Raw genomic sequence first — 55,404 nt, forward strand, 5'->3', positions numbered from 1 at the left:
CGATCGGCTCGTCGAGGTCGACGGCCTCCTCGGGCCAACTCCCGAACGCGAGGCCGTGATCGGCCGGCTCGGTCCGCCGCCGCAGGCTCGAGCCGACGGGGACCCGGTTTCGGAAGACGATCTCGAGGGGAATCAGGTAGTTCTCGGCGGCGGCCTCGTGATAGCTGTCGTAATCGTATTCGCGGCCCTCGTGTGGGAGGTCGGGCACCTGCGTGAGGTCGATGGCCATCTCCCGGGGCGGGTGGGAGGCGTCCGCGAGGGCGACGACGTCGCCGTTTTCCACGTCGTCGTCGGACGAAGTCCGACGGTCTGTCGAGCTACGCTCGACAACACCGCGGTAGTGGGTCGGGACGCCCTCGCTCTCGAGCAGTTCGAAATTGAACGCGCCCATCGTACAGAGGCTCGCCCCCTTCAGGGGGATCTGATCGGGCATCTTCCCCCAGTCGAACACCGAGTAGTCGTCGGTGAAGACGAACGCGCCGCGGCCCAGTTCCTCGGCGGTCGCTTCCGACTCGATGCGGAACTGCTTGACGCTGGTCATCGCACCCACCTCGTGTGGGGTCCGTGACGTTCGAACGGCTTCGCTGTGCGTAGCGTCACGCGAGACACCTCAGGACGTGTTCGCCCCCGTCGCTCATACCCCAGTTGCCGTGGCCGGAGCGTAAGAAGGTTTCAATATCCGGTCGGCGGCCGGCAGCCGTGACCGTCCCCGCGGGCCGAAGCGAGGCGACGATCGACATCGTCGGACCGGATCAGTTCGGGTCGAGCCGATTGTTGCTGGCGACGCCGCCCTGGATCGCGTCATCGGTAGCGGCAAGTCTCGACGCGGCCGATTCGGACGGGGTTGGGTCCGGATCCATCACCCTTTTCTCGCTGTACGGGCATCGTTACGTCGATGGAGCGACCGGTGACCGAGGCCGACCTCACGTTTGATCACGTTCCCGAGACCGACCAGTCCTTCGAGAACGCACTGGCGAAGGCGCGCGACGGCGATCGACTCACCGTCGACGACGCCATCGAGTTATTCACGACGGGGACGGACGGTGAGGGCATCGACCGGAAACGCAAGGACCGCGTGCTCGAGGCGGCCGATCACCGCCGCGCCGAGCAGGTCGGCGAGGAGGTCACCTTCGTCGCGAACCTGAACAACAACGTCACGACGGCGTGTAACGTGGGCTGTCTCTTCTGTAACTTCAAGGACGCCGCCCACACCTTCGAGAGCGACACGGAGATCGAAACGGCCGGGTTCACGAAGACGCCCGCCGAATCCCGCGAGATCGTCGCCGACGCGGTCGAGCGGGGCATCTACGAGGTGACCTCGGTCTCGGGTCTCCACCCCGCGTTCGCGCTCGACGACGAGCATCGGGAGATCCTCGACGACCATCCCAACCCCAAGGCGGTCAACTACAAGCCGCCCGAGGTCTACGACACCAGCCCCGGCACCTACACGGAGCAGGTGTCGGCGATGAGCGTCGACGGGGTCCACGTCCACTCGATGACGCCCGAAGAGGCCTACCACGCCCGGCGAGGGACCGACTGGTCCTACGAGGAGATCTACCGGCGGCTGCAAGACGCGGGACTCGACACCGTTCCCGGCACCGCGGCCGAAATCCTCGTCGAGGAGGTCCGCGAGGTGATCTGTCCCGGCAAAATCAGCACGGACGGCTGGCTCGAGGCCATGGAGGCCGCCGCGAACGTCGGTCTCGGGATGACGGCGACGATCATGTACGGTCACGTCGAGAACGAGGCTCACCGTGCGATGCATCTGCAGCGCATTCGGGACTTGCAGGACCGGACCGGCAACATTACCGAGTTCGTGCCGCTTTCCTTTATCCACCAGAACACCCCGTTGTTCGAACACGACGTCGTCTCGGGTGGAGCGAGCAGGCACGAGGACGAACTGATGATCGCCGTCTCGAGGCTGTTCCTCGACAATATCGACCACATTCAGGCCTCGTGGGTCAAGTACGGCGACGAGCAGGGGCTGAAGATGCTCTCGTGTGGGGCCGACGATTACATGGGGACGATCCTCTCCGAGGAGATCACCAAGCGCGCCGGCGGCGGCTACGGCGAGTTCCGCTCGTTCGCGGACTACGTCGAGATGATTTCGTCGATCGGCCGCGTGCCCGTCGAGCGCTCGACCGACTACGAGACGCACCGGGTCATCGATCCCGACGAGCCACCGTTCGGTCCCCGGCTCGGGCCGAAGGCCGACGGGACGCCGCTTTTGACCCTCGAGGAGCGTGACGCGCGCGTCACCCCGGCTGACGATTGACCGGTCGACCCTCGAACGTCAGTCGGTATCTCGTTCTGTGGAACGCGGTCCAACGACCGCCCGGAAGCAGTCACCCCGCTCTGGGTGTCTCGATCGCACAGCGGTCGCGCGATCGGGCGTCCGGTGACGGTCAACGGCTACTATCGACGGCCGATGCCCCGTTATCGGTGTCGTCGTGGAGTGGCCCCACCTCAGCGAAGCGATCGATATCGGCGAGTACGTCCACGAACGACACGGCCCCTCGCTCCTGAATCCCCATCGGATCGAGTGCTGGGGCGTCGAGGACCTCCTGTGGTGTTAGCCAGGGCCAGTCACAGTCCTCGTTGGCATCGCTGATCGCGTTGAGTTCGTGCTCGAGGAACGCCGGGCTGAACGGGGGGAGGAGGGGCGGGTCGTCGCTGCCCTCGAACGTCTCCTCGTAGTCCGGCACGCTCTCGGCCGCGAGATCGCCGACGACGAGGCGCATACTCATCCCGAACACGTGGTGTGAGCCACAGTAAACGTCGTAGACGCCCGGGTTGGCAAACTCGTAGAGCCAGGCCCCGCCGACGTTGAGTACCGGCGACGAAAACGGCGGCACCCCGTCGGGAACACGACGCTGGAATCCTTGAGCGGGGTGATAGGCCGTAATCGTGTGGTCGGGTGCCGTGGCCGTGAACTGGACGACATCGCCAGGGGCGACGTGAATGCCACTCGGCTCGAAGTGGAAGAACGGCGGACGGTCGGGGTTCGCCGGGTCTGCGGGCATATCGGAGTGGAGATCGACGATATGATCGGGGGCGAGTTCCTCGGGAACGGTGTCGGCGTCCGGCGTCGCAAAGCCGTACTGCGGATCGAGCGCTGCCGCGTCCGACCCGGTATCGCCGGCCCCGCTCGAGTCGGCTGCAGCATCGCTCCGAGCGGCTGCGACGCCACTGCCAACGGAGACCGTCACTCCCGCCCCCAGCGCTTTCAGCAGCGGTCGCCGCCCGGCGTCGAGCAGGCGGTCCATCGATTCGTCGAGCGATTCCTCCGGTCTCTCCTCGTCGGGTGGCGTCATCCTAGTACACCTCGAGTGTTTCGACTGCATCGACCCCCTCACTCGAGGACGGCATATAGCGCCGCGATCGTTTCGTTCCACTACGAGGGCAGATCCGGCACGTCGTGGCGTGAACGGCGTCGAATTGAGGGCTGTCGTTCAGCGTACGGTAATGACAGCCTATTTCGGCGGGGCCGTGAGACCCCGCGCCGGAGCGACGGCACTACTCCGATTCGTCGATCGCGACGGCCCGGACCGGTGCGCCGTCGTTTCCGAGGGCCAGCGGATAGGCCCGGAGTTCGAACCGGTCCCCCGCCGCGGCGAGGCCTGTCAAGTTCTCGAGGATCAATCGCTCGTTGCCGAGCAGCGTGTGGTGCGCCTGGAACCCCGCGGGCTCGTCCTCCGCGGCGCTGTCCGTCGGCGTCGGATCGGGGTTGAGCGTGTCGACGGCCACGTCGAACCCGCGGTCGACGCAGGCCGCGGCCGCCGCCGGCAAGAGGTAGGGGTGTTCGAGGTACCGCTCGGTCCCCCAGTGGGCGTCCCAGCCGGTCCAGAACACCGCGAGATCGGCGTCGACGGCCGGCACTCGAGCAGCGGGAATCGGCTCGCGGGCCGCGAAATCGCGGCAATCGATCCGGACGGCGTCGAAGACGAACCGCTCGAGCGGGTACGCGTCGAGGGGCGTCCCGTCCGGGTCGACGTGGACGGGTGCGTCGACGTGGGTGCCGGTGTGACTGCCGCACTCGAGGGCGTCGACGCGGACGCCGTGGTCGTCGTGGGTCGCGTGTCGTCGGACGGTGACCGCGGGATCGTCGGGATACGTCTGCATCCCGGTCTCGATCGGATGGCTGAGGTCGACGTGCATACGCGGTATCCGTCGCTCGAGGCGGATAACGCTGTGCGCTCTCGAGGCGCTCCCGCGCTCGACTGGTGGCCGTTGCGGCCGACGGCTGACTGCGGCCACGAACCGGTTGCGGACTCCCACCGCCGTGGCAACGAGCGAGCGATTCCCCGCAACAGGTGTAAGAGCCGTCTCGCCGATTACTAGTTCACTATACGATTAGTGCGCAATTTTATTAGTTTATGCATTGGATTATCGTTCGCATGGCAGACGACCAACCATCCATGTCCCGTCGCAAAGCCCTGAAAGCAACCGCCGGTGCTGCTGCCGCGACCGTCGCGATGACCGGGACTGCGGCGGCCGATCGGGCCTCGCCCGCGGACGTGTCGGTCGGTGACTGTCTGCGACTGCCGAGCCGAGTCGTCGTTTATGAGTCCTGTACCAGTAACTCGGGGTTCATCGTTCCCGCGAGTACGGCCGGGACGATCGAGGCGCTCTGTCTCGACGAGGGTCGCGTCCTGGTCGACTGGAGGGACCCCTCTCTCGAGGACGGCTACGTCGACGTTCGGGAGGTTATTTCGGGCATCGAACCCTGCTGAGGAACCGGAACACGCGGCGCGGAGACACCACCTGGCACACCTGCTGATTTATTTTCGCCGACGTGTCGATACGGGGAGACGGCCGCTCCGTTCGCCGGAGCGGACGGAACGGAGTCGCGCTCGAGCGAGGGGAAGCGTTTCGGTGCCGGCGACGGAAGCGGTCGGTATGGCGACCGACGACGCTTACGTTCGACGCGCGATCGACCTCGCCGAATCGGCGGTCGACGGCGGCAACACGCCCTTCGGTTCCCTGCTCGTCGTCGACGACGAGATCGTCCGGACGGCCGAGAACACCACGCTCACCGACGACGACATCTCGGCGCATCCGGAGTTCAAACTGGCCCGGTGGGCCGCCAGCGAACTCGAGTCGAGCGAGCGCGCGGCGTGTACGATGTACACCAGCACCGAGCCGTGTCCCATGTGTGCGAGCGCGATCGTCTACGCGGGGATCGGTCGGGTCGTCTACAGCGTGTCCGTCGATTCGCTCGCGGCCCACCGGGACGACGGCGTGATCGAAATCCCCTGCGAGGAGATCGTCGACCGGGCCGGCGGCGAGACGACGGTCGAGGGACCCGTACTTGAGGATGCGGGACTAGCGGTCCACGAGGCGTACTGGTCGCCGTAGCCGCGAGGCAGAGCGTCGAACGGCCCGCTCGGACGCGAGTGGGGTGAATAACCGACTCGGGTTCCGCTGTCGACACCCGCGGTCGTGTCGCAGGCGCCAATATCAACAGCCAATCTCTCCGAGGACGAGTTCAACCTGCCCGTGGAGTAATTGTTTGCTATCCGATCGCTTTTATACCTCTGCGCTGAGGATTAGTTAATGGCAGACGATGGAGTGATCCGCCGCCTCAACGCTATCATCGGACTCCTGATTTGCATCCTCGGACTACTGATACTATCCCTTTTACCGCCGGCGCTCGTTCCGCTCGGCATCATTACGTTGCTCATTCTCTCGCCGCTGCTCATTCCGATCCTTCTCCTCTTCTACTGAGTTGCACAGCGGTCGCGGGTTCGATCGGCGATCCTCGCGGGCCGTCGGCTCTCGAGACCAGTCCGATCGGTACCCGACCGGACGCGGACTGCTCAGTGTGTGACCGTCGCCGTCCCGTCCCGAAGCACTGCCCGATAGCGCTCGCCCGCCGAGTCGTCGGCCGCGAGCGCGTTCCGGATGGTCGATGAAATCCAGTCGCGACTCCCGTCCGACCCGCCGCTCCCCGCACCGTCGGCGACCCGCCCGTCGAAGCCGCCCGTGCGCAACACGGGCGGCAGGAACCGCTCGTAGACCGGGAGCCGCTCCTCGAGCGGGAGCGCCGCTGACGCGGCGATCTCCTCGAGTTCCCTGAGCGCGGGCCACGTGTAGTCGGGGTTGATGTGGTCGTCGGTGACCGGTGAGACGCCGCCCAGGTCGTCGACGCCGCAGTCGATCAGCTCCGTCGCGGGGGTGAGGTTCGGCGGCACCTGTACCGAGACTTCCTCCGGCAGGGCGGCGCGGGCCATCGCCGTCACCTGTCGCATCGTCGCGAGATCGGGCGAGCCGTCGGCCCAGCGTTCGTTCTCCACGACGGGCTGGACGATCACCTCCTGGATGTGATCGTAACGCTCGTGGAGTTCGCGGATCGCCAGCAGGCTCTCCGCGCGGTCGCGCCAGTTCTCGCCGATGCCAACCAGAATCCCGGTCGTGAAGGCCACGTCCAACTCGCCCGCGTTTTGCAGCGTCCGTAGCCGCTGGCCGGGGATCTTCCGCCGCGGCCCGGCGTGGGCCCCGACCTCGGCGGTCGTCTCGAGCATCACGCCCATGCTGGCGTTGACGTCCGCGACGGCGGCCATCTGCTCGCGGGTCTGGTCGCCCGGATTCGCGTGGGGGAGCAATCCCTCCTCGAGCGCGACCTCGCAGGCTTCGCGCAGGTAGGTGTGAATCGAGTCGTGGCCCCACTCGGCGAGCTGGGCGTGAATCTCGGTGTAGCGCTCGTCGGGGTCGTCACCGAAGGTAAACAGCGCCTCCGTACAGCCCGCATCGGCCCCGCGCCGACAGATCTCGCGGACCTCCTCGAGCGAGAGTAGGGTGGCCTGTCCCGGCGGATCGAAGTAGGTACAGTAGGTACAGGTGTAGCGACAGGCCGTGGTGAGCGGGATGAATACGTTGCGCGAAAACGTCAACGCCGACGGTGCGTCGACGTCGTTCGGGCTGACCTCCAGGAGGTCCTCGACGGCCGCGTCGTCGACTGCGATATCGACGCCGTACTCGCTCGCCCCGGGAAACATTACCTCCCAGTGTCGTCGCTCGGCACATAAGGCCTTCACTTCGCGGTGGCCGTCGCCCCGAGCGGCCGTCACTCCGACGCGCGATTGCCCTCACGAGCGACGCCGACCCGTCCGTCCCGATCGTCGAGGACGAATCCGAACTCGCGGAGGCAGGCGAGCGCGCGGTCGCTCGCGCGCCCGTGAACGAGCACTTCGACCAGATCCGCCGGCTCGTCGATGTCGGTTCCCAGCCGGAACGAGTCGACCGTCTCGAGGTCGGCTCCGACCGACTGGGCGATCTCGCGGTGGTCGAGGTAGGAGGTGCCGTGGTAGTCCGCGCGGAACGCGGGGTGGCGAACGACGAGCGCGTTCGTCCCGCCACCACGCCCCGGTGCGATCGCGACGTCGGCCGCCGTCGCCAGGAGTCCCTCGAGTGCGCCGGGGGTCGCCAGCGCGAGGTCGGCCATCACGACGGCGACGGGGTCGCAGTCGGAGTCGCCGTCCGTGCCGGTCCCGTCGGCCGCTCCGTCGCCGCCCGGCAGCCGCGCGTTGACCGCTTCGGTCAGCGGCCGCTCGTCGACCGTGACCGACGTGACCGCGGCGACCGCCTCCGGCAACTCGAGGTCGGCGACCGCAAGCGGCGCGGTCGAGACGACCGTCGGCTCGTGGCCGGTGTCGGCGATCACGCGGAGCACGTCGACGAGCATCGCGCGGGCAAACCGCGAGCGCTCGTCCGGGGAGAAGACGGACTCGAGGCGAGTCTTCGGCGTCTCGGCGGCGAACGGGACGACGACGCGCATCTGAATCTGGTTGCGGTAATTCGGGCGCGCTCAAAAGCACGTCGGAGTGGACCGGGCGTCCGCGAGCGATCCGCTCGCCGAACCGCGGCCGATGTCGTGCCCCCCCTGACACGAGTGCGTCGCTCGCGCCGTCGAATATCGAAAGAACGGCGGCCTAGAACAGCGGCTCGAGTTCGTCCTCGTCGTCCTCGACGAGTTCCTCGAGGTTCTCCTCGCTCTCCTGTTGGATGTCGTCGATGTTGTCCTGTGCCTCGATGGCGACCTGCTGCAGTCGCTTGATCCGGGGGACGTTCGTCACGCCCGAGAGCAGGATCGCCGCGGCCACTTCGGGCTCCTCTCGGGGGAAGTCGCCACCGCGGACTTCCATACTGCCCGTTTCCTCCTCGAGCCACTTGCGGCCGCGTTCGATGCCTTTCCGGTTCAGGTATTCCGGCGGTCCGGAGAGCACGAGCAGAGCGCGCTCGGTGCCTTCGATCTCACAGGGGAGGGTGAGCCGGCCGAGCGCGGCCTTGCGGACGAGACTGGTGATGCGGTTGGTCGTGTTCGCGGCGTCTAAGTCGTCGTCCGACCCGCCGTCGTCGCCGGTGAACCGCGAGAGCAACCCGCCGCCCGAACTCAGTTCGACTTCCTCGGAGGCGTAGCCGACAGTGGAGACGCCGCCGCCCGAGAGCGTGTTGATGATCTCCGAGGAGTCGACGACGCTCTCGGCGACCTCTTGGCCGTCGCCGACCTCGCCGGCACCGAAGAGGATACCGAAGCGGCGGACGATTTCCTCGTTGATCTGTTCGTAACCGCCCTCGACGGACTCGCCGGTCTGTCGCCAGGAGTCGTTGTCGAAGACGAGCAGGTTGTCGACTTCGCGAACGAACGTCTGGAAGGAACGCGCCGCGTTGAGCGTGTAGATCCCGCCTTCGTCGGTCCCCGGCAGGACGCCGAGCCCGTAGACGGGGATCGTGTAGATCCGCTTGAGGTGTTTCGCGAGGACCGGCGCACCGCCCGATCCGGTACCGCCGCCCATTCCGGACACGATCAGGAAGGCGTCGACCTCGTGGGTCGGGATCTGATCGATCGCGTTCTGGACCTCGTCGATGTCCTCCTCGGCGACTTCCGCGCCGAGTTCGTTGTCAGCACCCACGCCGTGGCCCTTGACCCGGGCCTGGCCGATGAGTACGCGATTCTCCTGTGGAATATTGTCCAGACCCATGAGGTCCGCTTTCGCGGAGTTGACAGCGATCGCTGCCCGGACGATTCCGCTACCCGTCCGATCGTCGTAATCGAGGAACCGATCGACGATTTTGCCACCGGCCTGTCCGAATCCGATCATCGCCAGCTTCATTGTTTGTCAGGGGGCTCCGTTGGATTGGAAACAGTGCAATGGAGGATATAAATCTTGTGCAAATCTGACTGTCTCTATTACGTCACTATTGGGGCGAACTGGCCGAATTGAAGCCGTTACGCGCCGGTTTTATCCTCCAGTAAACAAATCTTACTCGGTCGGTACCGATTAGCCACAATTATATTCCGTCCGAACATTCGTCTCGGCCGACCGTAAGAGCGAGCAGCGAACTCACGCCGTCTCCGACCGTGTCCGGCGGTGATCGGTTCCGTCGAGGCCGAGATACGAACCGAGCGTTCGCAGATCCGCCGGATCGCGGCCGAACGCGGTCACGTCGTTGTCCGCAACCGTGTTGTCGAACTCGAGCGAGCGGGCCTGATCGGGGCCGAACGGGACGAACGGCAGCGAGTCGACCGCCGAGAGGCCGACCTTCGCAAGCCCCATCGGGATCGGGACGATCGTGACGGCTTTCCCCTCGGCCGCGTAGACCAGTTTCGTGACGTCCGCGAGCGTGGTGATCTGTGGCCCGGCGAGCTCGTAGGTTTCGCCGACGTGAGCGTCGTCCTCGAGCACGTCGGCCAGCATGGGGACGAGATCGCCGACCCAGATCGGCTGGAAGCGCGTCTTCCCGCCGCCGGGTAACCCCGTCACGTACGGCGTCGTCAGTGTTTTCGTGAACTCGACGAACTCGCCGCCGTCGCCGAAGACGACCGACGGGCGGACGATCGTCCACTCGAGTCCGGACCCCCTGACCACCGCCTCGGCCCGTCCCTTGGCGCGGATGTACGCCGTGTCACCGTTCGGGTCGGCACCGAGCGCGCTCATCTGGAGGAACCGAGAGACGCCGCCGGCGTCGGCGGCACGAACGAGGTTCTCGGTGCCCCCGAGGTGGACCGCCTCGTGGCTCGGCCCGCCGCGAGGTTCGTAGAGCGGCGAGAGCGAGACGAGGTTGACGACGGCGTCGTGGTCCGCCACCGTGTCGGCGATCGACTCGTAGGCGCTGATGTCGCCGACCGCCGACGCGACGCCGTCGGGGAGTCCCGCGTCGTCCGGGGAGCGAGAGAGCGCCGTCACCGCGTGGCCGCGCTCGACCAGTTCCGCACACAGGGTCGTCCCGATGAAGCCGCTGCCGCCGGCAACGAGAACGTTCATACGAGGGATATGACCCTGTAGCGATAAATAGGTGGGCGGCTACGTGGTAAGGCAGTGCGGGGCCGGGCCGATTGTGCTACATCTAAATAGCGCTCTCCACGAGGTGGGACCATGCTGGTCACGCTCGAGGGACTGGACGGCAGCGGCAAGACGACGGTCTGGGAGTCCCTGCAGGACCGGTTCTCCGACGCCGTGTTCACGCGCGAGCCCACGGACGATTCCTGGTACGGCGACGCCGTCTACCGCTCGATCGAGGACGACGACGCCGACCCGCTGGCGGAACTGTTCCTCTACACCGCCGATCACGCCGCACACCTCTCGCGGGTGATCGAACCCGCCCTCGAGCGCGGTGATCTCGTGATCTCCGATCGCTACTCGGACTCCCGGTTCGCCTATCAGGGCGCGACGCTCGCGGCGGCCGACGGCCACGCCCTCGACGATCCGCTCGAGTACGTCGTCGACATCCACCGGCCGTTCTCGATCGACCCGGGGCTGACGATCTACCTCGATCTCGATTCCGAGACCGCCGCCGAGCGAGCGGGGACGACGAACAAGTTCGAGCGAGCGGCGTATCTCGAGTCGGTCCGCGAGAACTACGAGCGACTGATCGAGCGCGACCCCGACCGCTTCGTTCGGGTCGACGCGACGCAGTCGCCGGACGCGGTGCTCGAGGACGTGACGGACGCGCTCACAGCGGCAGTAGAATCGTTCGAATAATCGCCTCGTTCGGCCGCTCACCGTCTTGACCACCCGCGTTTTCGATTCGACTGTCGTTGCTCGAGTTGGGCAAAGGCTTTAGTCGTGATAGGGTGTACCACACCGCCGATGGTCCACGCGTTCATCATGGTGAAGACGGCCGCCGGAAAGTCCGAGGGGCTGCTCGCGGAGATCGCCGACCTCGAGTCGGTCGCCGACGCCCACATCGTCGCGGGCAACTACGACATCATCGCGGAGGCCGACGCGCCGGAGGTCTACGACGTGTTGCAGACCGTTTCCTCGAGCATTCAGGGTCTCGGCGGCGTCACTGACACGAAAACGTACATCGCGATGGGGTAGGGGTCAGCGACCGACCCTGCGGAACGGATCTCGCGGCCGTCGGCACGGCGACCGAATCCGACTCGCCGTCACACGCCCCCGCTCGAGTCGCTCGGCTCGGCCGAACACGCCCTATGGTAGCTGGGGACAAACTTATTCACCGGGGCCGGCGTACCCCTGTGCATGCGGTTCGTGATTATCGGGGCTGGACGGGTCGGTCTGCGCACAGCACGCGTCTTGCGTGACGAGGGCCACGAGGTGACGATGGTCGAACGCGACGAGCCGACGCGCAGGCGCGCCCGCGATCAGGGGTTTGCCGTCGTCGACGGTGACGGCTCCCGGGAAGCCGTCCTCGAGGAGGCTGACATCACGGCGGCCGACGCTCTCGGGGCGCTGACCGGCGACCTCAACGTCAACTTCACCGCCTGCATGATCGGGAACCACTACGAGTGTCGGACCGTCATGCGGATCGACGAGGCCTACCGCGAGGGGATCTATCGCAAGTACGCCGACCAGGTCGACGAGATCATCTATCCCGAACGGCTCGGGGCGATCGGCGCGAAAAACGCCCTGCTCGGCGGGACGATCCGCGCGATCGCCGATATCGCACCGCATCTGCAGGTCGTCGAACTCACGATCACCGACGCGGCTCCCGTCAACGGGTACACGATCAGCGAGTTGCACCTGCCCGCCGACGCCACCGTCCTCGCCTTCGGCAAGGGCGAGGCTCCCCTCGAGATCCCCACCGAGGACCTCTCGCTCGAGGACGGCGACCGGCTCGTCGTCCTCGCGGACTTCGACGTCCTGAGCGACGTCCGCCAGCTGTTGGTCGGCGAGACGGCGGCGCTCGCGGCCGCGAACGCGGGCACGGGTTCGAGTTCGGCGGCCACGGAACTGCTCGAGACGGAGCCGGAGCGCGATTCGGAGAGCGACTCCGACACCGGAGGTGTCAACTGATGGTCACAGCGTTCGTCATGATCAAGGCGAACACGGGCGAGGCGGATCGGCTCAGAGACAGTATCGAATCGATCGACGGCGTTCGGTCGGCTCACATCGTGGCCGGCGATGTCGACCTCATCGCGAAAGCGATCGTCGAGACACCTGCCGAAGTCAAGGAGATCGCGGCCACCCACGTCCAGTCGATCGAGGGCGTCGAGGACACGCAGACGTACATCGCGATGGACTAGAGACGAAGTTTTGCGCTGCGGGCGCGCCGAAGGCGCGCCCTCGGCAAAAATTCGATTAAAAGCACTCCTCCTTCCGTTCCGTGACGCGTCGCGTCACTCGGCTCACGGCTCCGCCGTTCGCCTATTCGCGGCGCGTAGCGCCGCGCACTCCACATCAGTCGTCGGCCCGCTCGCTCCCTTCGGTTGCTCGCGGTGAGTGTCGGGTAAGCGCCTGCCCTCCCCCGAGTCGTGTGGCTCTCGCTGTCGCTCGAGCCACACTCCCGGCCACAGCAGACGATCCTGATCCACAAGCAGTGGCCTACATCGGCATCCCGCCGCTAGTTCCGTCGCCGTCCGCGGCCTGCTGGCCCCTGTTCTGGGCGTTCTCGAGCAGCGTCGCCGCTTCGCCCTGATACTCGTAGCCGGGGATGATCCCTTGTGCGAAGGTGCCCTCGACGAACTCGATGAGGGCCTTGGCGTCCTCGACGCCGTCGGTAGCGTCCCAGGCGGTGTACTCGAGATGAACGCGCACCTCGGTGGTGTCGCGTTCGACGACCGGCTCGTCGTGAGTACTCGTGTGGGCGACGGTGAAGACGTCCGCGAGCCGTCGCTCGAGCGTTTCGAACCAGCCGTCCTCGACCGGGTCTGCGACGACCTCGTCCGCCACGGCGGCGTCGAGGGTGGGGAGGACGACGGTGATCGCAAACCGGCCATCGCGTTCTCCCTCCGCGTCGTCGGCCGTGATCGTCGTCTCGAAGACGGTCGTCGCGAGGTCGTAGCCGTCGTCGGTGCGGTCGAACGCGTCGTGGGACTCGAGTTCGCTGGCGATGGGGGTCTGACGGTCGGTCATTGGAGACATCCACGGGCGTGGCGAAAAAGGGTGTTACGCTGTGCCGACGCCGCGTCGCTCGACGCGTATGGCGCCGTTACCCGGTCGAGTTCGCGGGACCACGTCGGGATCGTTTCGCGAGGGAAGTGTCGCGTTTCGACCGGACACGGCCCGCATTACTACAAGGGGACCGCTCCTCTATCGGTGGCATGAGACTCGACAGACACGCCGCGGAACGTCGTCGCTTCGCTCGCCTCCTCGGAACGGACGGCGCCCACGGGTCCGGATTGCCGATCGGTGAGGCGGCTGCCGACGAGGAGGGCGAGCGAAACGCGGCCGACGGTGACGGCTCGAGCGACGACCCCGTTACGACAGTTCCCGATCGCTGAGGAACGCGTCGAGCGCCGTCGCGACTTCTTCGAAGTCCTTGACGGTCAACCCGTCGGTGGTGACGAACACGCCCTCGCTGTCGTTGGTCACGCGGATCAGGAACCCGTTCTCGAAGACCCGGATCGTGTAGTCGTACGCGCCGAGTTCCGACCCCTCGTAGGCGGTCTGCGTGGTTTTGAAGCCGCGCCACTCGTGTCCGATGAACGTCGAGAGGTCGGCGTCCCGTTCCAAGTCCTCGCGGAGGTAGACCTGTTCGTAGTCGTCGCGCGTAAAGTACGTGACCGACCGGAGGCTGTCGCCGATAGCGGTCCGACAGGTGGTGACGATCCGGTCCGCCGTCTCGTCCGTGAGTATCCCGGTTGCCATATCGGATCGGTCGAACGCCGATCCCTTAACCGCGGGGGCTAGTCACGGCGTGGTGAAAACGCCGACCGCGGGCGGCGATCGCTCAGGCCTGTTCGATCGCGCGATCGAGGTCCGCGATCACATCGTCGATGTCCTCGATCCCCACCGAGAGGCGCACGAGGTCGTCGGTGACGCCGCTGGCCAGTTTCTCCTCCTCGGTGAGTTGCTGGTGGGTCGTGCTCGCGGGGTGGATGATCAGCGTCTTCGCGTCGCCGACGTTCGCCAGCAGGCTCGCGAGGGAGACCTCGTTACAGACCGTCTCCGCGGCGTCGTAGCCGCCCTCGAGTCCGAAGGTGATCATGCCGCCATAGCCGCCGTCGAGGTACTCCCGTGCGTTCTCGTGGGTCTCGTGGCTCTCGAGGCCGGGGTAGTTGACCCACGCCACCTTCGGGTGGTCGTCGAGGTACTCGGCCACGGCCATGGCGTTCTCGCAGTGTTTGTCCATTCGCAGCGGCAGCGACTCGAGTTTCTGGAGGGTGACCCAGGCGTCGAAGGGTGCCTGCTGGTTGCCCAGATCCCGCAGGCCGCGGGTGCGCGCGACGACGGCGAACGCCATGTCGCCGAACGTCTCGCGGAAGTTGATGCCGTGATAGGCCGGGTTCGGTTCGGTGATCTCGGGGTAGTCGCCGTCCTCCCAGGGGAAGGAACCGCCGTCGACTAAGATCCCGCCGACGGTCGAGCCCGCGCCGTGGAGCCACTTCGTCGTGGAGTTCCAGACCAGATCCGCGCCGTGGTCGAGGGGCCGGCAGAGATACGGCGTCGCGAAGGTGTTGTCGACGAACAGCGGCACGTCGCGGTCGTGGGCGATGTCGGCGATTCGCTCGATATCCGGCGTCACGAGCGCGGGGTTGCCGATCGTCTCGAGGTGGACGAAGGCGGTGTCGTCGTCGATGGCCTCGGCGTAGGCCTCGTAGTCGAGCGTGTCGACGAACGTGGTCTCGATGCCGCGCTTCTCGACGGTGTGTGTGAGGTAGGTGTAGGTGCCGCCGTACAGCGACGACGAGGAGACGATGTTGTCGCCGGCCTCCGCGAGGATGAACGTCGCGAGGTCGAACGCGGCCATCCCTGACGAGGTGGCGAGCGCTCCGACGCCCCCCTCGAGCGTCGCGATGCGCTCCTCTAACATCGCGTTCGTCGGGTTCATGATCCGCGAGTAGATGTTCCCCGTCTCCTCGAGGCCGAACAGGGCGGCTGCGTGGTCGGTGTCCTCGAACTCGTAGGAGGTGGTTTGATACAGGGGCGGCGCGCGAGCCCCCGTTGCCGAATCGGGGTCCTGCCCGGCGTGGATGCTGTTCGTGGCGAACTGATTCCCGTGCGAATCCGGATCGTCGCTCATACAGGGGGTATGAAACGGTGTACCGTAAAACTACTAGACGAACATATACGACGCAGTCGTTAGTTCAACCTGAGACGACTTGCGTCGGAAGTGGCTGGAAGCGCGTCCCAACCCCTAGAGGACGCTGACGAGGCCGAGGCTCTCGAGCAACAGCCAGCAGACGAACGCCGCGTACAGTCCCAGCAACACCCACGCTTCGCGTCGGGAAAGCGCCATTCCGGTTCGGGAAATCGCGAAGAACGAGACGGTCGCCAGGACGAGAAAGCCCATCATCGGGACGATGTGGGCGAAGTTGATCGGCAGCGAGCCGGCCACGAGGACGCCGACCGGGACGGCGACGAGCAGGTCGAAAGTGTTGCTTCCGAGGACGTTCGCCAGCGTCACCGTCGGCCGATCGGCCCGCGCGGCCGTCAGACTGACGAACGTATCGGGCAGGCTCGAGCCGGCGGCGACGACGGTCATTCCCCAGAGGAACGACGGCGTTCCGAAGGCGTCGCCGAGGCCGATCGCCGATCGGACGAGCGCCTCGACGCCGACGACGATGAGCACCAGCCCGGCGATGAACCGACCCCACGTCCGGGCGAGCGCGATCGACGTATCGGCCGTCTCGTCGGCGTCGGCGGCGTCGAGGTACTGCGTGAACAGGTAGAGGCCGTACAGCGCGATGGGGAATAGGGCGAGCGGCCGCGAGACCTCCCCCCCGATGCGGACGCCGACCGGATCGGCAGGATTGTAGATCACCGCGAGCGAGAACGTCAACAGCAACGATGCGACCGCGAGCATGTAAAACAGCGACTCCTTGTAGACCAGTTCGCGCGTCGTATCGATCCCGCCGCCGACGAGTACCGCGAGCCCGGGAATCACGAGGAGGTTGAACGTCGCCGAGCCGACGATCGAACCCACGCCGAGTTCGAACTCCTGGTGTAGCAGCGTCGCGAGCAACACGCTCGCCAGTTCCGGAGCACTCGAGCCCACGGCGGCGATCACGGCACCCTGTACGACCGCCGGCAGCCCGTACGCGACCGCGAGTCCGTTCGCCGACTCCTCGAGCCAGGAACTCCCGTTCCAGACGATTCCCGTTCCGATGGCTGCCATGAGAAGCAGCGTGAGGACCTCGAGCACGACCGCCCGTTCTCACGGGGATCGAATAAAACGCCCGACAGAAGTCCGGGTCGCGTCCCGGGCGACGGTCCGCGTTCCCGTGAGGCCGTTACGCCGCGATCGTCGTTCGGTCCATGGCGGTAGCTCCGGTTTCGTCGGTCACCGTGAGGGCCACGTCGTACTCGGTGCCGGCACCGTGTTTCACCGTCTCGGTGAGCGACCCGTCGGCGGACTCTCCGGCGACGGACGCCGTCTCGCTGGCGACGACTCGCCCGTTCCCGTCACGGATCGTGACGGCGACCGACGAGAGATCCCCGTCCGCGTCGCTGACCTGCCAGTCGACGGCGAGGTCAGCGTGTGGGTTCGGCGAACTATTATCGCTCCCCGAGAGCGCGTCGACGGTCGGCTCGTGGGTCGCGGCGTCGGTGGTCAGCGTCGCCGTCGCTCCCGTCTCGGTGACGCCGTCGGCGCGGACGACGGCGCGGTACTCGTAGTCGGTCCCGGACGCGAGGCCAGTGAGCGAGGCGTCGAACGTCCCGGAAGCGGGCAGCGTCTCGCCGTCGGTCTCGTGCCACGTACTCGCGCCTGCGTTGCGATACTGGATGGCGACTGTCGCCGCGTCGGCACCGCCGAGAGCGACCAGCTCGCCGGCGACCGTCGCCGATTCCTCGCCAACGCTGACGACGCTGCCGGTCTCGACGACGGGATCGGCGACCGTCTCGACCGTTTCGATCGCACCGACGGCCGAATCGCCGTCGGCCGCCTCGCCGACGATGCGGAACTCGTAGTTCGTTCCTGGCTCGAGGCCGTCGACGGTCGTCCTGACTCGGCCCGCGGAACCGCTGTCGACCGCCTCGGTCGTCATCCAGTCGGTGGTACCGAGTCGTCGGTACTCGAACCGGGCGGTCGCCGTGGCCGCGTCGCCGACGGCGACGATCTCACCGGTCAGGGTCGCGTTCGTTTCCGTCACGTCCGTCGCCGTCCCGGTCTCGACGGCGAATCGAGACGCCGTCGTGAACCGCTCGTACCCGGTCGACAGCCCGTGTTCCCGGTCAGTCCGTACGTGCGACGTGAACTCGTACTCGGTTCCGGGCTCGAGACCGGTCACCTGCCGGGTTGCTGGGCCGGTCGCGTTGACCGTCCGCGTCGGCGTCTCGGTCCACTCCGAGAGCGGTTCGGAGTCGGCGGTCGGACTGTACGAGAACCACACCTCGGCTGACGGCTCGCCGCCGAGATCGGTCACGTTCGTGCCGAGCGTCGCCTCGGTTTCCCCGACGGCCGTCGCACCCGTCGTCGTCGCTTCCGGTCGATCGGCCGGGGTTTCGATCGTTCGGGCTTCACCGCGGTCGACGCCCACCGCCGTCTCCGCGACGGCGCGGTACGCGTACACCGTGCCGGGCTCGAGACCGGTCAGATCCGCCCTGAACGCGCCCGTCGAGCCCGTCGATTCGGCCGCTGTGGTCGACCACGCGTCGCTCGAGTCGTTTTGGCGGTATTCGAATCGGACGGTCGCGTTCGTCGCGTCGCCGAGAGCGGTGAGGTTCCCAGCGACGATGACGGCGGAATCGTTGAGCACGTCGGCCCAGGTGGTATCGACCGACGGCGCTCCTTCAGTCGCCGAGTCGGTCGCCGCCGCAGCCGTCGCAGTTCCCATGGCGGGGACGACTGCAGCGGTCAGTACGAGGACGGCGACGAGACACGTCCACGATCCCGTTCGAACGTCGGCTGAATCAATAGCAGTTCGCATGCGGAATTTCGTTCAAACTCACGTAGTAATAACGTTGCCATGGACTGAGACTGAATCGAACGAGTACGTCGAAAACCGCGGCGTCCCGACCGCGCCGGACGGTTAGCGGGCCCGTGCGAGCAGGGCCACAACGGCGGCGAGCGCGACGAGTGCGGTCCCGCCCGCGAAACCGGGAACCGAGTCCGAACTCGAGTCGTCATCCGAGTCACCGGCGCCGGTGCCGCCACCCCCCGCGGTCGCTGATGGGGAGTCCGCCGTCCCGTCGTCGACGGTGAGCGTCCCCGCCTCGAGCGCCGGTTCGATGCGGGACCCGCCGTCGGCGTCGATCTGCAGGTCCGTTATCTCGAGGGTCGTCGAACCGGTATCCGGCCCGGTCACTGCGACCGTCGCGAGCGTGACGTCGGTGGCACCGGGCGTCACCGCATCGGTGAGATCGGCGGCCTCGACGGTCACCGACTGCCCGTCGTCGCTCACGATCGGGTCCGACGTCTTCCCGTACGTGTCGGGGTAGCTGGCGTTCGAGATCGTCGCGCCGTCGGTCGATAGCTCGAGGGTGATCTCGAAGCCGGCGAGCCCGTTCGGGGCGTCGGTGAGCGCGAGGCGATGGGTCGCGGTCCCCCCGGGTTCGACGGTCGCGTCAGCGACGACGAGGCTGCTGTCGGCCGCCGAGGTGGTCGTGGCCCCAGTCACGAGGGTCGATCCGCCGCCCGCAGTTGCCACCGCGATCCCCGGGCTGGCCGCCGCACCGACCGCGAGGGCGACGACGACCGCGACGATCGTCCGCCGCCACGGTCGCCCCCGGCGATCCACCTCGTTCGTCCGCGTTCGCGCCACGGGTTCCGAATCGGCGTCGTAGCGGTCCATCGGTCACTGCTCGTCGTACAGTTCGTCGATGTCGTCGTAGTCGATGCGACCGTTGTCGTTGAAGTCGTAGGCGTCGGCGTTGAGCGTGACCGAGTCGTCCTCGATGTGTTCGAAGAGGAGGGTCACGTCGTCGTAGTCCAGCCGCCCGTTCCCGTTGAGGTCCTCGAAGCGCCCGTCGCCGTCGGGGTCGGTCGGTGCCCCGCCGCCGGTGCCGCCACCGCCGATCGGCGGCGGGCCAGTGACGACCACGCCGGGCCGCGGGTGGGCTTCGATCGCGGTGCCCTCGTCGTCGTCCAAGGCTTGTACGTCGGTCACGATGTCGGTCGTCCCGCTACCGACGCCCTCGATCTCGACGGTCGCCAGCGTGACATCCATCGCGCCGGGTTCGATCTCGTCTTCGATGTCGGCGAACTGGAACTCGACCGTCGATCCGTCGTCGCTGATCGTCGGATCCGTGGTGAGTTCGAGCGCGTCGTGATAGCTCGCGCCCGTGATCTCGGCGACGTCGGTGTGCTCGAGGGTGACGGAGGTGTGCCCGCCGGCGAGGCCGTCCGGAACCGACGAGAGCGTCAGTTCGGCTTCGCCGGTCGCCTCCTGACTGACCGCGACGGAGTCCACGTGCAGCGACGTCGGCGGTTCGTAGACCCACAGCGCGTCGTTGGTGTACGACCGGCCGAAGTTGCCCTTATCCTCACAGAGGAGGACCCGACCGTCCTTGAGGACCAACACGTTGTCCACGTTGATCGGTGCGGCGTCGACGATCGATTCGCGGTCGGTCGCGTCGGGGCCGACGACCACCGGCTCGAGCGTCGAGATGTCGTAGTCGGACTCGAGTTCGGCGCGGTAGACGACGCCGCCGTCGACCCGCTCCATTCGGACAGCACCCTCGTCGTCGGCCATCCCGTCGTTGAGTTCCGAAATGCCGACGTAGAGGAAATCGCCCGGCTTGGCGTCGTCGAGCGAGTCGATCCCCTCCGCCTTGCGGAACTCGATGCTGGCACCGATCTCCTTCGCCGCGGCGCGCGTCTCGAGGAACGGGACCCGGCGCAGCTCCTCGTCGACGCCGTCGGGACCGCGCTCCTCGTACTGCGTCGCCCACTCGAGGATCTCCGCGTCGGTGATGTAGTCCCGATTGCCGTTGATCGCGACTTCCTCGTCGGCCTCCGCCAGTGCGGTCTCGAGGTCCGCCTGCCAGTCGGTTTCGGCGTGGGTCTCGAGGTAATCGATCTGCGTCACGTCGTCGTAGTCGGCGATCCAGGACGCGACCTCGGCGTTGCTCGCGGTGCCGAGTGCCAGCCACTCGATCTCGAGGTCGACCTCGGCCGGCGGCTCGTTCGCTGCGGCGTCGTCGTTCGTGACGCGGGCGGCGTACAGGGTCCCGCGGACGTCCATCCGGTCGTCGTAGCTCGGGATCGGCTCCTCGGCGACGAACTTGTAGAGCCCCTTGCTCGAGCCGTCGGAGGCGAGGTAGACGGTCCGCTCGTCGGGCATGAACTCGGGACACTCGAAGGCGGCCCGGCCCATGACGTAGTGTTTGACCGGGATCGGCTCCTCGCTGGTCGGCTCGGTGATCTCGACGATATGGCCGTACCGATAGCGGTTGGGATACCCATCGCCGACCGGCTCCGTCGTGTTTGTGGTGCCGTCCTGATCGACCGGCTCCGCGCCGAGGTAGTAGGCCTGCATCTCGACGCCGCCCAGGGCCCACGTCCCCTGCGGGTACCAACTCTCCTCGAACAGGTCGTCGAGTGCGCCCTCGATCGCGGTCGGGTTCGGCCGGTTCCAGAACGCCGCCCCACCGCGGAGCCCGACGCCGCTTTCCGCGTCGACCATGTCGCTGACCGTCGCCGACCCCGACACGCGCGGGTGGCTGTAATCCTCCTCCGAGGACATCGGCGTCTCCCAAGGGCTCAGATCGCCGTAACAGTTGATCCGCGTGCCGCCGAGTTCGCGGAACGCCGGTTGGTTCTCGAGGTTCATCGCGGCCTCGTGGTCGGCGGTCCAGCCGTCCGCACCGCGGCTGAGCGGCGTGCGCGTGATGCTTCCGGGGCTCGTCTCGTTATTGGTGAACAGGTACCCCTCGAGTCCCTCGTCGTCGGTCGGGACGAAGAAGTTCATGTCCGGGTTGGTGCCGACGTCGCCGTATCGGCTCCCGGCGAACTCGGCGATATCGGTCCCGTCGGGCGTCTCGGGGTGGCCCCACTTCGCGTCGCCGCCGTCGATCGGATCGCCCTCCTGGACGAGAATGTCGTACTCGCCGCCGGCCACCTGAACGCGTCCCTGTGCCGCCTTCGACCGCGGGGCCTCGAGTTCGTCGAACTCGTCGTTTTGGCCGTTGAAGTCGAACCGATGACCGTCGAGAACGCCGACCGCGGCCGTGTCGTAGGGCGACGGATTGTCCCGGCTCGGGTGCTGGAGGCTGAACAGCACTTCGCCGTTCTCGAACACGAACGGGCCGGTGACCTCGGCCCCGCGAGCCGTGGTCGCGAGCCGTTTGAGATCCCCACGTACCGTCGGTGCCCCTGGCGTGTCGGTGTCCGCCGCACTCGCCGTCCCGAGCGCTCCTATCCCGATCGCGGCCGCCGCCGACGATGCCATCAGCTTCCGCCTGGTGAATTCATCCATGCGATCGGTTCAAGCTACCGCCACGAAGTTATATTTTATAATACGTATATCGAGAAGAATATTGGGGTTAGAGGGGTATCGAGGGCTCCTAGAAAAACGAACGATATGTGCGATACATACACAGACGTTGCCCCTTCAAACGGACCGGGACGACGGCGACACGACGATCCCCCAGCCCGATTCGAAACGCGTCTCCGGCCGATCGGTCGTCGAGAAAAGTGCGGGCGGTTCGAGAGCGAGTCGACGCGTCGCGGCCTACTCGAGGTCGCGTTCTGCGACTTGCGACCGGACCTCCGTGGCGCGGTCGCGGACCCACGTACAGTATCGCTCGATGTCTTCCGGCGTCGTCCCGTAGAACGAGGCGACCCAGTTGACATCCGCCCACGGGCAGGTCACGAGGTATGCGGCGAGGGTGTCTTTGCCGGCCTGCACGACCTCCGGCGGGACGCCGCGGCTGCCCGTGTTCTCCTCGACGAAGCCGTTGACGTCGAAGTAGACGTCCGCGTAGAGACGGGCGTCCTCGAGATCGTCGAACGCGATTTCGGTGTGGTTCGGTGCCTCGAATCGGTAGCGGGACTCGTCGCCCGCGTCACTCTCGACGATCCGGACGCCGAGGACATATCCCTCGACGACCGAGTCGTCCGTCTCGGGGGTGGGAGTGGACTGGGACATGACGAAGGTGTCGTGTCCCATCTCTCGTGTTGTCTCCTTGAATGTTCGTATGTGGTGTATATAGCGCTCGAGACCGGTCCGTTCCGCTCCGATCGGTTCGCGACGCGACTCACTGCGACCGGTCCGCGTCCGCAGCCGTCGATCGGTCGGCTCGTGTCCCATCGGCCGGCTGCTCCGCCGACGAAGGCGTAGGCGTCGAGGGCGACGTGGGGCAAAAACAGGACCGCCGAGAGGTTGAGTTGGGGGGACCGGACCGAGTTCGAACAGCCAAACGAGCAAGGCGACGCCCGGCGACAGCGTACTGAGACCGACCGCGAGCGCCTCCGTCCGGTAGAGCGGGCCGTAGCTGACGACCGTATCGAACAGCAACAGGGTCCCCGAAACCGCGAAGATGGCCCCGACCATGAGCGCGAAGAAGGCCCACGCATTGAGTTCGTAGGCGACCGCCGCTGCGCCGAAGACCGGCTCGAGCCGGAACCCAGTCCAGACGAGTTCGTGGAGGGGATTCGTGACGATCAGGACCGTCGTCACCGCGGGGACGAGCGCAAGCAGTCCGAACCACGGTGTCTTGACGAGGGCCCCGCGGCCGGTGTACGAGAGGCCGAAGGCCAGAAACGGGACGCCGGTTCAGACGATGGCGACCCAGGTCAGAGCTTCGAATGCCCAGCGAAGCGTCGGGTCGAACACGAGCAAGCCGCCGCTGTAGGCGAAACACCACACGCCTGCGCGACGAGCGTCAGCAGCAACCAATTGGCGCTCGGGATCCCGCGATGCTCGCGGAGATACCAGAGCAAGAGGAGCGTGCTGATCCCCGAGAGGATCGACCCGGCCGCCGGCCACGGAATGCTCCCCATATTACTCGAGAGTGCAAGTACACCGACTGCGATGTTGTGGCCCGTTCGACTGACGATAGTATGGGACTCAGTGATAGTATTCCTTTTTCGAGGCGATGTACACCATCACGCCGAGCAACACGGTCACGACGAGGTTTCCCTGACCGTACCAATGCAGCCCGATCAGGCCGTACAGGGCGAGTGACCACGCCCATGCCCACGGTTTGAGAGCCCAGAGACCGAACGCGACGATTATCTGTCCGACCGAGAGGACGAGACTCAGCAAACCGGTGATGGTAGCTACCCCCGCCGGCCTGACGATAGCGGAACCGAGACCCGCTGTACTGATGGTACTCAGACCGACGATTACGCGAACCAGACCGAAAAATATCGTACTGGCCGCAAGGAGAACAGTAACGACGCAGAGGATTTTGATGCCGAGCGGTGCCGTCTCGTCCCGTGACGGTCTCGTCGTCTCTGCCGATACCGGGCCGGATGTCATAAGCGTACAGCAACTGTCTGTTACTGCACAATATATTTTCATACAGGTGGACGGAGTGGGTCTCGAGACCGATGACCCCTTCGTGGAACGCTCACCGCTGGGAGCTGGCGCCGCGTTCCACCTCACTCGAGCAGCGATTCCCCGGTCATCTCCGGCGGTTGCTCGAGGTCGATCACCTCGAGGATCGTCGGCGCGATGTCCGCGAGCGTCCCGCCCTCGCGGACCGTCCGGCCGCCGCTGGTTCCGGTCGGGTCCAGATAGACCAGCGGGACCTCGTTGTACGTGTGCGCCGTGTGGGGGTTCTCCTCGGTCCCCATGTCGTCGGCGTTGCCGTGGTCCGCCGTAATGAGGACGTGCGCGCCGGCGGCCTCGAGCGCCTCGACGAGTCGGCCGAGTTGCGCGTCGACGGCTTCGACGGCCTCGATCGCGGCCTCGTAGTCGCCGGTGTGACCGACCATGTCCGGGTTGGCGTAGTTGAGCACGAGCACGTCGGGGTCGTCCGACTCGATCGTCTCGATCGCCGTGTCGGTCACCGCGGGCGCGCTCATCTCGGGTTGCAGGTCGTAGGTCGGCACGTCGGGACTCTCGACGATCGTTCGGATCTCGCCGTCGAACTCGACCTCGCGGCCGCCGTTGAGGAAGTAGGTGACGTGGGCGTACTTCTCGGATTCGGCGATCCGAAGCTGCGTTCGGCCGGCGTCGGCGAGTACCTCGCCGAGCACCTGCTCGGGCTGGTTCGGCGGGTAGGCCACGGGGAGGTCGAACGTCTTGTCGTACTGGGTCATCATCACGACCTCGGCGTCCGGCGGGCTAGTCGCGAACTCGTCGGCCCAGTCTTCGGGCCGAATATCGGCGAGCAGCCGGGTCAGCTGGCGGGCCCGGTCGGAGCGGAAGTTGAACCAGACGACCGCGTCGCCGTCCTCGAGTGCGGGCTGGTCCCGCACCAGGGTCGGTTCGACGAACTCGTCGGTACTGTCGCGGTCGTATGACTGCTCGACCGCATCGACCGCGGTATCGGCGGTCCACTCGGCCGCGCGGTCCACGATGGCGTCGTAGGCCCGCTTCGTCCGGTCCCAGTTCTGGTCGCGATCCATCGCGTAGTACCGGCCCGAGACCGTCGCCACGTCGCCGGTGCCGTGGTCGGCGACGACGTCCTCGAGCGTCGAGAGATACTCCCGGCCGCCGGTCGGGGACGTATCGCGGCCGTCGGTGATCGCGTGGGTGACGGCCTCGACGCCGCGGTCGGCCGCCAGTTCGATCAGCGCGTGCAGGTGTTCCTGATCCGAGTGGACCCCGCCGTCGCTGACGAGGCCAACGAAGTGCACGCGCCCGTCGTTCTCGGTGGCCCGATCGAAGGCGGCGTTGATCGCGTCGTTGTCCCGGAAGGAGCCGTCCGCGATCGAGTCCGAGATGCGCGTATACTCCTGATAGACGACCCGTCCGGCACCGATGTTGAGGTGGCCGACCTCGCTGTTGCCCATCTGGCCGTCCGGCAGGCCGACGCGCCGGCCCGCGACCTCGAGCCGACCGTACGCTCCCGCGTCCGCGAGGCGGTCGAAGACCGGCGTATCGGCTGCCTGAACCGCATCTCTGCCGCCGTCACCGAGCCCCCAGCCGTCGAGGACGATCAGCGCAGCTTCCATACGTACTCGGTTTCCAGCGCGGCCTAACTAGCTGTCGTTGTTCGCAAGACTGGATCCCCAATTCCGGTCCACATCACCCCGGCTCGAGTACGGAGAAAGGCGGGGCTTTCGACTGTCGTTACTCGCGTTGGATGAACTCGCCCGAACAGTCGTACTCGTGCAGTTCGTACGTGGTAATATCCGATTCCTCGTACGGGGCAGCCGTATCGGTCTGGCCGTAGATAGTGAGTCGCTCGACGCCCGTCTCGTGGGTGGCGTTCCAGCGACCACACAGGTAATTCGCGAAGTACGAGCGATGGTTCTCGTTGTCGGCGAAGCGCATGTTTTTGATATACTTTCGCCACCGGGCGCTTTCGTAGGTTTGATCGACCGAGGGTGGTCTCTTCCAGTGGACATCCGTGTCACGGTAGACATCAGTTTTCGTACCGTCCTCGAGTTTGCCCGGCACAACGAGCCACTTGGCCCGCCAGATCGGATCCGGAGCGAACATCTTCCAGCTCTGTTCGGCCTGTACGGTCTCGAGGACCTCTTCGCCGCGATCGGGCATATCGTCGTATCCGACTGATCCGGCGCTCGAGAGAACGACGAGGAAGAGAAAGAGTCCGGGCAAGATCGTCGAGAACAGGACTCGACCGGAGTTCGTGACCGCGGTCAGTCGGGACAGCGCTGGCCGAATCGACGGGGACTGTGGGACCGGAAGCGTCGGAATATCTCGCTGCAGTCGCGTTACCCCGCCCCGGAGTTGCGATGCAATCCCGGCTCGAGTTGCGAGCGCGTCCAGCCAGTTCCAGAAGACGGGCGGATAGAACGGAAGAAGTGCGGTAACGGCGACCAGTGGGAAGATGCCGACCCGAATCGTGACGAGCATTCCGAGGTGCATGCCGACGAAAAGCGAGGCGAACATCGCCCGTCGGCGCCCCATCAGGATAACGAGCAAGGGCGAGAGCAGAATGAGACCCACCCAAAGGTAGGTGAACACGCGCAACAGGAGTATCTGATCCGCGATGACGTTGCCGAGCAGGATCGTAAACTGATCGGCGCGAAAGGTCTTGGCGATCGCATCGCCAGCCATCCATGAATCGCCTCTATATTTGTGGATGGCGTTGCTTGCGTACATGAGTAGCGGCTGCAGAAGGACGGCCATCGTTCCGACCGACGCCACCGTCGTACGGTCTCGGTTAGTCCGACGGGCATCGATCGCCCAGCGTTCCCCGAGAGGGAGGAAGATCGCCCAGAAGAGCAGCATCCGAAAGAGGGCGTCGCCCCCGTTGAGGACCATCGGATTCCGGGTATGCAACGAGAGCAACAGCAGCCACGAAACCAGCGTCGCCAGCCGGGTCCGGTAGCCGACGACCATCGCGAAGGCGAAACAGCCGGCGACGACAAACAGGACCGCCTGTACCCACGCCTCGCCGGAAATCGCGTGGAGGGAGTAGACCGACGAGTAGTCCGAGAACAGCGCCTCGAGCGGGAGGACCCCGTCGTCAGTGTAGAACGCCGTGAGGTGCCGCGACCGGAGCAGAAGATCGACGATCACCAGCGTTCCGAGCGCGATACGGAACGCGGCGAGCGCTCGCAGGTCGATCTCGAATCGGCGGACGAACGACTCCGAGGCGGTATCGAGTGCGGTCAGTAACCGATTCCGTCCGTTCGTGAGGAGGGCTCGAGTCATCGTACACTCTATATTGATTCGCTTCTCCCGCTTTCGTATCAAACGCCATAAGCTTGTTGTAAGCTGAAGTGTTTATTTTACCGACTTCCTCCATCCCGACCGAAGCCGAAAAACGAGCGATCGTCGACCGAAGCGGTAGTCACAGTGTGTACGGACGAAGCGCACTCCAAAACCCGTGGTTTATCCGTCTCCTACCGCTCTCTCGATGGCTCAGTGCGACGGCTGGGTCGCGTCCCCGTCGTATTCGAAGGTCGCGCCGCAGTCGCCGCAGACTGTTTCCTTCCCGGGTTTGACTCGCTGTGCAAACACCGCACCGCAGTCCTCACAGATCATAAAGAGACGATGTTCCGGCGCGATGCCGGCCTCGAACTCCGCGTGGATCCAGGCGTCGGCAGTGCCCTCCTCGTAGAGGGTCACTCCGGAACTGGTCCGTCGCCAATTGATCGCACGGTCGTCGCGGGCGGTTACGGCCGATTCTCGCTCGGACATCGGGATACTCCGACTCTCGGCGCGACCATACATACGTTTTCTGATAGAATTTTACCCGCCCTCGAGTTAATCGCGTCGTTCCGGCGACCACTGGCTTTTTGCGGGTCGGGTCGGTGACCCCAGGTATGACCCTCGATCCGGTCCACTTCGACGGGATTGCGCGGCTCGCGAGGCGGATCGACCACGGGACCGACGAGCGCGACCGGCGCGCGTTCGCCGAAACCGTCTGGGAGTCGTTTCTCGATCCCCTGCGCCACGACGGGCGACCGGTTCTCGAGCCGCTCGAGGAGCAGGCGCGACGGCTCGTCGACTGCGAGGGAGTCGCCCTGCGCGATCGCGAGTTCCCGAGCGAACACGGCCTGGACGCGGGGACGATCAACCCGACGACGTTCAAAAACGGGCTGGTCGTCGACATCGCACAGGCAGCCATGAGCGCGACCCCGACAGACCTGGATCTCCACCGGTCGCGGACGACCGTGATGACGGTCCACTCGAACGACGAGACGATGATGGTCGACGAGACCTGGGGCACGTTCGACGCGGGCTACAGCCGGAGCCGCGCGGTCAAGATCCCGCCGCTGCCCCGGTTCGCCGAGGGGGTCGTCCACGCGCTGGCGCTGTACCTCGCCGAGAGCAAACACGCCCGCGATCACGCCGACGCGGTCTCGGACCTGCTCGTCCTCGACGGTCCGCTCTATCCGCGGGGGCTGTTGCGCTGGGCCGACCAACATCCCGACCTCGCCGATTTCCTGCTCGAGGACCCCCGGCCGACGACGGTGCTGGAGAACTACGTGCGGTTAGTCGAGGACTTCGTCGAACGCGACGTTCCGCTCGTCGGCTTCGTCAAAAACCCCGCGACGCGCGTACTCACGCGGACGTTGAAGTCGAAGCGAGACGTCGACATCAGCGTGCCCTGGAGCGACGACTCGGCGCTGTTCACCCGCTTGCTCGAGCGCGGCGAGTACGTCGACGACGTCGACGGCGAGCGCTGGGAGCGGGATACGTCGTCGCTCTCGTATACGAACTGGTTCCGCTCGCGGGGCGGCGTCGATCGACCGCTGTCGGCCGAGGGCGACGCGCTCGGCGTCGAGCGTCGCCTCGACCGCGAGGCCTACGAGGTCACGTTCTTCGTGATCTACGACCCCCGTGACGATCTGCTGTACCGGATCGAGGCCCCGTACGCGTTCACGAGGGACCCCGAACTCCGCGAGCAACTTACGATGCAACTGTTACAGGACGTCGCTATCGCCCACGGTCCGCCGACCATCGTCGCGAAAGCCGACGAACTCGCCCGGATCAGCAACTCGGAGAAGGCGTCGCTCCGCGAGACGCTCGAGGAGCGGTTCGACGCGGCCCAGGACCGGACCTACGACGACCATCGATGGGACGATCAGCCCTATTAGCGACGGTCTGTCCCGAGGTCGATTTTCGCGGGACGGTCGGTGTCGGCGCGAGCAACCCACGTGTCCCCGTCGGGAGCACGCGGCGGCCCCGCTCGACGTGATCCGAAGACGGCAACCGTTCCCGCTGGCTGCCCCTAGCCGTCGCTTTTTTCCACCTCGAGCGAAACGTCGTCGGGATCGATGCCGATCCGCGCGAACTGCGTTCGGACGTGCTCTTTGGCCCCCTCAAGAGCCTGTTCGCGGGTGTCGAAACCGCGCGGCATGGGCGACTCGAACGCGAGGTTGACCTCGCGACCGTCGACGAGTTGCGTCGTCCCGCCGCTGTCGACTTCGTAAAACTCGTCGCAGACCCAGACGTACGCGGCGTCTTCGTCGGGTGCACCGCTGAACGTGGGGGCTCGCTCACCCCGTTCGTACAGCGTCCCAGTGAGTTCCGTCCCGCCCGCACGACCGCGTACCATAAGCATACGCTATCGTACGTCTCGCGGACGCAAAAATGCCGTGGCATCGGCCAGCGAACGGCAATAGCGCACTCGATCAGTGCCGACGGGTGTGTCCGCCGCCTACCCGATCTCTCTCGGCCGCGGGGCTATCGCTCGATCACGCGAACTAGTTGAAAGGTTGAACTATATCGCCATCGAACGGGACATTCAACCGACCAGAACCGCGGAAGACGACGGCACACACGATCTCGCTGGTTCCGTTCGATCATTCTCAACCGGCATCGGAACTCGATTACTTCTCGCCATTTCCAAAACAAATCAGCCGCTTCCGTCGATTACGAGTGCCTCAGCGCGTTACGGAGGGATTATCGAAGTAACACTCTCATTTCCGGCCCAAATCGTTTTGGAAACGATCTTATCCCCGTTGCAGGGGTTGGTCAGTGTAATGAGTTCGGACGCTCACCTCGGCGGCAACATGCCCGATCCACTCGAAACCGTTCCGACGGAGTGTTACGAGATTCTTCGCCATCCTCGCCGACTTCGCGTTCTCGAGGTGCTCGGTTGTCGACAGACGCGACTCTCCTTATCTGAACTGACGACGGCACTGATCGACGAATCGACGGGCTCGAACGGCCACGCACGCCACGACGTTCGGACCTCTCTCGTTCACAACCACCTCCCGCGACTCGAAGACTACGACATCGTCGACTGGGACGACGACGGCGTCGCACTGGTCGACGAATCGCCGGTCCACCCCGCCGATCTCTCCGTGCTGCTCGACCTCTGTGAGAGCGAGAACGCCCGAACCCTGCTCGAGACGCTCGTCGACCCCGTTCGGATGCGGCTGCTCTCCGTTCTCGAGGCGGGCGATCGACCGCTCTCGATCGAGCACCTCGCCGAGCGACTCAGCGGTCACGAGAGCGACCCGTTCGCCGACGCCGAGCGCGCGACGGTGGCGCTCCACCACTCCCACCTGCCCGCGATGGCCGACATCGGCGTCATCAGCTACGAGCAGGAATCCCGTCTCGTCACGCGCTACGATCAGGTCGTCTCGATCGTCGAGTAGCCGTCGACCGTATCGGGCCGCCATCCGCCGACGCGATCCGTTCTCGGTGTCCCACCGTCAGTCCGGCTGTCTCCACCGGCGGCCGTGCGATCGGCGGCCGGTGGGCGTCCGCCACGATCGACAAACGGTAAGAGCGTGCCGTCCGTCAGTGGGAGACAACACGACATGACCGCCGCGAAATGCGACGACGGGACTCGCCCGCGCGACGGGTCGAGCGACCGCAACGTCGTTCGCGGCGGTCTCGCCGTCTTGTTCGTCTTCACCCTCTCGGTCGCGCCCGTCGCGGAGACGGTCGCCGCGATCGATCAGGTCGCGATCGTCTCGCCGGATCGAATGCAGGTCCAGGCTGCGCCCGGTGAGACGGTCGAAATCGACGTGACCCTCCGGAGTCAGGGCGGTCACGGCGGAGGCGGCATCGACGCGGTGACGCTCGTCGCCCAGTACCACCCCGACTACCTCGAGATCGAGGGCGTCGACCGCGGGTCGTGGCTCGACGGGTCCGATGCGACGATTCGCACCGCCGAGGTCCTCGCGGACGAGCGAGGCACCGCACTCCTCGAGCAGCGCCGCGAGCCGGCCGGTGACGGTGCGACCGGCGCGGGGACGATCGCGACGCTGACCGTCCGGGTCGCCGAGGACGCGCCGGCCGGGACGACGACGCTCTCGTTCGACGAGTCCGCGGTCGAGACCACCGGGGACTGGCCGATCGCCGTCGTCGACGACGCCGCGACGATCGCGATCGACGGCGGCACCGACCCGCTCGAGTCGTTCGACCATCCCGATCCCGACGAACTGGCGCGGGAGCCGACCCCCGCGAGCGAGGGCGGGAACGCATCGGCGGCGACCGACAGCAGCGAGCCGGTGCCGGGATTTACCGCCGGGCTCGCGATCACGGTTGTCACGCTGGGGACAGCGCTGTTAGTAGTCGCCGCTGACCGTCGCGGGCGATAAACAGTCCGTCCGACCGGAGGGAAACGCGTTTGTGGGACGGGCCGGATGGGGTTGGTATGAGCGATCTGGGCGACTTCGGCGATTTCGATGCCGATGCCGGTACTGACGACGGCTCGGCGGCCGACGCGGCGGGTTCGTCGCCGTCGTCGTCGGGTTCCGAGGGCACGACCGACGAGGGAACGGACGATTTCGACGCGACGACTGTCGAACCCAGCGGCGAGGACGCCGGTATCGGAACGATCTGCGTCTCCCAGGGGCTGCGGGTCGCCGAGGACGGGGACGAGACCACCCTCCGGGCCTACGTCACCCGCGGCAACCGGTCGTCGGTCCGCATCGGGAGCTACCTGCTCGCGCCCTATCCCGACGGCGAGACGCTGTTCTGTCGTATCACCGGCCTCGAGTACGCCCAGCAGTATCACGCCGACGACGCGACGGAGATTCACGCCCGACGGGCGATGCGGACCGACGAGATCGACGAGGCCGATTACAAGTTCGTCGCCGAACTCGAGCCCGTCGCCGTCCTCTACGAGGACAGCGCGGAGCGAAGCTCCGCGAGCGGCCGGACGCAGTCCGACGACGACGGCGAGTTGAAACGGCGGATGACCGATCGCGTGCCGAAACCGCAGACGGTGATCCGGCAGGCCGACGATACCGAGGAGATCAAGACCGGGCTGAAGATACCCGACGACGGGGTCTTTCTGGGTCACCTCTCGGTCGGCGGCGAGAAGGTCCGGACCGCCGCGTCGCCGCCAACGATCGATTACCGGCTGAAAGACGACTACGATGCGGGCGATCCGCTCGTCTTCCGGCACTCGCTGATCGCCGGCGGGACGGGGTCGGGGAAGACCCACGGCGCGAAGAACATCCTCCGTCAGTACCTCGCCGAGGAGCGAACCTATCCGATGGCCGATGGCCGCGAGGTCAGCCCCGCCGTCGTCCAGTTCGACCCGCAGGACGAGTACGCCCAGATGCACGACGACAACCCCGACTTGGACGGGGAGTTCGCGCGCCACCTCGAGCGCGAGGGGATCGCCTACGGCGGCCACGACGATACGACTGCCTTCATCCCGAAAGTGGGGTCGGCGTCGTACGCGGCGGGTCATCACCGCGCGGAACAGGTCGAGTTTACTATCCCCTTTTCGATGGTCCACGACAACCCGTGGCTGGTCGCGGGCAGCGGGTTGAACGACAACCAGTACGGCGCGCTCACGACCGTCCTCCTGCCGCGGTTCCGGAAGCAGTACGGCAACGGTGGAACGTACGAGGAGTTCACGACGTTTCTCGACGATCCGGCTCTGCGCGAGGAACTCGACGAGTCGGGGCGGGTCCACGAGGCGACCTTCGACGCCGTTCGGCGGCGCGTGCTCGGCTTCGGCCACGTCTTCGACCAGGACGCGCGTCCGATCACCGATCTCGTCCACGACTTCGTCCGCCCCGGCGGGTTGACCGTGGTGCCGACTTATCACATCACCGATAGCAGAGCGACCGAGACGATCGTCCTCGCGGTCTCCTCGCTGCTCATCGATCAGAAACTCTCGAACGATCCGGACTACGACCGAATCAAGGAGACCCCGCTCGTGCTGGGGATGGACGAGGCCCACAACTTCCTGACCGACGCCGATTCGGTTCAGGCGGGGAAGGTCATCACGAAATTCACCGAGGCCGCCAAGCAGGGCCGAAAGGAACGGCTCGGCCTCTTTCTCATCACGCAGGACCCACAGGACATCCACGACGCCGTCTTCAAACAGATCAACACCACCGTCGTGCTCAACCTCGGCGACGAGGACGCCATCAAGAGCGTGAACATCCCCAGCAACCTCGAGTCCAAAGTGCCCTACATGGAGAAAGGGCAGATGGTCGTCTACTCGCCCGACAACTCCGAGCCGGTGGAACTGATCGGGCTGCCGACGTGTCTGACTCGCCACGGGCGGGACTGAGTCGCTCGACGTTTCCGGAACCTTGTAGCCGCCGGACTGTGAAGAGTGATCGCTCACTACGGATGCGAACTGAACGCTGGTTCCCTCTCCACTACAAATATCGTTCGTGAAGTACCTCGGGGACAAGCCCCGAGGCACTCTCGCTGTATTTTTGTAGAACGATTTGAGTACAAAGGAGGGTGTCATAGAAGTCTTCTCATGGTGTTGATTACAGCAACCTCTACGGTGAATTGCCCGATAAGTGGGTCTGCATATGGAACACGATAGATTGAGCTACGGATTATCAGCAGTCTGAATAAAGGAATACACACAAATAGCGATACTAATGAAAAGCAGATAGGCTGTCCATGATTTGTCACCACTTATAATAGTCGCAACAGCAAGAACTGCAAACGCTAAGGCAACGATAGCCGAACGAATCGCACGAAGATGTGCTGTTAACATCAAATACTGGTCATCACCCATACATAATGTATATTATTTCTATAATATATGCCTTCTGTTAATAAAGGACAGAGTTAATTGCTACTTCGTTATTTGATTGGCCTGTACTTATGGAATCAGGGTACTCACATAGGTGGTGTGAGAGCCGTTCTATGACACCCTCTACAAAGGACAAGCAGCATCGTTCCGTGAGCTCTCCTCAAGATTCTTCAAGAGAGAACTGCGAACAATATTTAAGTATCTATGAGGAATGGTCAGAAACATGACACCTACTGGTGATTCGGATACCCCGGATGTTCGGTTCCGGATACGTCTTCTACGGGTGATCGTATCAATCGTCGTACTGACGGGAGTGACTGTTATTCTCGGGTATGGTGGTTGGATCGTTTTAACCATTACTGCGAAGGTTGCAGGGTACGATCCGGAAACAACAAACGGCGAACTTCTTCGGAATCGATTACTTGCATGGCCCGACCGCAATAGAGAGGTCATGCGCTCGGATGGGCGGGTCAAACTCCCGTTGAAACCATAACAAGTTGTGCAATGGCTCTTCTAGACCCAGGAGGCGAGGGTGAACGATTCCTACAAATATCGAGCGTCGCTCCGGGGCCTGCTTCATTTGTCTTGAACGCTACTTCACGATCACTTGTCCGACTCTGGGGCAACTCTCGGATGATGATTTCACTAGGTCCGATTCCGAAAGTGGCGTTACGTACGTGTGTGAAGCGAACGCTGACCCTTCGTACTCGTCGCCGCGCTCGTTTTCGGGATCCCACCGCTCCTGCCAGAGTTCGGTCACGCGGGACACCTCGTTGAGGTTGCGGTCTGGGGCCAGTTCGTCGCCGTTCGCGTCCTCGCGCAGTCCGTACTCGAGGGTGGCGTTCGAGAGGAGGTGCGTGTCGAGCATGTCCGTCTCCGTCCCCTCGAGCACGTCCTGATAGGGGTCTGGGAGGTCGGCGTGTAGTTTCCGATAATCGAGGGCCCAGATCGCGCCGTCGTGCTCCGTGTCGCCGCTCCGAGTCGCGAAGTACGCCGCGACGAGCGGCGAGAACGACCAGTCGAGGAGGCGGGTCGGAAGCCCGTAATGCTGGGCGATCGCGAGCAGGTGCCAGACCGAGCGCGGTGCATCGATCTCGCTTCTCGCATACTGGGGAAGTTCCGGAGCAACAGCGGCTCGAGGTGCCACTCCCCCGACTCGTCCGAAACGCCGCGGAACACGTACGGCGAGCGGTGGCGGCCGATGTCGCCCATCCACATTTCCTCGGCGATCAATCGCTGGAGTTCGGTCCACGTGTTGGCTCGCTGGACCGAGTCGGCGTGATCGGCGGTCATCGGGGCCCGCGGCCGCGTCGCACTCGGTCCCGGCTCGCTATCACGGTGGCCGGAGTACTCGCCGGGCAGTGAAAAGCGATTCTCACGTGCGGCGGTGACTGACCGGCGCTCGAGAGCGTTTTCGCGGCCGACCGGTCACGTCGACGCGAGCAGCGCCCGCTCGAAGAACGAGCGCACCGTCGCCGCGATTTCGTCGTGTTTCCCGAGGAAGAAGTGATCGCCAGCCAGTGCGTTCGTTTCGTCGCCGCGGTCTCGCGCGCGGTCGACCACCGGCTCCCAGTCGGCGGTCGTATCGCGCTCGCCGTAGAGGACGCACACCGGGACCTCGAGATCGGCGAGCGCCGCGGCGGCGTCGAGGTCGCCCTCGAGTCGCGCCGTCGGAGCGAGGGCGGCGACGGCGTCGGGGGGTGTCGCTGCCGACGCGAGCAGGCTCTCCGACGCGCCGAAACTGTAGCCGAAGACGCCGACCGGGAGCGAATCGGTGCCGTCGTACTCGTCGCGAGCCCACCGGATGGCGTTGCGAACGTCCGCCCGTTCGCCGTGACCCTCGTCCCACGACCCGTAATCGAAGCGCAGGCAGGCGATATCGGCCGCGACCAGGGCGTCGCTGACGGCGACGAGCCGCGGATCGCGTCTCGAGCCGCCGTGTTGGGGATGTGGCGGGCAGGCGACGACGACGGCCGCTGGGTTACCGTCCGGTTCCGAGAGCGTCCCGCGAACGTCGCGTCCGCCGGGGAGCAACACGTCCATGGTGGGCGTTTCCGCCGGTCGATAATCAAAGTCAGCCTCTGCAGGGAGCGAGCCGATCGATGAGGTTGGATAACAAATACTGGAGGGAGGACAATGCGTCAGCGGGGACGAATCGCGTGGAGAGCGTCGCGGATTCGGTCGGGTTACTCGGCGGTCTCGATTTCGTAGTCGCCGTCCTCGATATCGGTCACCTCGATATCGAGCGTCTCGAACACGACGAACGATCGTGTCACCGTCCGATTCTCGAGATCGACGGTCACCGATACTGACGCCGTCTCGACGTCCGGGGGTGCCAGTTCCACGGTTACCGTCTCCGGCCCGTCGCCGGTCGCGGCCGTGACGGTCGCGTTCAGTTCGTCGGGATCGTCGAACTGACTCTGGATGGTGTAGCTCGCGGCGTCGTCGGCACGGACGACCTCCTCGATCAGGTCACGGTCGGCATCGGTCACTAGACTCGTTTCGTCGGTGAACTCGAGGTCGACGGACTCGAGTGCCGGAAGGCCGCGTTTCACCGTCACCGTCTCCGCCGCTGGATCAACCACTGCGACCGCGCTGGGGAGTCGGTCGTCCGTCGGCGTGACGCGGACGGTCCTCGTGTCGGTAGGCGTAAACTCGCCGGTTTCCGCATCGAGTTCTCGGTCCTGTTTCACGTCCATCTCGATCGTTTCGGGGTCGTCGAAGTACCGCCGAACGTCCTCGCTCGCCCAGACGAGCGCCGCGAACTCCTCGGGATCGTGTTCCGAAAGCGACTCGCGGTGCTCGACTAGTGAAACGGTGACGCCGTCGAGTTCGACGCTCGTTTCCGTCTCGTTCGGGGTAGTGACTTCGACCGTCGTTCCGGCCACCGATTCGTTGGTCACGGCGTCGGCGGAAATCGTTTCGCTCGCGTTCCCAGAGAGCACGTAGGTTCCGTTCCCGTCGGCTTCGGTGTCGACGGTAACGGACTCGCTCTCGCTTACGTTTACGGTCAGTGCGCCGGAAACGGACAGGTTCTCGACGGATCCGGACGCGAGATCAACATCGGCGTCGACCGCCGACGAGTGTCCGTCGGACGCAGCGAGCGTGACACTCACCACGTCACCCTCGCGGTCGACGACGGACGCGTCGACGGCGTCCGGTTCGTCGAGCAGCGTCTTGATCTCCCACTCGATGTCGGGGTCGTCCAGCAGGAGTTCCGCGATCCGATCGCGCTCGTCGTCGGTCAATCGGTGCGTGCCCTCGCCGAATTCGATGTCGACGTCGTCGACCGAGTGGAAGCCCTGTTCAAGGCTGGCCGTGTCTTCGTCCAGGTCGACCGTCACGAACGCGTACGGGAGCCGCTCGTCGGCGGGCGAAACTTGGACCTGAACCGCGTCGTCGGCGGGGACGAACTCGCCGGCGTCCTCGTCGTAGGTCGTACGCTCGGAGACCTCGAACGTCAGGGCGTCGGGATCGTCGAAGTAGCTGCGCACGTTCTCGTTCTCCCAGACGAGGTGTGGGAGTCGATCGCGTTCGTCGGCGGTCAGCGCGTCCTGGTCGCCGAGTAGTTCGACGTCAGTATCGTCGAGTTGTGCGTGTCGGGTGTCGTCCGTGCCCGGCTCACCCGTGACGACGAGGACCCCCGCTGCGAGGGCCACGGTCGTCGCGAGTGCGAGCACGTACATCGCGTACTTGTAATCTCGTTTCATGGGGACCACGTTCGTGGACGGCGATCCGAGCGCCCCGATCGGGGCCGCACAACCGTCTCGGCCCGGGGCATCGGATCGCTCCGGTCGACCGTTGGGAGAAAGCCCATTTCAAACCCCGTTGGAAACGGCCGCGAAACGCGTTCGGAACGCGTTTCACGCGTGTTTCATCCCCGTTTCAGTCGTTCCAACTGATCTCGAACCGGAGTTTTCATAGTTCGGTACACGTGTCACCGGGACGATGGTCGCCGTCGATCCGGCTCGAGTCGTCCTGATCGCGTCCCTGCTCGTCCTCGGACTCAGCGTCGCCGCGTTCGCGAACGTCGCCGGCGTCACGTCGGCGATGACGACCGATACCGCCGGGACGTTCGCGGTCGACGACGGAGCGCTGACGTTCGCACGGGGCGATGGGACGGAGACGACGATCGTGACCGACGTCCGTGACCTCGAGCGCATCGAGATCACCGACGGCGACGGCGGGATCTCGGTGACGACGGAGCCCCGTGACATCCCGGCGTTGAGCGAGCACCACCGGCGACTCGCGAAGCGAACCGTCCTCTCGAACGAGACGATCGCCGACCGCTTGGCAACGACCGGCGGGGCGACCCTCACCGTACTGCCGATTCAGGCGGGCGAACTCCCCCGCGATCGGGCGGCGTTGGCCGCGGTCGATCCCGAACGGGATCGGAGAGCGCGGGCGGACGGGACCGGTGAGCCCGCGTTCGAGACGCGGTCGAACGGCTCGAACGGCGCGGTCATGGTCGCTCGGAACGCGTCGGCGATCCGCGACGATCGCGCGCTCGTGATCGTCGAGCCCGTCGGTACAAACGCGGCGTACCGGACCGTGGTCGATCTCGAATCGGAGTCCGTCGAACGCATGCTTCGGCTGGAGGTCGTCGCGGAGTGAGACGCCTCGAGACGCGTCCGAAGCGAACGCACACCGTCTCCGGCCGGTCCGCGCGACGACAAACCGATGATACTTAGATGCAAACACCTCGTCGTTGATCCATGTTCCCCCGAGCCCTCCGCGATACGCGATTCATCACGGCGACCGTCCTCGTGGCGTCGACGGTCGCCCTCGTCGGACAGCTCCTGAACCCGCCACAGCTCGTGGTCGCTTCGAGCGGCCCCGGTGGCGACGTGACCACGGTCGGCAGCTACTTCACGTATCGGGAAGTCGGCATCATCGCCGTGGCCGCGTGTCTCCTCGGCGCGAGCGGGACGGCCCTGCTACTGGACGGCCGATCAGACTCGAGTGCCGATCCCGATCGGGGGCGGGTCGCGACCGACGGGAGTTCTGCGGGTCGGGGAAGCGACGAACTCCTCGAGACACGGCGACGGGAGTGGGAGGAGCAAGCCGACGAGTTGGGGGCCACGGAACGCGTCGTCTACGAGGCGGTCCTCGACGCCGACGGCGTCCGACCGCAACGGGAGATCGTCGACGAGACCGACCTCTCGAAAGCGACCGTCAGCAGGACCCTCGATAGCCTCGAGAGCAAGGCCCTCGTCGAACGGAAGCGACGCGGAACCGGGAACGTCGTCATGCTCCTGTGAGCGACGCGGGGAGACCGACTGTTGCCGAAGTGATGTTTTTAAGGCCGGGGAACGATACGTAGCGAGTATGGGCATCCTCTCTCGGACCTCCTACGTCATCCGATCGAAGCTCAACTCGGTGCTCAACCGGGCCGAGGATCCGACCGAAACGCTGGACTACTCCTACGAGCAGATGCGCGACCAACTCCAGCAGGTCAAGCGGGGTATCGCCGATCTCACGACGCAGAAAAAACGCCTCGAGATGCAGAAACGCCGACTCGAGGAGAACGTCGAGAAACACAACGATCAGGCACGAACTGCCGTCCAACAGGACCGCGAGGATCTGGCGCGACGCGCCTTGGAGAAGAAGAAGACGAAGATGAACCAGATCGAGGACCTCGAGCGCCAGATTTCGGACCTCCAGAACCAGCAAGATCGGCTGATCGAACAGAAGAACGAACTCCAGAGCCGCATCGAGGAGTTCCGGACGAAAAAGGAGACGATGAAAGCCCGCCACGAGGCGGCGAAGGCCAGTTCCACCGTCTCGGAGGCGATGACGGCGACCGGCGAGGAGTTCGAGGACGTCGGCCGCGCCATCGAGCGCGCCGAGGAACAGACCGAGGACATGGAGGCCCGCGCCGCCGCCATGGACGAACTCCACGAGTCCGGTGCGTTCGACGACGTGCTCTCGGACAAGGACAACATCGATCGCGAACTCGAGCAGCTATCGACCGACAGCGGCGTCGAGGCCGAACTCGAGACGCTCAAGTCCGACGTCGGGGCCGACACGGAGGCGGCGTCCGGCGGGGACGCCGAGGCCGACGCGGCGGCCGAGGTCGACGAGGCCGAACTCACCGACCTCGAGAACGGTGAGCAGGACGAAGTCGAGGCCGAACTGGCGGAGCTACAGGACGAAGAGAACTAACTCGCGGGCGGCCGAACTGCTGGGAGAGCGACCGCCCGTTCTATCAGTTGCCATGGGACCGAGCGGGAGAGCGACGGCGACCGAAGTACTGTCACAAGAACTTCACTTCAATCGCGGTCGGTGATCGGTGTACTGACGCGGAGGGATGCCAATCGATCGCCGGTGAGCGGTCCGAATGGAGGAGAAACGGTTACCACCGTTCATGGTGAAGTTTCCGGTATGAGTGACGAGTCACCGATCGAGTCCATCCCGCTGACCGCCCAGGTCGTCCTGCTCGGTGTCGCTGAACTCACCCGCGAGGACGAGACGCCGGTCCAGACTCACGACCTCCGCCGGCACTGCCAGCAGCAACTGCCCGCGGTCGACACGGAGGTCGTCGGAACGATCACCGAAGCCGACGTCATTCGCTCGCTCTACCGACTCGAGGACGAGGACTTCGTCGAGGAGATCGATTCGGCCGAAACGTCGCCGACCGGGAAGGGACGGCCAGCGTACACGCTCGCGGTGAGCGTCGAGACCGTCTACGACGGGGTCGCGGACGAACTCCACGACGCGGCGACTGATTGATCGGATCGTTCCGGTCGGCGTTCACGCCGTTCGCAGTCAGACGGCCGACGCTCGCACCGATCACGAAGGGGTTCCCAGAACGGTGATATCGTAGCCGGCGACGTCCGACGGTGACTCGAGGACGATGACCTGAAACGCCCACGTCGAGTTCCCGTCGAGGTCGCCGGTGCTGGCGAGGTAGCTCCCGAGGAGGGTGTCGGCGTCGTCGTAGACGCGCGTTCGTACTTCGACGAGTTGGATTCGATCGGATCCCGTATTCGCGACCGTTCCTTGGATCGTCGAGCCCAGATAGCCGTCCTCGACGACGAACTCGTGGGTACGTAGTTCGAGGGAGTCGAGCGGCGTCACCGAGTTGGTGGGCTGTTGCTGTGCGAGCGCTGCCGCCGTGGACATCTGGGTCGCGTTCCTGCTGGTGGCGTTGCTGACGGTGACGCGTCCCTCCTCGTAGGTCGGCTGGCCGCCGAGTCCGTCGCCGCCGAGACAGCCGGCGGCCGCGGCCGCGAGTCCGGTCCCGAGCGATGCGAGTACCCGCCGTCGGTCCGTCGGATCCGATCGGGTCATCGCCGGCGAACGGTCGGCCGCGCGTCGATTCCCACACTAAGCATGTGCCGGACGGACATCGCGGATACATTTCAGTGTAGGCCTTGAAACGGCCGTTCGCCGTCGACGGGTCGCTCGAGTCGGTCCGTCGGTGCGGGCGGCGTCGATCCGGTGCGTACCGCTGGGAACGGTGTGTGCAACGCAGGCCCTTATTGTCGGGTCGGTGGACGGTACTGCCATGGGTTCCGCCGAGACCGACGAGACGCTCGAGTCCTATGGAGCCGACGTGGGGAGGCAGACAGGGCCGTTGACGCGGTTCCACGAGTGGTTCCTGATCCGGGGCAACCGATTGGTCGTCACGGCGCTGCTTTCAACTGCTATCCTCGCGCTGCTCGTCAGCCTCCACGAACTCGGCGTCATCAACTTCGTCAATCCGAGCCCCGTCACGCGCGTCGCGAGCGGCATGATCGCGGGCACGTTCTCGCTCGTGACGCTGGTCGTCTCGGTCAACCAACTCATCCTCTCTCAGGAGTTCGGCGCGGTGGGGAAAGCACGCGACCGGTTCGAAAACGTCGTGGCGTTTCGCGAAGCCGTGGCGGACGAGGCGGCCGTTCCAGCGACACCGACCGCGCCCACGAGAGTACTCGAGTTGCTTATCAAATCGATCCGACACGACGCCGTCGAACTCGCGGCCATCGTCGCCGATCACGATGACGACGTCCGCGAGACGGTCGTCAGGTACACCAACGACGTCCAAAAGCGGGCCGATCGGGTCGACGAAACGCTCGAGGGGTCGGCGTTCGGGACGTTCTCGGCCGTGTCGGCGGCGATCGACTACGACGAGGCCTGGCACCTGTACGTCGCGACCCATCTGCGAAACGCTTACGACGATTCGTTGTCGCCGGCTGCGACGGACCAGTTCGACGAACTGATCGACGACCTGAAACTGTTCAGCGTGGCCGGGGAGCAGTTCAAGACGACGTACCTGCAGCGGGAACTCACCCGGTTCTCGCAGCTCACGGTCTACTGTGGGGTGCCGTCGATCCTGTCGGCCATTCTCATCGGACTCCTCTACGCCGACGTCGCCGGCCCGAACGTCAGTTCGGCTGCGCTCCCCTACGTCGTGAGCGCGTTGATCGTCGTCGTCCTCTTGCCGCTGGCGCTGCTCGTCTCCTACATCCTCCGGACCGCGACCGTCACGCGCCGCACCGCGTCGGTCGGCCCGATGATCCCGCAAAAGGACCCCGATAAAGGGCCGTTCGACGTGACCTACGGCGAGGATCGGTAGCCGCACCCGGTTGACGAGCCCCGCCTTTCGGTCGGCCCGCACCCCCGCGTGGGTATTTTATCCGTCGTTGTCATCCGTGTTGCACACGCAATGAGCGATTCGGACTCGACGAGCGGCGTGTTGAGTCAACGGACCGGCGTCGGCGGTCTGCGGCTGTGGGTGTTGCTTCGGATGAACCGGTGGCTGTTCACGGTGGTCGTGTTGGTGGCCGTCTTCGCCGTTCTGGTCGTCGCCAGTCGACTCGGATTGACACCCCTGCGGATCATCGTCGCCCGGCACAACGGCACGTTCTGGATCTTCTCGGCGTTCATCGGTGCGATCATCACGGGAACGTCGATCGTCGTCACGCTCAACCAACTGGTGCTGTCCCAGGAACTCGGCGCGGTCGGTGACCAGCGAGAACGCATGCAGGCCGCCATGGAGTTTCGCGGCGATACCGAGGCCGCCCTCGACGACGAGGAGGTACTCCCGCCCGAACCCGCGGCCTTCCTCTACGAACTCGTCGACGGTATCGAACGGGAAGCGCACGAGTTCGAGTCGACGGTGGCGGCCGATCACGGCGACGACATTCAGACGACCGTCTCCGACTACGTGGACGACATCACCGAAAACGCACGGGTCGTCAAGGACGACCTCGAGAACGCACAGTTCGGCTCGTTCGACGTGATCTGGAACGCGCTCAACTTCAACTACTCCCGGAAGATCCACGACGCCCGGAAGATCCGGGCCGACTACGGCGGCGAACTGTCGGACGAGGCCGACGACGAGATCGGCGACATGATCGAGGTGCTGACGTTCTTCGGCCCGGCCCGCGAGCACTTCAAGACGCTGTACTTCCAGTGGGAACTGATCAACCTCTCGCGGGCGCTCCTCTATATTTCCGTGCCCGCGCTGGCGGTGATGGGGGCCCTGATGATGTACATCGACGGCAACGCGCTCCCCGGGACGCTGTTTGGTATCGACAACCTCGTCTGGCTGACCAGCGCGGGGTTCGTCGTCGGTCTCGCGCCGTTCATCGTCTTTATCGCCTTCATCCTCCGGATCGCGACCGTCGCCAAGCGGACCCTCGCCATGGGGCCGTTTATCCTCCGGGAGTCCGAACGCGACGAGGACCTGGGCTGAGTCGCCCGCCGTCGCCGGCTTCCCGTCGCCTCCTGCGGTCGCTGTTTCGGACCGATGTGAGTCCGTTCGGCCGACCGACGAACACGACGGTTCCGGCTCGCTCGAGCGGTCGTCGGACGACGAGCGACGATCCCCGCCATTGGTATGCCCTCGGCGGCTACCGACGGCCGTGATCGTCGTCATCTGCGGGCCGCCGGGCGCGGGCAAGACTACGATTACGGCCCGCGTCCGCGCTCGGCTCGCGGACCGCGGCGTTCGGGTCCGGACGGTCCACTCCGACGACTTCTCGAGGCGGACCTACGAGCGACTGGCCGAGCGGGTCGCCGACGCGCCGGAGACGGGGATCACGCTGGCCGACGGGACGTTCTACCGGCGGCAGTGGCAGACAAGGATTCGGGCGCTGGGCGACGTGCGAATCGTCCACGTGACCGCGAGCCTCGAGACCTGCCTCGAGCGCAATCGCCACCGGGCGGAGCCGATCGACGAGCAGGGCGTCCACGTCGTGTATCGGGAGTTCGACGAGCCGGACGCCGACCTCGAGATCGATACCGACGAGTACGGGCCTGACGAGGCGGCCGACCGGATCACGGCCGTGATCGGTGGCTGGCGCGAGTGAGTCGGGGTTGTCCGGCGGCGGCCGTCCCGCTGAGCCGCGGGCGTGAAAACGGACCGACAGAAATTTGACAATGAGGTAACTAATATGCGGCGGACGCATGGACCTGATGGATCTCTTTCAGACGCTGACGCTGTGGTTCGTCTTGATGATCTTCCTCCGGACGGGGTCCGGGAACGCCGGGCTGATAGTCACGGCTAGTGCGTACCTTGCGATCATTCTCGTCCTTGTCCTGCCGGTCTTTCTCCTACTGGTCGGTCTCGACGAATTGAGCGGCGGGGGAGTCTGACCCGGGACGGACTCGAGAAACCCGATCCTGCTCCCCGGTGGCGCGAGTGGTGACGGCCTCTCCGGGTGGAACGTAGTTGGGGGGTAACGCAGCCGTCGGCGACGTGTGATCGTTGTCACCCGGTTAATCAAAAAATTAATTCGAGTGAATATGTTTGCTACTTAAGTTGCTTCGCCCCTATGGGGGCGTATGTCCAATATAGATGGATTTTTCCGATCAGTTGTGAATGTCCAGCGCCGTCGATTGTTAGTCCACATGCTATCACACAATCCAGAGGATGAATCGAAACTCTACACTGACGATATCGAAACGACCGAGACGGAAGAAGCGAGGTTACTCACCGAGATGAAACATACGCACCTGCCGCTGTTGGAGGACTACGGGTTCATCGACTGGGACCGGGACACCCACGAGGTAACGAAGGGGCCGGAGTTCGACGAAATCAGACCGCTCTTGGAGATGATGATCAATAACAAGGACGAACTCCCGGATGACTGGTTGTAGTACGAACGCGTCGTGGGAACCGTCCCGCGTACTGTCTCCCCTCGTTGGACGGTGAGTTAGCCGAGAACCGGGAGGGCCGCTCGAGGCGGGGACCCACCCCCAACGGATGCGACTCGCTTTCACGGAAGTAACAGTAGATATAAGTTAGTATGGGACAACGATTAGGACGGAAGCGGGTCTCCAGAAGCAGGGGACGTATCGAAACGTCCCGGGTGGATCCAGCACCCGAGACTTCGCTTCCAAACCCGCGAGGGTTTCGAAGCATGATTGCGTACATTCTACCGGGATATAAACGTCCCGCACGACAGCCGAATCGCCCGACACGAGTAGCCTCGCTGTTGTCACGGCGTGTGAGTGGTGGGTGCGATGGGTAGCGACGGGGCGGCGAGCGACGATGCTGCGTCGTCGGCACCGCCCGACTGTCCACGCTGTGGGCGGCGGATCGCGTTCCTCACCGTCTCCGGCCCGATGACGGCGTCGGTCAGTCCCTGTGGCTGTTCGGTGCCGCCCGCGCTCGTCCACCGCGAGGACTGAGCCGGGGCTCGGCCGCGAGTCCCGGCGGGTAGCCGACCGGTCGGCCCTGCCGTTCGAAATCACCACCACCACCCAACCGACAGCGGTCGCCGGGCGGTCGGTCCGGAAGCGGGCCTCGGGTCGGGACGAGGCGTCGACTCAGTACTACCGTCGGCGCGCAGTTTTTCGGCGCGTCTCGGCGACGGATCGAGCGCGCCCGCTCAGTGCGAGCGGCAGCGTTCGGACGGATCGGCTGCCGGTCCGTCGCTCCATCTGGCAGTCGTCAGCGCGCCGCGTTCCCGGTGTGTCTCCGTTCGCGCTCGAGGTTCGAGTTAGCGACCGAACTCGAGCGCGAACGGGGCGGTCGGGGAGAGATCGGCGGGCAGCCGATCGGGGACGATCGTCTCCGGCAGCGCGGTCCAGTCGAGGTCGTCCTCGCCGGGGACCGCGTCGGTCTCGAACGCGGGGTCGTCCGCGGGTGGCAGGTCGCGGTATTCGTCGGGGGGCGCGTCGTGCGCGTAGACGCTTTCGGGGTGGTCGACCCGCCAGACGTGGAGCATACAGGGCGTTCGGCAGGGGAACTCGAGGAGGTCGTCCGTGGACGACTGCTCGTAGGTCTGTCGATAGAACCACCACGCGAACCGGCCGGGAAGGCCGGTGTGGGCGTGCCACGGCGAACACCGTTGCTCGTCGTCGTCCGTGCCGTATACCGCCGGCGGCTCGACCGGCTCCCCCTCGTTCGTCGCGATGAACATGACGCCGAGGGATCGCCACGACTGGTTGTCGACGAGGACCGACTCCGGCCGGGTGGGGTCCAGCAGTTCGTCGTCGCCGATGAACGCCGGGTTGAGCCAGTGTGACCAGCTGTCGTCGCCCATCTCGAGCGTGTCGAAGTACGGTTTGTACCCCGCGTCGAGCAGCGCGTCCACGTCGGGATACCGCGTCTCGAGGGCGTCGGTCACGGACGATCGGAGGGCGGTCGTCGCCGGGTGATCGTCCGCACAGCCCTCCGTCGTCGCCCCCTCGCAGTCGGTCATACTGGGCTCGAGGGTGGCCTCCGGACAGTCGTCGTCGAACTGCGAGACGCCTGCGGCATCCCCCGTCCCCCCGGTGGCGTGTGCGCTGCCGATGCCCGAAAGCGCGACCGTCCCGGCCGACGCTCGGAGCAGCGCTCGTCGGGCCACGGTTCGTTCGCCGTTACTGTCGTCCATCCCAGCACGGTCCACATCGACCGACGGTATGAAACCCCGTTGCCGCTCGGACTGAAAATCGCCCCAACCGACAGTCGTCGAGGGACGGCGCGTCAGTCGCCCGCCGACTCGAGGACGGCACCCGTTCCCGGGCGCTCGAGGCCACCGAGATCGATCCGGCCGTCGGGCATCGGAACGCCGTCGGCGGGATCGTCGGCCAGAAGGAGCGAGCCGTCGAGATCGGCGTAGTCGAGCAGCGGCGCGAGGTGACAGGCCGCCGCGATCGAGGCGTTGGATTCGGTCATACAGCCGCACATCACTTCGAGGCCGTGGGCGCGAGCGGCGCTGATCATCCGCCTGGCTTCCCGCAGGCCGCCGCATTTCATCAGCTTCAGGTTCGCGATGTCACAGCGGTCGGCGATCCGGGGAATGTCCGCGAGCGTGATACACGACTCGTCGGCGGCGATCGGCAGCGCCGACCGCTCGGAGACGAACCGCAGTCCCTCGGGGTCCTCGGCCGGGACCGGTTGTTCGACGAACATGAGGTCGAACTCGGCGAGGCGGTCGATCTTCGCGACCGCTTCGCGCGGCGTCCAGGCCTCGTTCGCGTCGACGAACAGTCGCACGTCGGGCGCGACCGACCGGATCGTCCGGACGATCTCGAGATCGCGGTCGGTGCCGAGTTTGACTTTCAGCGTGCCGTACCCTCGATCGACGGCCGTTTCGGTCTTCTCGCGCATCGTCTCGAGGTCGTCCAGCCCGATGGTGTAGGACGTCGTGGGGGCGTCGTCGGGGTCGAGTCCCCAGTACCGGTACAGCGGGACCGCGAGCCGTTTCGCGACGAGGTCGTGGAGGGCGATGCTCACTGCGGTCCGTGCGGCCGGATTCCGCCGGACCGTGTCGCGCATGCGCCGTTCGATCCGCTCGAGTTGGTGGGGATCGCCGACGTCCTCGACGACCGCGAGGAGGTCGGGCAGGACGGCCGCGACGGTGTCGGCGGTCTCGCCGTAGTGGGTCGCCGGCGCGGCAGCGCCGAGGCCCGTTGTGCCGTCGTCGGCGTCGATCCGGACGAAGAGCACCTCGGTCTCGGTCGTCGTTCCCCGGGCGATCCCGAACGGGTACTCGAGGGGGAGCGAGCGGCGTTCGACGGCGGTCTCGAGGCCCATCTCAGCACAGCACCTCGAGCAACTCGTCGGTTCCGAAGCGGATCACGTCGGTCGCGGGGCGGTCGAGCGCGTCGGCGTACTCGTCGACGGCCTCGCGGGCTCGCTCGTCGCTCTCGAGGCTGGCGGTGTTGAGCGCCCCGGCGACGACTCGACTGTCCGCGACCGGCGCGGCGATGCTCTCGTAGAGATCGATATAGGTCTGCATCGACGGCAGCGCGACCGATTCGTAGCCGTGTACCGCGTCCTGGCCGGCGTTGTGACAGAGCACGAGCGTGTCGGCCATCGACCCGTGGAGGATGCCGAGCGTGACCGCCGAGTACGCCGGGTGGACGATGCTGCCCTGCCCCTCGACGAACAGGTAGTCGTGATCGTCGCCCTTCTCGAGGATCAGTTCCTCGACCGCGCCCGCGGCGAAGTCGCTGACGACGCGATCGATCGGCGTGCCCCAGCCCTCGATCATGATCCCGGTCTGGCCGGTCGGGATAACGGCGGCGTCGTGGCCGGCTGCGCGGGCGTCGCGGGCGAGTTCCATCGTCGTCGTCATCTTGCCGACCGAACAGTCGGTGCCGACGGTGAGGATCACCTCGGCGTCGACCTGGTCGGCGACGCCGTCGGCAACCGTGAGATCGGCCGGCGGGTTTCGAACGTCGCGAATCTCGCAGTCGTTGTCGGCCGCCAGCCGGGCGAACTCCTCGTCGTCCGCGAGGAAGTAGTGCAATCCGGAAATCACGTCACAGCCGTACTCGAGGGCCGTCCGCACGTCTTCGCGCCAGCTCTCGTCGAAGCCGCCGCCGATCGGTGCGATCCCGATCAGCAGGGTGTCGACGGCGTCCGGCTCGAGGTCGGCCATGCCGGAGACGATCGGTGCGTCCTGGACGTCGGGAACGAGGTCCGCGACGCGTCGGCCGTCGTTCGCTCGATCGAGGACGGCGACGACGTCGTGATCGGCGTACCGGAGGACGCCGAGTGCTGTCTTGGCTCGGTCGGGGAATTTCTCGTGTGCGAGAATTGCGACACGCATACCCGGAGAGAGATGAAGTAATCACTTATACTATTGGTGGCCAGTCCAGTAAAGAGCCAATACATCTAGTTTCAGTAATCAATTGGTGTCATCCGACGAGAGAAAGTGATCGGAGCGGGCGGTGATCGGCGGCGAACGACGAGTGTCGAAATGTCGGATGTAAATAGTATTAAATTAAAGACGGAGAGGGTATTCGAGAGCGAATATTGTCAATGTGTTTTTACTATTTCGTGGATACCGAAACTCTCATTCCGGTTACCACCCGATTCGACCACAACTTCGTGTTCCACCAGTTCGGACGGGTCGGTACGGGGCCGATTCGCGACGGTTCTGTCGACATCGTTCTGTGGGACCGAATCAGTACGTCGAACTGACATTGCTCGGCGGGAGTGCTGAAACGAATGACATCCGATACATCGGTTTCGAACGTCGTGCTCGTCACGGTCGACTCGCTGCGGGCGGACGCGATCGGTCCGTACGAAAGCGACCGCCACACGCCGGTCATGGATTCCCTCGCCGACCGCGGGACCGTCTTCGACCGGGCCTTCGCGACCGGTAACTGGACGCCCTTTTCGTTCCCGTCGATCCTCTCCTCGCGGCCCGTGTTCGCCGACGACGGACGGATCGGCGTCGAGGAGTCCCCGACGCTCGCGGAGACCGTCTCGGACGCGGGCGTCGCGACCGGCGGGTTCAACGCCGCGAACGGCTTTCTCACGACCCACTGGGGATACGACGACGGGTTCGACGAGTTCGACTCGTTCGTCGCGAACGTCGGCTCGAGCGTCTACAGCCGCTATCTCGCGACGCATCCCACCGTCGAGGCCTGGCTCCAGTTGGCCGCCTCGCCGGTCCGCCGCGCGGGGTCGTGGCTCCGCGGCGAGACCGACGACCGGCCGTTCCTGGACACGTCCCGACTGTTCGACGTCGAGCACGCCGCGAGCGAGTTCGTCGCGGAGACGTCGTCGCCGTTCTTCCTCTGGGTCCACTACATGGACGCCCACACGCCGTACGTCCCCGCCCCGCGCTACATCCGCGAGGTCTCGGACGACCGGGTCGGGACCCACAGAATGCTGCTCGCCCACACCCGGACCGGACTGGGGCTGGGCGTCAGCGATCGCACCCTCTCGGACCTTCGAACGCTCTATCAGGCGGCGGTCCGACAGGTCGACGCGAGCATCGGGCGACTCCTCGAGACGCTCTCGGCGAACGACCTCGCCGACGACACCGCGGTCGTTCTGGCGGGGGACCACGGCGAGGAGTTCCAGGAACACGGCCATCTCGCCCACTATCCGAAGTTGTACGACGAACTGATTCGGGTCCCGCTCATCGTCGACGTTCCCGGCACCGAGGGGGGCCGAGTCGAGGGGCAGGTCGGACTCGATTCGATCTCCCCGACGGTGACCGATCTGCTGGACGTCGAGGCCCCGGCGTCGTGGACCGGCGACACGCTCGTCCCCAGCGTCGTCGGGGACGAGTCGCCCGCCGACGACCCGGTCGTCTCGGTCACGGTCCGGGACGAGTCGGTGACGGCCCAACCGATTCCGCGCTCGCTCGCGGACGGTGACCTCCTCGTCAGCGTCCGGGATCGGGACTGGACCTACATCGAAAACGTCGCGACCGGGGAGCCCGAACTGTACTATCGGCCCGACGATCCGCGACAGCAAACGAACCTCGCGACGGAGCCGACGCCCGAACAGCGGGACGTGATCGAATCGCTCGCGCCGGTCGCGACGGCGCATGCGAACACGCTCCGGGACCGCGACGACGAGGCGACGGCCGACGACGAGGACGTCGACGAGGACCTCGAGGCACGGTTGTCGGCACTCGGCTACCGCTAACATGATCCGATCGTTCCTTCGCAGTCTCGTCGACGGCCCGTTCGCGCGCCAGCTGCGGCGGTTCGTGATCGTCGGCATCGTGGCTGCGGGGGTACAGATGGGGTTGCTCTGGGCGTTCGTCGACAGCGCCGGACTCCATTATCTGCTCGGAGCGGTGATCGCAATCGAGATCACGATCGTCCTTTCGTACGTGCTCAACAACGCGTGGACCTTCGAGGCGTCACAGAACACCGGGACCACCGAGTATCTCGCCGGCTTGCTCAAGACCAACGTCGTCCGCGGGACGGCGATTCCGATCCAGCTCGGCGTCCTCTTCGGCTTCGTCGAGTGGGTCCACGTGCCGTACCTGCTCGCAAACGGGATGGCCATCGCGCTCAGCGGCGTGTATCGGTACGTCCTCGACGCGCGATGGACGTGGGGGTCGTGATGCTCGGCACAGTCCCTCTCAGCCACGTCCCGTCGCAACGAACGGCCGATCGATCGTCCGACGGCGCGTTGAACGCTCACTCTCCTGATCACTCATGAGCGGCATACTTTCGATCCCATCGGTGCTCGTGCTCGAAATGCTGGACGGGTTCCTCGTCGGCAGCGGCGAGGCGATCGTCGAGTCCGCGACCGGTTGGGGCGGGATGGGGATCGTCTTCGTCTACTCGTTTCTGATCGCGTTCGTCCTGCCGGGCCCCAGCGAGGTCGTCCTCGTCGCGCCGCTCGAGATCGGCATGCCCCCGTGGCTGCGGCTCTCGAGTATCATGCTCGTCAGCGCGACCGGAAAGATGGCCGGCAGCGTGTTCGCGTTCCACCTCGGACAGGAGGTCAAACACTCGGGACCGATAACGCGGTGGCTACGCCGGTCCCGGTGGGACGTGCTGGCGTGGTCGGAGAACCGCACCGTCCAACTGGCACAACGGTACGGCTACGGCGGACTCGCGCTCGCCCTCTCGGTTCCGTTCTTCCCCGATACGATCTCGATCTACGCCTTCGCCGTCCTCGAGACGGATTACCCGAAATTCGCGCTGGCGACGTTCCTCGGGAGCCTCGGCCGGTTCCTCGTGACGCTCGGTCTCTTCGGCGGCCTCGTGACGGTGTTCTGAGAGGTCACTCGCGGAGCGTCCGCGACGCGACTGACCGACGGTTGCCGGCTGCCGACGCCGGTACTGATAAACCGACCACGCGTCAAGTCAGCGGTGAATGCTCGAGGGAGTCAACGTCGCGCTCGGGGTGACCGGCTCGATCGCCGCCGTCAAAACGGTCGAACTGGCCCACGAACTGCGACGGCAGGGTGCCGCGGTCCGCGGGGTGATGACCGACAGCGCACGGGGGATCGTCCACCCCTGGGCCGTCGAGTTCGCAACCGAGAACGAGGTCGTCACGGAGATCACGGGCAGCGTCGAACACGTCGACCTCTGCGGATACGACGGCTGGGCGGACGTGCTCCTGATCGCGCCCGCGACGGCCAACACCGTCGGCAAGATCGCCGGTGCCGTCGACGACACGCCCGTTACCACGTGCGCGACGACCGCGCTGGGTGCCGACACGCCGATCGTGATCGCGCCCGCCATGCACGAACCGATGTACGACCACCCCGGCGTGCTCGAGGCCATCGACACCGTCTCGGAGTGGGGCGTCGACTTCGTCGATCCCCGCATCGAGGAGGGGAAGGCCAAGATCGCCAGCGAGGACGCGATCGTCCGCGATACGGCCCGCGCGGCGGGCGATCGGCCACTCGAGGGTGCACACGTCGTGGTCACGAGCGGGGCGACCAGCGAGGCGATCGACCCCGTTCGGGTCATCACGAACCGCTCGTCGGGGAAGATGGGACGGGCCGTCGCGACGGCCTGCTACGTCCGCGGGGCGGACGTGACGCTCGTCCACGACGGTCCCGAGGTGCCCTATGCCGATGTCCGCGCGGTTGAGAGCGCCCGGGAGATGCTCGCAGCCACGCGCGAGGCCTGCGACGACGCCGACGCGCTCGTCTCCGCCGCGGCGATCGGCGACTACACCGTCGACACGAGCGCGGAGAAGATCCGTTCGGGCCGGGAACTCACGCTCGACCTCGAGCCGACGCCGAAGCTGATCGACGAGATCCGCTCGACCTGTCCCGACCTCCCGATCGTCGGCTTCAAAACCGAGACCACCGGCGACGAGGACGCGATGATCGAGCAGGCCAGGAACACGCTCGAGCGGGTCGACCTCGCGTTCGTCGTCGCGAACGACGCGAGCGTGATGGGTGCGGATCAAACCAAAGCCCTGCTGGTCCACGCGAACGACGCGGCTCGATACGAAGGGACGAAAGCCGGACTGGGTGGCGAAATCGCCGACTCGATCGCGGCGGTACTGTCTCCGAACGTGACAGATCATTAATTGTAACGCGAGTCCGTCAGGACAATTATATGGGTGGGGTTCATCCGACCGGCATAATGGATAGACGATCGGAGTTGGAAGGGAAGGGATCACCGGCGTCGGCCGGCGCTTCGAGGTGATCGAGGTGGCACAGCGACAGCGAACTGACGAGACCGATACCGGTAGTGGGGGGGCCGACGACGCTGCCGAGGACGCCGAGACCGACGACCCGCTCTCGAAAGGTGAAATATTCGAAGTCCTGCGGAACCAGCGGCGGCGCTACGTCTTGCAGTATCTCAAGCAGGACGATCGACCGGTCGAACTCGGCGACCTGGCCCAGCAGGTGGCCGCCTGGGAGTACGAGACGACGTTAGAGGGGGTGACGCCCGAACAGCGAAAGCGGGTCTACACCACGCTTCAGCAGACGCACCTCCCGAAGATGGACGAGTCCGGTATCCTCCGGTTCGACTCCGACCAGGGCGTCATCGAGACGACCCAGCGCACGCGCGACATCAGCGTCTACCTCGAGATCGTTCCCGGTCGGGAGTTCGCGTGGCGGGAACTGTACCTCTCCCTGGGTGCGATCAGTTGCGCGCTCGTCGCCGCGCTCTGGCTCGAGATCTATCCGCTGGTCCGACTGTCGAACCTGGCGTGGACGGCCCTGATCGCGGGCACGTTCACGCTGACCGCGGTCGCACACATTTACCACGAGCGGAACATGCGCCTCGGTCACGGTGACCAGCCGCCGGAACTCAGCTACAGTACCGACGAGTAGCGATCGGAGTACGGGAACGGCCGGCTGACGCGCTCGAGGCGACGATATGGGTGTCCCGACCGACCGAACGGTCGGCCGGACCGGCGCGCTGAATGTGAGCCGTTCGCATCTGTCGGGCCGCTCGCTCGTATCGTCAACTTTTACTCCGCTACCGTCCCACCGACGACATGGATCAGTTGAAGCAGTCGCTCCTGGAGGCGCCGATCATCGAGAAGAACGGGTATCACTACTTCGTCCATCCGATCAGCGACGGCGTTCCGAAACTCGACCCCACCCTCCTGCGAGAGATCGTCATTCGGATCATCCGGAAGGCGGAACTCGACGAGGTCGACCGGATCGTCACCCCCGCGGCGATGGGGATTCACATCTCGACCGCCGTCTCGCTGATGACCGATATTCCGCTGACGGTCATCCGCAAGCGCCAGTACGGGCTCGACGACGAGGTCGCGATCTCCCAGAAGACGGGCTACTCGGAGAACGAGATGTACATCAACGACGTTCGCGAGGGCGAGCGCGTGCTCGTCCTCGACGACGTTCTCTCGACGGGCGGCACGCTCGCCTCGGTGCTCACCGCACTCGACGAGATCGGTGCGGAGGTCGTCGACACCGTCGCGGTCATCAAAAAGGTCGGCGGGGAGAACGAAGTCGCCGACACCGACTACAACGTCAAGACGCTGATCAACGTCGACGTCGTCGACGGCGAAGTCGTCATCATCGACGAAGAGGGCGATCAGTAAGCAGCACCAGTAACTCGTCGGTTTCCGACCGGTAGTTCCGCTCTCCGTACTGGTTCGTGTATACTTATCACAAGGAATATGTCGCCACGATTTGAATTGTATATCGATGCCAGGAAATAGCGTCGGGTCGCGCGAGCGGCGACCGATCCGGCGGCGTTCGCTCTTGACGAGCGTGGGTCTGGTGGGGCTCTCCGGATTCGCCGGCTGTATCCGCAGTAACAGCGTCGAAGCCGACGGCCCGGCCGAGGAGTTGATTCAACAGGGGTTCGCGGCGACCGATACAGACCCGCCGTTCGAAACGACGATCGTCGTCACCGAGGGGACCGAGCGAAGCCGCGTTGCGACGCTCCTCAAATCCGAACTCGAGGACACCGGCTTCTTCGATATTTCGATCGCGGAATACAAGTGGACGACGCATCTCGATCTGTTGACCACGGCGGCCGACGAGAACAAAAACGCCCTGTTCGTCGTCAGTTGGACCGGTGGCTGGGACCCCGACGACTACGTCAACATGCTGTTTCACTCGGACAGCCACCCGCCCAACGGACTCAACGTCAATCAGTACGCCGACGAAACCGTCGACGAGTACATCGAGACCGGACTCGAGGAAACGGTCTTCGACGAACGGGTCGAGATCTACCGGCAGTTACAGGAGCGGCTGGTCGCCGACGCTCCGGTCTCGTTCGTTCGATTCGGGGAGGTGACACACGTCTGGGATGCCGACGCCGTCAGCGGCTGGCAGGCGTATCCGCTCGAGACGGGCACGTACAACGCGGTGTACGCCCCCTGGGCCGACACCTTCACCAAACTCGAGGGGAGCGCGGAACTCGTCGGCGACCTCGGAAGCGATATCTCGACGACCGACCCCGTGTCGATGAA

General features: G+C 65.4%; 58 protein-coding genes and 1 pseudogene (2 of these 59 cut by a window edge). 30 read left to right on the forward strand and 29 right to left on the reverse strand.

All coding sequences use genetic code 11. From position 1 onward, the window contains the following. Positions 1-541 carry the 5' portion of a phosphoribosylaminoimidazolesuccinocarboxamide synthase gene (locus tag ALTAJ2_RS12135; protein ID WP_007107884.1) on the reverse strand. 524 nt of this gene lie to the left of the window's left edge, so only the first 541 of its 1,065 coding nucleotides appear in the window; the start codon lies at positions 539-541; its stop codon lies beyond the left edge, outside the window. Positions 542-895: 354 nt separating this feature from the next. Between ALTAJ2_RS12135 and cofH the strand changes: the two genes are divergently transcribed. Further along, positions 896-2,275 carry a 7,8-didemethyl-8-hydroxy-5-deazariboflavin synthase subunit CofH gene (gene cofH / locus ALTAJ2_RS12140; RefSeq protein WP_007107883.1) on the forward strand — a complete coding sequence of 460 codons (1,380 nt, stop codon included), beginning with the start codon at positions 896-898 and terminating at the stop codon, positions 2,273-2,275. A 130-nt stretch (positions 2,276-2,405) separates the two neighbouring features. On the opposite strand, the gene ALTAJ2_RS12145 is transcribed toward cofH, so the two are convergent. After that, positions 2,406-3,314: a cupredoxin domain-containing protein gene (locus ALTAJ2_RS12145; RefSeq protein ID WP_007107882.1), complete on the reverse strand. Its 909-nt coding sequence runs from the start codon at positions 3,312-3,314 to the stop codon at positions 2,406-2,408. A 202-nt stretch (positions 3,315-3,516) separates the two neighbouring features. Next, complete coding sequence (locus ALTAJ2_RS12150) at positions 3,517-4,158, reverse strand: cyclase family protein (protein WP_007107881.1); 642 nt, start codon at positions 4,156-4,158, stop codon at positions 3,517-3,519. 239 nt (positions 4,159-4,397) lie between these two features. On the opposite strand from ALTAJ2_RS12150, the gene ALTAJ2_RS12155 reads away from it, so the two are divergent. The 3 genes from ALTAJ2_RS12155 to ALTAJ2_RS19750 all read left to right on the forward strand — a co-directional run bounded on the left by ALTAJ2_RS12155 (position 4,398) and on the right by ALTAJ2_RS19750 (position 5,727). Then, a complete protein-coding gene (locus ALTAJ2_RS12155; RefSeq protein ID WP_049899696.1) occupies positions 4,398-4,733 on the forward strand; it encodes a hypothetical protein in 336 nt (111 codons plus the stop codon). A 166-nt stretch (positions 4,734-4,899) separates the two neighbouring features. Continuing rightward, positions 4,900-5,358 carry a nucleoside deaminase gene (locus ALTAJ2_RS12160; protein ID WP_049899706.1) on the forward strand — a complete coding sequence of 153 codons (459 nt, stop codon included), beginning with the start codon at positions 4,900-4,902 and terminating at the stop codon, positions 5,356-5,358. A gap of 198 nt (positions 5,359-5,556) precedes the next feature. Then, a complete protein-coding gene (locus ALTAJ2_RS19750; RefSeq protein ID WP_007107878.1) occupies positions 5,557-5,727 on the forward strand; it encodes a hypothetical protein in 171 nt (56 codons plus the stop codon). A 92-nt stretch (positions 5,728-5,819) separates the two neighbouring features. Here the strand turns inward: ALTAJ2_RS19750 and cofG are convergent, their stop codons facing one another. From cofG to ALTAJ2_RS12180, 4 genes are all read right to left on the reverse strand, one after another. Beyond that, entirely contained in the window at positions 5,820-6,998 is a 1,179-nt protein-coding gene (gene cofG, locus ALTAJ2_RS12165) for a 7,8-didemethyl-8-hydroxy-5-deazariboflavin synthase subunit CofG (protein ID WP_007107877.1), read from the reverse strand. 68 nt (positions 6,999-7,066) lie between these two features. Continuing rightward, entirely contained in the window at positions 7,067-7,777 is a 711-nt protein-coding gene (gene cofC / locus ALTAJ2_RS12170; protein ID WP_007107876.1) for a 2-phospho-L-lactate guanylyltransferase, read from the reverse strand. Positions 7,778-7,931: 154 nt separating this feature from the next. Beyond that, positions 7,932-9,113, reverse strand: a complete 1,182-nt coding sequence (locus ALTAJ2_RS12175) for a tubulin/FtsZ family protein (RefSeq protein WP_006185479.1) — start codon at positions 9,111-9,113, stop codon at positions 7,932-7,934. 231 nt (positions 9,114-9,344) lie between these two features. Then, positions 9,345-10,265, reverse strand: a complete 921-nt coding sequence (locus tag ALTAJ2_RS12180; RefSeq protein ID WP_007107875.1) for a complex I NDUFA9 subunit family protein — start codon at positions 10,263-10,265, stop codon at positions 9,345-9,347. 111 nt (positions 10,266-10,376) lie between these two features. Here ALTAJ2_RS12180 and tmk point away from each other — a divergent pair, with 111 nt between their 5' ends. The 4 genes from tmk to ALTAJ2_RS12200 all read left to right on the forward strand — a co-directional run bounded on the left by tmk (position 10,377) and on the right by ALTAJ2_RS12200 (position 12,487). After that, positions 10,377-10,982 (forward strand): dTMP kinase, encoded by a 606-nt coding sequence (gene tmk, locus ALTAJ2_RS12185; RefSeq protein ID WP_007107874.1) that lies wholly within the window; start codon positions 10,377-10,379, stop codon positions 10,980-10,982. A gap of 108 nt (positions 10,983-11,090) precedes the next feature. After that, positions 11,091-11,321, forward strand: coding sequence for an Lrp/AsnC family transcriptional regulator (locus tag ALTAJ2_RS12190; protein ID WP_007107873.1), 231 nt, complete (start codon positions 11,091-11,093; stop codon positions 11,319-11,321). A 162-nt stretch (positions 11,322-11,483) separates the two neighbouring features. After that, positions 11,484-12,257 carry a potassium channel family protein gene (locus ALTAJ2_RS12195; protein ID WP_007107872.1) on the forward strand — a complete coding sequence of 258 codons (774 nt, stop codon included), beginning with the start codon at positions 11,484-11,486 and terminating at the stop codon, positions 12,255-12,257. Continuing rightward, on the forward strand, positions 12,257-12,487 hold the full coding sequence (locus ALTAJ2_RS12200; RefSeq protein WP_007107871.1) for an Lrp/AsnC family transcriptional regulator: 231 nt from the start codon (positions 12,257-12,259) through the stop codon (positions 12,485-12,487). Before ALTAJ2_RS12195 ends, ALTAJ2_RS12200 begins: the two co-directional genes overlap by 1 nt. Before the next feature lie 298 nt (positions 12,488-12,785). Here ALTAJ2_RS12200 and ALTAJ2_RS12205 read toward each other — a convergent pair whose 3' ends face one another. Beyond that, entirely contained in the window at positions 12,786-13,316 is a 531-nt protein-coding gene (locus tag ALTAJ2_RS12205; RefSeq protein ID WP_007107870.1) for a DUF5813 family protein, read from the reverse strand. 188 nt (positions 13,317-13,504) lie between these two features. Here ALTAJ2_RS12205 and ALTAJ2_RS12210 point away from each other — a divergent pair, with 188 nt between their 5' ends. Next, complete coding sequence (locus ALTAJ2_RS12210) at positions 13,505-13,684, forward strand: hypothetical protein (RefSeq protein WP_007107869.1); 180 nt, start codon at positions 13,505-13,507, stop codon at positions 13,682-13,684. Here the strand turns inward: ALTAJ2_RS12210 and ALTAJ2_RS12215 are convergent. The 12 genes and pseudogenes from ALTAJ2_RS12215 to ALTAJ2_RS12270 all read right to left on the reverse strand — a co-directional run bounded on the left by ALTAJ2_RS12215 (position 13,662) and on the right by ALTAJ2_RS12270 (position 27,574). Continuing rightward, on the reverse strand, positions 13,662-14,051 hold the full coding sequence (locus ALTAJ2_RS12215; protein ID WP_007107868.1) for a DUF7522 family protein: 390 nt from the start codon (positions 14,049-14,051) through the stop codon (positions 13,662-13,664). The genes ALTAJ2_RS12210 and ALTAJ2_RS12215 overlap by 23 nt on opposite strands. 82 nt (positions 14,052-14,133) lie before the next feature. Beyond that, the gene (locus ALTAJ2_RS12220; RefSeq protein ID WP_007107867.1) at positions 14,134-15,426 is read right to left on the reverse strand and encodes an O-acetylhomoserine aminocarboxypropyltransferase/cysteine synthase family protein; all 1,293 of its coding nucleotides are present in this window, start codon (positions 15,424-15,426) and stop codon (positions 14,134-14,136) included. A 114-nt stretch (positions 15,427-15,540) separates the two neighbouring features. After that, a complete protein-coding gene (locus ALTAJ2_RS12225; protein ID WP_007107866.1) occupies positions 15,541-16,548 on the reverse strand; it encodes a sodium:calcium antiporter in 1,008 nt (335 codons plus the stop codon). 88 nt (positions 16,549-16,636) lie between these two features. After that, positions 16,637-18,274, reverse strand: a complete 1,638-nt coding sequence (locus tag ALTAJ2_RS12230; protein ID WP_007107865.1) for a fibronectin type III domain-containing protein — start codon at positions 18,272-18,274, stop codon at positions 16,637-16,639. A 102-nt stretch (positions 18,275-18,376) separates the two neighbouring features. Beyond that, the gene (locus ALTAJ2_RS12235; RefSeq protein WP_007107864.1) at positions 18,377-19,138 is read right to left on the reverse strand and encodes a hypothetical protein; all 762 of its coding nucleotides are present in this window, start codon (positions 19,136-19,138) and stop codon (positions 18,377-18,379) included. 3 nt (positions 19,139-19,141) lie between these two features. Then, entirely contained in the window at positions 19,142-21,763 is a 2,622-nt protein-coding gene (locus tag ALTAJ2_RS12240) for an alkaline phosphatase PhoX (protein WP_007107863.1), read from the reverse strand. A 255-nt stretch (positions 21,764-22,018) separates the two neighbouring features. Next, positions 22,019-22,435, reverse strand: a complete 417-nt coding sequence (locus ALTAJ2_RS12245) for a hypothetical protein (RefSeq protein ID WP_049899693.1) — start codon at positions 22,433-22,435, stop codon at positions 22,019-22,021. A 303-nt stretch (positions 22,436-22,738) separates the two neighbouring features. Next, a pseudogene (locus tag ALTAJ2_RS20110) lies at positions 22,739-23,047 on the reverse strand (histidine kinase N-terminal 7TM domain-containing protein); the annotation flags it as partial. A gap of 309 nt (positions 23,048-23,356) precedes the next feature. Continuing rightward, complete coding sequence (locus ALTAJ2_RS12255) at positions 23,357-23,770, reverse strand: hypothetical protein (RefSeq protein ID WP_007107861.1); 414 nt, start codon at positions 23,768-23,770, stop codon at positions 23,357-23,359. Between the two features lie 122 nt (positions 23,771-23,892). Beyond that, on the reverse strand, positions 23,893-25,413 hold the full coding sequence (gene gpmI / locus ALTAJ2_RS12260) for a 2,3-bisphosphoglycerate-independent phosphoglycerate mutase (RefSeq protein ID WP_007107860.1): 1,521 nt from the start codon (positions 25,411-25,413) through the stop codon (positions 23,893-23,895). Positions 25,414-25,531: 118 nt separating this feature from the next. Continuing rightward, positions 25,532-27,085, reverse strand: coding sequence for an HTTM domain-containing protein (locus ALTAJ2_RS12265; protein ID WP_007107859.1), 1,554 nt, complete (start codon positions 27,083-27,085; stop codon positions 25,532-25,534). Positions 27,086-27,295: 210 nt separating this feature from the next. Next, a complete protein-coding gene (locus ALTAJ2_RS12270) occupies positions 27,296-27,574 on the reverse strand; it encodes a hypothetical protein (RefSeq protein WP_081603318.1) in 279 nt (92 codons plus the stop codon). 125 nt (positions 27,575-27,699) lie between these two features. Here ALTAJ2_RS12270 and ALTAJ2_RS12275 point away from each other — a divergent pair, with 125 nt between their 5' ends. Further along, positions 27,700-28,977, forward strand: a complete 1,278-nt coding sequence (locus ALTAJ2_RS12275; protein ID WP_007107857.1) for a DNA double-strand break repair nuclease NurA — start codon at positions 27,700-27,702, stop codon at positions 28,975-28,977. A gap of 134 nt (positions 28,978-29,111) precedes the next feature. On the opposite strand, the gene ALTAJ2_RS12280 is transcribed toward ALTAJ2_RS12275, so the two are convergent. Continuing rightward, positions 29,112-29,444, reverse strand: coding sequence for a DUF7113 family protein (locus ALTAJ2_RS12280; RefSeq protein WP_007107856.1), 333 nt, complete (start codon positions 29,442-29,444; stop codon positions 29,112-29,114). Positions 29,445-29,865: 421 nt separating this feature from the next. Between ALTAJ2_RS12280 and ALTAJ2_RS12285 the strand changes: the two genes are divergently transcribed. The 3 genes from ALTAJ2_RS12285 to ALTAJ2_RS12300 all read left to right on the forward strand — a co-directional run bounded on the left by ALTAJ2_RS12285 (position 29,866) and on the right by ALTAJ2_RS12300 (position 33,374). Then, complete coding sequence (locus ALTAJ2_RS12285) at positions 29,866-30,486, forward strand: DUF7344 domain-containing protein (protein ID WP_007107855.1); 621 nt, start codon at positions 29,866-29,868, stop codon at positions 30,484-30,486. A 165-nt stretch (positions 30,487-30,651) separates the two neighbouring features. Beyond that, the gene (locus tag ALTAJ2_RS12295; RefSeq protein ID WP_007107853.1) at positions 30,652-31,437 is read left to right on the forward strand and encodes a cohesin domain-containing protein; all 786 of its coding nucleotides are present in this window, start codon (positions 30,652-30,654) and stop codon (positions 31,435-31,437) included. Positions 31,438-31,493: 56 nt separating this feature from the next. Further along, positions 31,494-33,374, forward strand: coding sequence for an ATP-binding protein (locus ALTAJ2_RS12300; protein ID WP_007107852.1), 1,881 nt, complete (start codon positions 31,494-31,496; stop codon positions 33,372-33,374). A gap of 273 nt (positions 33,375-33,647) precedes the next feature. Here ALTAJ2_RS12300 and ALTAJ2_RS19205 read toward each other — a convergent pair whose 3' ends face one another. The 4 genes from ALTAJ2_RS19205 to ALTAJ2_RS12315 form a co-directional block, all read right to left on the reverse strand. After that, positions 33,648-33,839, reverse strand: a complete 192-nt coding sequence (locus tag ALTAJ2_RS19205) for a hypothetical protein (RefSeq protein ID WP_144240246.1) — start codon at positions 33,837-33,839, stop codon at positions 33,648-33,650. 610 nt (positions 33,840-34,449) lie between these two features. After that, positions 34,450-35,004 (reverse strand): FRG domain-containing protein, encoded by a 555-nt coding sequence (locus ALTAJ2_RS12305; protein WP_007107851.1) that lies wholly within the window; start codon positions 35,002-35,004, stop codon positions 34,450-34,452. 281 nt (positions 35,005-35,285) lie between these two features. Beyond that, positions 35,286-35,900 (reverse strand): alpha/beta hydrolase, encoded by a 615-nt coding sequence (locus ALTAJ2_RS12310; RefSeq protein WP_007107850.1) that lies wholly within the window; start codon positions 35,898-35,900, stop codon positions 35,286-35,288. 143 nt (positions 35,901-36,043) lie between these two features. Next, complete coding sequence (locus ALTAJ2_RS12315; protein WP_007107849.1) at positions 36,044-37,567, reverse strand: hypothetical protein; 1,524 nt, start codon at positions 37,565-37,567, stop codon at positions 36,044-36,046. Between the two features lie 238 nt (positions 37,568-37,805). Between ALTAJ2_RS12315 and ALTAJ2_RS12320 the strand changes: the two genes are divergently transcribed. The 4 genes from ALTAJ2_RS12320 (at position 37,806) to ALTAJ2_RS12335 (ending at position 40,589) form a co-directional block, all read left to right on the forward strand. Further along, positions 37,806-38,471, forward strand: a complete 666-nt coding sequence (locus ALTAJ2_RS12320) for a hypothetical protein (RefSeq protein WP_007107848.1) — start codon at positions 37,806-37,808, stop codon at positions 38,469-38,471. A 101-nt stretch (positions 38,472-38,572) separates the two neighbouring features. After that, positions 38,573-39,118, forward strand: a complete 546-nt coding sequence (locus tag ALTAJ2_RS12325; protein WP_007107847.1) for a helix-turn-helix transcriptional regulator — start codon at positions 38,573-38,575, stop codon at positions 39,116-39,118. Between the two features lie 67 nt (positions 39,119-39,185). Then, on the forward strand, positions 39,186-40,022 hold the full coding sequence (locus tag ALTAJ2_RS12330) for a PspA/IM30 family protein (protein WP_007107846.1): 837 nt from the start codon (positions 39,186-39,188) through the stop codon (positions 40,020-40,022). A 219-nt stretch (positions 40,023-40,241) separates the two neighbouring features. After that, a complete protein-coding gene (locus tag ALTAJ2_RS12335; RefSeq protein ID WP_007107845.1) occupies positions 40,242-40,589 on the forward strand; it encodes a CBS domain-containing protein in 348 nt (115 codons plus the stop codon). Between the two features lie 60 nt (positions 40,590-40,649). Here ALTAJ2_RS12335 and ALTAJ2_RS12340 read toward each other — a convergent pair whose 3' ends face one another. Continuing rightward, positions 40,650-41,150, reverse strand: coding sequence for an FxLYD domain-containing protein (locus ALTAJ2_RS12340; RefSeq protein ID WP_007107844.1), 501 nt, complete (start codon positions 41,148-41,150; stop codon positions 40,650-40,652). Between the two features lie 217 nt (positions 41,151-41,367). On the opposite strand from ALTAJ2_RS12340, the gene ALTAJ2_RS12345 reads away from it, so the two are divergent. The 6 genes from ALTAJ2_RS12345 to ALTAJ2_RS19765 all read left to right on the forward strand — a co-directional run bounded on the left by ALTAJ2_RS12345 (position 41,368) and on the right by ALTAJ2_RS19765 (position 45,479). Beyond that, a complete protein-coding gene (locus ALTAJ2_RS12345) occupies positions 41,368-42,417 on the forward strand; it encodes a hypothetical protein (protein WP_007107843.1) in 1,050 nt (349 codons plus the stop codon). Between the two features lie 90 nt (positions 42,418-42,507). Then, the gene (locus tag ALTAJ2_RS12350; RefSeq protein ID WP_007107842.1) at positions 42,508-43,539 is read left to right on the forward strand and encodes a hypothetical protein; all 1,032 of its coding nucleotides are present in this window, start codon (positions 42,508-42,510) and stop codon (positions 43,537-43,539) included. A gap of 169 nt (positions 43,540-43,708) precedes the next feature. Then, positions 43,709-44,155, forward strand: coding sequence for an AAA family ATPase (locus ALTAJ2_RS12355; RefSeq protein WP_007107841.1), 447 nt, complete (start codon positions 43,709-43,711; stop codon positions 44,153-44,155). Between the two features lie 97 nt (positions 44,156-44,252). Then, positions 44,253-44,441, forward strand: a complete 189-nt coding sequence (locus ALTAJ2_RS12360) for a hypothetical protein (protein ID WP_007107840.1) — start codon at positions 44,253-44,255, stop codon at positions 44,439-44,441. A gap of 189 nt (positions 44,442-44,630) precedes the next feature. Then, a complete protein-coding gene (locus ALTAJ2_RS12365; RefSeq protein ID WP_449289155.1) occupies positions 44,631-44,945 on the forward strand; it encodes a DUF7344 domain-containing protein in 315 nt (104 codons plus the stop codon). A 366-nt stretch (positions 44,946-45,311) separates the two neighbouring features. Further along, the gene (locus tag ALTAJ2_RS19765; protein ID WP_006186252.1) at positions 45,312-45,479 is read left to right on the forward strand and encodes a hypothetical protein; all 168 of its coding nucleotides are present in this window, start codon (positions 45,312-45,314) and stop codon (positions 45,477-45,479) included. A gap of 311 nt (positions 45,480-45,790) precedes the next feature. Here the strand turns inward: ALTAJ2_RS19765 and ALTAJ2_RS12370 are convergent, their stop codons facing one another. The 3 genes from ALTAJ2_RS12370 to ALTAJ2_RS12380 form a co-directional block, all read right to left on the reverse strand. Continuing rightward, complete coding sequence (locus ALTAJ2_RS12370; RefSeq protein WP_007107838.1) at positions 45,791-46,669, reverse strand: hypothetical protein; 879 nt, start codon at positions 46,667-46,669, stop codon at positions 45,791-45,793. Between the two features lie 92 nt (positions 46,670-46,761). After that, positions 46,762-47,814, reverse strand: a complete 1,053-nt coding sequence (locus tag ALTAJ2_RS12375) for a dipeptide epimerase (RefSeq protein WP_007107837.1) — start codon at positions 47,812-47,814, stop codon at positions 46,762-46,764. 1 nt (position 47,815) lies between these two features. Next, positions 47,816-48,835 carry a DUF1611 domain-containing protein gene (locus ALTAJ2_RS12380; RefSeq protein WP_007107836.1) on the reverse strand — a complete coding sequence of 340 codons (1,020 nt, stop codon included), beginning with the start codon at positions 48,833-48,835 and terminating at the stop codon, positions 47,816-47,818. Positions 48,836-49,236: 401 nt separating this feature from the next. On the opposite strand from ALTAJ2_RS12380, the gene ALTAJ2_RS12385 reads away from it, so the two are divergent. The 7 genes from ALTAJ2_RS12385 to ALTAJ2_RS12415 form a co-directional block, all read left to right on the forward strand. Further along, positions 49,237-50,673, forward strand: a complete 1,437-nt coding sequence (locus tag ALTAJ2_RS12385; protein WP_049899686.1) for a sulfatase — start codon at positions 49,237-49,239, stop codon at positions 50,671-50,673. A gap of 1 nt (position 50,674) precedes the next feature. Next, positions 50,675-51,100, forward strand: coding sequence for a GtrA family protein (locus ALTAJ2_RS12390; RefSeq protein WP_007107833.1), 426 nt, complete (start codon positions 50,675-50,677; stop codon positions 51,098-51,100). 94 nt (positions 51,101-51,194) lie between these two features. Continuing rightward, positions 51,195-51,764 (forward strand): YqaA family protein, encoded by a 570-nt coding sequence (locus ALTAJ2_RS12395; RefSeq protein WP_049899684.1) that lies wholly within the window; start codon positions 51,195-51,197, stop codon positions 51,762-51,764. A 97-nt stretch (positions 51,765-51,861) separates the two neighbouring features. After that, positions 51,862-53,034 (forward strand): bifunctional phosphopantothenoylcysteine decarboxylase/phosphopantothenate--cysteine ligase CoaBC, encoded by a 1,173-nt coding sequence (gene coaBC, locus ALTAJ2_RS12400; protein ID WP_007107831.1) that lies wholly within the window; start codon positions 51,862-51,864, stop codon positions 53,032-53,034. Positions 53,035-53,149: 115 nt separating this feature from the next. Further along, entirely contained in the window at positions 53,150-53,788 is a 639-nt protein-coding gene (locus ALTAJ2_RS12405) for a DUF7344 domain-containing protein (RefSeq protein ID WP_007107830.1), read from the forward strand. A gap of 167 nt (positions 53,789-53,955) precedes the next feature. Further along, a complete protein-coding gene (hpt, locus tag ALTAJ2_RS12410; RefSeq protein ID WP_006186263.1) occupies positions 53,956-54,525 on the forward strand; it encodes a hypoxanthine/guanine phosphoribosyltransferase in 570 nt (189 codons plus the stop codon). A 106-nt stretch (positions 54,526-54,631) separates the two neighbouring features. Then, positions 54,632-55,404, forward strand: the beginning of a protein-coding gene (locus ALTAJ2_RS12415; protein WP_239647733.1) for an ABC transporter substrate-binding protein. 874 nt of this gene lie beyond the right edge of the window; only the first 773 of its 1,647 coding nucleotides appear in the window; its start codon is at positions 54,632-54,634; the stop codon falls past the right edge of the window.

Origin of the sequence: Natrinema altunense (assembly GCF_000731985.1) — an archaeon.
In the GTDB taxonomy this organism is placed as follows: Archaea; Halobacteriota; Halobacteria; order Halobacteriales; family Natrialbaceae; genus Natrinema; species Natrinema altunense.

Coding starts and splice junctions, on each gene's coding strand:
- ALTAJ2_RS19765 (WP_006186252.1), top strand. CDS start 45,312: ATGGGTAGCGACGGGGCGGCGAGCGACGATGCTGCGTCGTCGGCACCG.
- ALTAJ2_RS12365 (WP_449289155.1), top strand. CDS start 44,631: ATGTCCAATATAGATGGATTTTTCCGATCAGTTGTGAATGTCCAGCGC.
- ALTAJ2_RS12200 (WP_007107871.1), top strand. CDS start 12,257: ATGGTCACAGCGTTCGTCATGATCAAGGCGAACACGGGCGAGGCGGAT.
- ALTAJ2_RS12350 (WP_007107842.1), top strand. CDS start 42,508: ATGAGCGATTCGGACTCGACGAGCGGCGTGTTGAGTCAACGGACCGGC.
- ALTAJ2_RS12275 (WP_007107857.1), top strand. CDS start 27,700: ATGACCCTCGATCCGGTCCACTTCGACGGGATTGCGCGGCTCGCGAGG.
- ALTAJ2_RS12195 (WP_007107872.1), top strand. CDS start 11,484: ATGCGGTTCGTGATTATCGGGGCTGGACGGGTCGGTCTGCGCACAGCA.
- ALTAJ2_RS12255 (WP_007107861.1), bottom strand. CDS start 23,770: ATGACATCCGGCCCGGTATCGGCAGAGACGACGAGACCGTCACGGGAC.
- ALTAJ2_RS12375 (WP_007107837.1), bottom strand. CDS start 47,814: ATGGGCCTCGAGACCGCCGTCGAACGCCGCTCGCTCCCCCTCGAGTAC.
- ALTAJ2_RS12205 (WP_007107870.1), bottom strand. CDS start 13,316: ATGACCGACCGTCAGACCCCCATCGCCAGCGAACTCGAGTCCCACGAC.
- ALTAJ2_RS12175 (WP_006185479.1), bottom strand. CDS start 9,113: ATGAAGCTGGCGATGATCGGATTCGGACAGGCCGGTGGCAAAATCGTC.
- ALTAJ2_RS19750 (WP_007107878.1), top strand. CDS start 5,557: ATGGCAGACGATGGAGTGATCCGCCGCCTCAACGCTATCATCGGACTC.
- ALTAJ2_RS12190 (WP_007107873.1), top strand. CDS start 11,091: ATGGTCCACGCGTTCATCATGGTGAAGACGGCCGCCGGAAAGTCCGAG.
- cofG (WP_007107877.1), bottom strand. CDS start 6,998: ATGTTTCCCGGGGCGAGCGAGTACGGCGTCGATATCGCAGTCGACGAC.
- ALTAJ2_RS12385 (WP_049899686.1), top strand. CDS start 49,237: ATGACATCCGATACATCGGTTTCGAACGTCGTGCTCGTCACGGTCGAC.
- ALTAJ2_RS12395 (WP_049899684.1), top strand. CDS start 51,195: ATGAGCGGCATACTTTCGATCCCATCGGTGCTCGTGCTCGAAATGCTG.
- ALTAJ2_RS12160 (WP_049899706.1), top strand. CDS start 4,900: ATGGCGACCGACGACGCTTACGTTCGACGCGCGATCGACCTCGCCGAA.
- ALTAJ2_RS12315 (WP_007107849.1), bottom strand. CDS start 37,567: ATGAAACGAGATTACAAGTACGCGATGTACGTGCTCGCACTCGCGACG.
- ALTAJ2_RS12345 (WP_007107843.1), top strand. CDS start 41,368: ATGGGTTCCGCCGAGACCGACGAGACGCTCGAGTCCTATGGAGCCGAC.
- tmk (WP_007107874.1), top strand. CDS start 10,377: ATGCTGGTCACGCTCGAGGGACTGGACGGCAGCGGCAAGACGACGGTC.
- ALTAJ2_RS12210 (WP_007107869.1), top strand. CDS start 13,505: ATGAGACTCGACAGACACGCCGCGGAACGTCGTCGCTTCGCTCGCCTC.
- ALTAJ2_RS12330 (WP_007107846.1), top strand. CDS start 39,186: ATGGGCATCCTCTCTCGGACCTCCTACGTCATCCGATCGAAGCTCAAC.
- ALTAJ2_RS12280 (WP_007107856.1), bottom strand. CDS start 29,444: ATGCTTATGGTACGCGGTCGTGCGGGCGGGACGGAACTCACTGGGACG.
- ALTAJ2_RS12155 (WP_049899696.1), top strand. CDS start 4,398: ATGGCAGACGACCAACCATCCATGTCCCGTCGCAAAGCCCTGAAAGCA.
- ALTAJ2_RS12340 (WP_007107844.1), bottom strand. CDS start 41,150: ATGACCCGATCGGATCCGACGGACCGACGGCGGGTACTCGCATCGCTC.
- ALTAJ2_RS12215 (WP_007107868.1), bottom strand. CDS start 14,051: ATGGCAACCGGGATACTCACGGACGAGACGGCGGACCGGATCGTCACC.
- ALTAJ2_RS19205 (WP_144240246.1), bottom strand. CDS start 33,839: ATGGGTGATGACCAGTATTTGATGTTAACAGCACATCTTCGTGCGATT.
- ALTAJ2_RS12270 (WP_081603318.1), bottom strand. CDS start 27,574: ATGTCCGAGCGAGAATCGGCCGTAACCGCCCGCGACGACCGTGCGATC.
- ALTAJ2_RS12240 (WP_007107863.1), bottom strand. CDS start 21,763: ATGGATGAATTCACCAGGCGGAAGCTGATGGCATCGTCGGCGGCGGCC.
- ALTAJ2_RS12145 (WP_007107882.1), bottom strand. CDS start 3,314: ATGACGCCACCCGACGAGGAGAGACCGGAGGAATCGCTCGACGAATCG.
- cofH (WP_007107883.1), top strand. CDS start 896: ATGGAGCGACCGGTGACCGAGGCCGACCTCACGTTTGATCACGTTCCC.
- ALTAJ2_RS12230 (WP_007107865.1), bottom strand. CDS start 18,274: ATGCGAACTGCTATTGATTCAGCCGACGTTCGAACGGGATCGTGGACG.
- ALTAJ2_RS12295 (WP_007107853.1), top strand. CDS start 30,652: ATGACCGCCGCGAAATGCGACGACGGGACTCGCCCGCGCGACGGGTCG.
- ALTAJ2_RS12235 (WP_007107864.1), bottom strand. CDS start 19,138: ATGGACCGCTACGACGCCGATTCGGAACCCGTGGCGCGAACGCGGACG.
- ALTAJ2_RS12390 (WP_007107833.1), top strand. CDS start 50,675: ATGATCCGATCGTTCCTTCGCAGTCTCGTCGACGGCCCGTTCGCGCGC.
- ALTAJ2_RS12150 (WP_007107881.1), bottom strand. CDS start 4,158: ATGCACGTCGACCTCAGCCATCCGATCGAGACCGGGATGCAGACGTAT.
- ALTAJ2_RS12325 (WP_007107847.1), top strand. CDS start 38,573: ATGTTCCCCCGAGCCCTCCGCGATACGCGATTCATCACGGCGACCGTC.
- ALTAJ2_RS12370 (WP_007107838.1), bottom strand. CDS start 46,669: ATGGACGACAGTAACGGCGAACGAACCGTGGCCCGACGAGCGCTGCTC.
- ALTAJ2_RS12180 (WP_007107875.1), bottom strand. CDS start 10,265: ATGAACGTTCTCGTTGCCGGCGGCAGCGGCTTCATCGGGACGACCCTG.
- coaBC (WP_007107831.1), top strand. CDS start 51,862: ATGCTCGAGGGAGTCAACGTCGCGCTCGGGGTGACCGGCTCGATCGCC.
- ALTAJ2_RS12285 (WP_007107855.1), top strand. CDS start 29,866: ATGAGTTCGGACGCTCACCTCGGCGGCAACATGCCCGATCCACTCGAA.
- cofC (WP_007107876.1), bottom strand. CDS start 7,777: ATGCGCGTCGTCGTCCCGTTCGCCGCCGAGACGCCGAAGACTCGCCTC.
- ALTAJ2_RS12220 (WP_007107867.1), bottom strand. CDS start 15,426: ATGAGCGACGATCCGGATTCGCACGGGAATCAGTTCGCCACGAACAGC.
- ALTAJ2_RS12265 (WP_007107859.1), bottom strand. CDS start 27,085: ATGACTCGAGCCCTCCTCACGAACGGACGGAATCGGTTACTGACCGCA.
- ALTAJ2_RS12245 (WP_049899693.1), bottom strand. CDS start 22,435: ATGTCCCAGTCCACTCCCACCCCCGAGACGGACGACTCGGTCGTCGAG.
- ALTAJ2_RS12300 (WP_007107852.1), top strand. CDS start 31,494: ATGAGCGATCTGGGCGACTTCGGCGATTTCGATGCCGATGCCGGTACT.
- ALTAJ2_RS12380 (WP_007107836.1), bottom strand. CDS start 48,835: ATGCGTGTCGCAATTCTCGCACACGAGAAATTCCCCGACCGAGCCAAG.
- ALTAJ2_RS12360 (WP_007107840.1), top strand. CDS start 44,253: ATGGACCTGATGGATCTCTTTCAGACGCTGACGCTGTGGTTCGTCTTG.
- ALTAJ2_RS12320 (WP_007107848.1), top strand. CDS start 37,806: ATGGTCGCCGTCGATCCGGCTCGAGTCGTCCTGATCGCGTCCCTGCTC.
- ALTAJ2_RS12310 (WP_007107850.1), bottom strand. CDS start 35,900: ATGGACGTGTTGCTCCCCGGCGGACGCGACGTTCGCGGGACGCTCTCG.
- gpmI (WP_007107860.1), bottom strand. CDS start 25,413: ATGGAAGCTGCGCTGATCGTCCTCGACGGCTGGGGGCTCGGTGACGGC.
- hpt (WP_006186263.1), top strand. CDS start 53,956: ATGGATCAGTTGAAGCAGTCGCTCCTGGAGGCGCCGATCATCGAGAAG.
- ALTAJ2_RS12335 (WP_007107845.1), top strand. CDS start 40,242: ATGAGTGACGAGTCACCGATCGAGTCCATCCCGCTGACCGCCCAGGTC.